The sequence below is a fragment of the Stenotrophomonas sp. YJH_SMC_79 genome, assembly GCF_059367995.1.
Genome location: NZ_JCAFRK010000001.1, coordinates 840,936 through 891,609, shown reverse-complemented (window position 1 = coordinate 891,609; position 50,674 = coordinate 840,936). Strand labels below are relative to the sequence as shown.

Sequence of the window (50,674 nt, the reverse complement as noted above, 5' to 3'; positions counted from 1 at the left end):
ACCGGCGCCGAAGCCGTCTCCGGCAGCAAGGTGACCGTGCACTACACCGGCTGGATCTACGACAACCGCACCGAAACCAAGCACGGCAAGACCTTTGACAGCTCGGTCAGCCGTGGCGAACCGTTCACCTTCGCGCTGGGCGCCGGCCAGGTCATCCGCGGCTGGGATGAGGGCGTGGCCGGCATGAAGGTCGGCGGCAAGCGCACCCTGATGATCCCGCCGGACTACGGCTACGGCGACCGCCGCGTCGGCCCGATCCCGGCCGGCTCGTCGCTGGTGTTCGACGTCGAGCTGCTCGATGTCAAACCGTAATACCGCACTGCCCCAGCGGGTCGCCGTCATCGGCGGCGGCCCGGCCGGCCTGTTCGCCGCCGAGCGCCTGCGCGCCGCTGGGCTGGAGGTCGACCTGTACGAGGCCAAGGGTTCACCCGGCCGCAAGTTCCTGATCGCCGGCAAGGGCGGGCTCAACCTCACCCATTCCGATCCGCGGCCGTTGTTCGACAGCCGCTATCGCGAGCAGGCCGCTGTGGTCGGCAGCTGGCTGGATGGCTTCGACGCGCAGGCACTGCGTGACTGGGCCGCAGGCTTCGGCGTTGAGACCTACGTGGGCAGCTCTGGCCGGGTGTTCCCGGTCGACCGCAAGGCAGCGCCGCTGCTGCGCGGCTGGGTACGCCGATTGAAGGAACAGGGTGTGCGCCTGCATGCCAACCACCGCTGGATCGGCTGGAGCGATGACGGCGCCCTGCGCTTTGCCACCGAAGCGGGGGAAATCGATGTCCACCCCGATGCCACGGTACTGGCGGTAGGCGGCGGCAGTTGGCCGCAGCTGGGCAGCGACGGCGCCTGGGTTGCGCCACTGCGGGCGCGTGGTGTGGACATCGCACCACTGCAGTCAGCCAACTGCGGTTTCGACGTGGACTGGACCCCGTTCTTCGCCCAGCGCAATGCCGGTGCACCGTTGAAGCCGGTGGTTGCGCACTGGATCGACCTGGCTGGACAACCGCAGGCTCTGCAGGGCGAGTGCGTGGCCAGTGAGTACGGCATTGAAGGCAGCCTGATCTACGCGTTGGCCGCCGACCTGCGCGAAACCATCAACCACGATGGCCACGCGATGCTGTGGCTGGACCTGGTGCCGGGCCGCGACGAGGCGCGCCTGCTGGCCGACCTGTCGCGCCCGCGCAAGGGCCGCAGCTTCGGCGAGCACCTGCGTCGCCAGGCCGGCCTTGATGCAGTGAAAGCCGCACTGGTGTTCGAGATTCTGGGTAAAGAAGCCGGCAACGACCTGCCTGCCGTGGCGGCTACGCTCAAGCGCCTGCCGCTGCGCCTGCAGCGTCCCCGGCCGATGGCCGAGGTGATCAGCACCGCCGGTGGCGTGCGCCTGGATGCGCTGGATGATGGCCTGATGCTGCGGGCACTGCCCGGCGTGTTCTGCGCCGGCGAAATGCTGGACTGGGAGGCACCGACGGGTGGCTATCTGTTGACCGCGTGCTACGCCAGCGGCCTGCGTGCTGCGGAAGGTGCTATCGCGTGGTTGGCCGGGCGGTGAACTGCACTATGTAAAGCCGAGCCCATGCTCGGCTTGAATCAAAGGCAGCCGAGCGTGGGCTCGGCTCTACGCGCTGGTCACCACGGCCGGCGCATGCTCACCGACGCCAGCGCCACGCCACTGGGATGCGGGTAGGCCTTTTCGCTCACGCTGATGAACCCCTGTCGTTGATAGAACGGCACGGCGTTGAGCGACGCCGACAGCACCACCTCACGGTCACGATCGGCCATCGCCAGCAGGCGTTGCATCAACGCCTGGCCGATGCCCTGGCCGCCACGATCAGGATCAACGAACAACGCATCGACTTCATTGGCATCGGCATCGAACACACCGAAGCCAAGCAGGCCACCCTGCCCGTCCTCGGCCACTACACAGCCGCCCTGCCCCAGCAGCCGTGCGTACTGCGACGGCGGCGGCGAGGCAGACCACGGCGCAATGACCTCGGGAGGGTAGTGACTGCTGCAGGTTTCACGCACACAACGCGTGCGCAGCGCCCACAGCGTGGCGACGTCATCGATGGTGCCGCTCCTGAACCGCATGACAGCTCCTCCTTGTAGAGCCGAGCCCATGCTCGGCTGATCTTCGTTCCAACATCGCGATGAGAGAAGCAGCCGAGCATGGGCTCGGCTCTACAGCAACACGTTATCGCGACTTGCTGGCGCGCAGCGCCTGGATCTTCGGCGGGGGCTGGAAGGAATCGCTGCGCGCATCGGCCCAGAACGCATGGAACACCGCATGGTCGGGCACTTTGTGCAGCAGCTCGCCCGGTTCCAGGTAGCGGTAGAGGGAGGCCAGCGAGCGGATCTCGACAGGCGAAACACGACGCAGGATGTGCTCCGGCCCCAGTTCGGCCGGATCGTTCAGGCCCGCGGCGCACAACAGTTCCTTCAAGGCATGCAGCGTGTGCTCATGATAGCTGTACACCCGGGTGGCCTTGTCCGGCGCATCCAGGTGCTTCCAGCGCGCCGGGTCCTGGGTGGCGATGCCGGTCGGGCACTTGTCGGTGTGGCAGCTCAGCGACTGGATGCAGCCCAGCGCGAACATGAAGCCTCGGCCGGCGTTGCACCAGTCGGCGCCGAGCGCGATGGTGCGCGCGATGTCGAACGCACTGGTGATCTTGCCCGCCGCACCGATGCGGATGCGCTCGCGCAGGTCCAGGCCGACCATGGTGTTGTGCACCAGCAGCAGTGCTTCGTGCATCGGTACGCCGACATGGTCGACGAATTCGGCCGGTGCCGCACCGGTGCCTCCCTCGGCGCCGTCGACCACGATGAAATCCGGCAGCAACCCGGTTTCCTGCATCGCCTTGGCAATGCCGAACCACTCCCACGGGTGGCCGATCGCCAGCTTGAAACCGACCGGCTTGCCACCGGAAAGCTCGCGCAGGCGGGCCAGGAACTGCAACAGCTCGACCGGCGTCGAGAATGCCGAGTGACGCGACGGCGATACGCAGTCCACGCCCATCGGCACGCCACGGGTCACCGAGATCTCGGCGGTCACCTTCGGCGCCGGCAGCACACCACCGTGGCCCGGCTTGGCGCCCTGCGACAGCTTGATCTCGATCATCTTGACCTGATCATGGGTGGCATTGGCAACAAAGCGCTCTTCGCTGAAACCGCCCTTTTCGTCACGGCAACCGAAGTAGCCCGAGCCGATCTCCCAGACCAGATCGCCGCCCATCTCGCGGTGGTAGGGCGAGATCGAACCTTCGCCGGTGTCGTGGTAGAAGCCACCGCGCCGCGCGCCCTCGTTCAGTGCGCGGATCGCGTTGGCCGACAGCGAGCCAAAACTCATCGCCGAGATATTGAACACGCTGGCCGAATAGGGCTTTGCACAGTTCGCACCGATCAACACGCGGAAATCGTGCTTGGCAATGGCGGTCGGCGCCAGCGAGTGGTTGATCCACTCGTAGTCCACCGCATAGGTGCTGCGCAGTGTGCCGAACGGCACCGTGTCCATCTCGTTCTTGGCGCGCTGGTAGATCAGCGCACGCTGCTGGCGCGAGAACGGCACGTCCTCCAGGTCGCTCTGCACGAAGTACTGGCGGATCTCCGGGCCGATTGATTCCAGGCCATAGCGGAAATGCGCCATCACCGGATAGTTGCGGCGCAACGTGCTGCGCTTCTGCAGCAGGTCCCAGGTCCCCAGCGCCACCATCGCGGCAGTCAGGCCGACGCCCCAATACCAGGCCGGCCAGATCGTGGCCAGCCACAGGCATATCGGGAACATCAGGATGGCGAGCAGGTAGACGATATACCGGTGCATGGCTTTCCTCGGTTGCAACTGCCCCCGAGTCTACCGCGCCGCTCGCTGCCCGGGCTTACAAGCGATCGTCAACCACGTTGCGCGGCCAGACCGACTTCACGTCGTAGACGATGCCACCGGGCGCCAGCAGCTCCCGGATCGCGGCGTCATCCATGGCCTTGAATCGGGCATGGGCCACTGCCAGAACTACGGCGTCGTAACTCCCCGCCAGCGGCTCGGCCAGCCAGTGCACGCCCGCATCGGCCAATGCCGCCGGGCCGACCCACGGGTCGCTGACCTCCACCTGTGCACCGGCATCGCGCAGGCGCTGCGCCAGCTCCAGCGCGCGGCTGTTGCGCAGGTCCGGGCAATCCTCCTTGAAGGTCACGCCCAGCACCAGGATGCGCGACTGCGCAGCTACGCAGCCGCGTTCGGCCAGCATTGCCAGCACCCGCGACGCCACATGCTCGCCGACGCGGTTGTTGACCTGCCGCGCGGTGTGGATCAGGTCCGGGTGGTAGCCCACGCTCTCGGACTTGTGCAGCAGGTAGTACGGGTCCACGCCAATGCAGTGGCCGCCGACCAGGCCCGGCCGGAATGGCAGGAAGTTCCACTTGCTGCCGGCGGCGTCGAGCACATCCTGGGTGTCGATGCCGAGCCGGTCGAAGATCAGTGCCAGCTCATTGACCAGCGCGATGTTGACGTCACGCTGGATGTTCTCCACCACCTTGGCCGCTTCAGCCACACGCATCGACGGCGCTGGGAAGGTACCGGCGGCGATGATGCGCTGGTACAGGCCATCAATCACCGCCGCGACCTCGCGCGTCGAGCCCGAGGTGATCTTGCGGATGTCGGCCAGGCGCCGCTGGCGGTCGCCGGGACTGACCCGCTCCGGGCTGTAGCCACAGTAGAAGTCTTCGTTGAAGCGCAGTCCGGAGACCTGCTCCAGCAGCGGCACGCAGACCTCTTCGGTGGTGCCGGGATACACCGTGGATTCGTAGATCACCAGGTCACCCGCGCGAAGATGGCTGGCAATCAGCCGTGTTGCCGAACGCAGGGGCTCCAGGTCGGGCTGCTCGTATGCATCGATCGGGGTCGGCACAGTGACGATGTAGACATTGCAGGCATCGAGCAGTGCCGGATCGCTGCCGTACTGCAGCAGCTGCGCACTGGCCAGCTCGTCGGCTTCCATCTCCAGCGTGTGGTCCTGGCCGCTGCGCAGCTCGGCGATGCGACCGGCATCGATATCGAAGCCCAAGGTCGGCCACTGCCGGCCAAACGCCACCGCCAACGGCAGGCCGACGTAGCCCAGGCCGATCACCGCAAACCGGGGTGCGCTGGCCGCCGCAACCGGCGCACTCATCGGCACATCCCGTGCAACGGATGCGATCGCAGATACGCTGCCATGGCTTCGGCCGACCCACTCATTCGCTGTACCACTCCGGAAAACCCGCACCAGGAAGGCTACAGCCTAACGGCCCCGGCACCCCGCCGCCAAGGCGGGCTCAGGAGCCCAGCGCGACCGCGGCGGGTTCCAGCTCGCCGTCGGCGCCGGTCCAGGCCTGCAGCAGCCGCTCGAAACCCCCACTGCCCAGCAGGAAACCCGGCCACGCCGCGTCAACGATCTGGGTCAGCAGGTCCGCATCGATCCGCCGCGTGCCCATCGACCAGCGCGGAAATGCGCGCTGCAACACCGGCGCACGGCACAACACCTTCATCTGCGCATGGCTGCGTGCATTGACGATGCGCTGGAACACCGAATCGATGCCATCTTCGGGGCCTTCCAGATACTGCAGGAAACGGCTGCCATCAAACATCAGCACACCGGTGACACCGGCTACACGATTGAAGGCCGTGGCATCGGCCAGCAGGCGATCAAGATCGGTTGTCCGCAGATCGGCGCGGGCCTCACTGGCGTAGGCAATCGCGTGCAGCGACATCGGGTGGCTCCCCCCCTGGGAACGATGGCTGGGACTATGACATGAACAGGGATAACAGTTAAGCACGCCGCTCCGTGCACAACCCGGCTGTCGTGCCTCGGGTGGGCTACAATCGGCGCCGCGCTGCAGGCCCGGATGGCGAAACTGGTAGACGCATCGGACTTAAAATCCGCCGGGGGCAACCCCATGCCGGTTCGATTCCGGCTCCGGGCACCAAGGCTTTCAGGGCTATTACGCCATCCAGCGCAAAACACCGCTGTGCAGTTTTTGTGCAGCGGTCACTCTGCGGGCTTGATCTTCCCCGCCTCCTTCGCCGCCAGGATAGCTGCGACTTCTCGCCGCAGCCTGTCCTGATGCCGGATCACCCACTGCTCCATCCCAGCCCTGCCCGTCCACTGGTTCTCACATGGACGGGTCTTGTGCTGCTTGTCGTCCAGGTGCCGGTCAAGCACCACATACCACTTGAGGTTATCCACACGCTGGCTGATCCGGGCAACGCACTGCCCGTCCAGACAGATCGTGTCTGGGATTTGGGCATAGCTGGCGGCCTGGCGCCACTTGAAGTCGGACGGTAGTTCCATCCCGGGGAGGATACGCCTCCCCGTCTCAGGGGCTGCGATCAGGGCGTGACGGGGATCTCCGCGCCGCTGGCGGCTCCGTCGTTCAGGGCTGGAGGCACTGGCCATGTGATGTTCGGGAACCCTGGAAGACTCGGGATATCGCGCAGCGCCTGGCGGTACACCTGATGTGCCAGCTTCTCGGCCGCAGTCAGCGGGGCATCGGCCATCTGCGTCCAGTCCGTATCTCTGAGCCTCTGGCTGCGTTCAACCAGTACCTCATTGGCTTTGATCTTGGCCAGGATGGAGGATGGGATCTGCTGGACTAGCGATTCTCCCGGGTTCAGCGGCGCGCCTGCACCCACAGCCCGGTAGCTGGAATCCGTCACTGCATAGAATTCAGCGCTCATAAGCGAACCCATAGGCGTCAATGTAGGCGCCAGACTGAGCGGCGCTCATCAGGTAGCGAAGCTGCTGGGACGAATCGGTAGGAAGGAAGGCCACCACCGCCTGGCCGCCGAAACTCACCGCAACGAAATAATCGGTCGTCGTGATCGCGGTATCACCCGGTCCGACAATGAGATTTGCCGATGTCGATAGGTTCAGCACTCGGGCATAGACGGAACGGGAAGTTACGGGGATTGCGGTTGAACAGGCAACCGTCGTTGCCGATGTCGCCGAGCCGTTGGAAAGCACCCGGAAGATGTTGCCGGGCAGCCGATACATCACCTCCCCCTTCTGCCAGTTGTGGTCAAAGTCGTAGATCTGGCTACTGGCATTGGTGCGGAAACTCCCGATGTAACGTCGGCTTGTGTCCCCTGTCTTCGCGCGAGCAGTCCCGATGTAGGGCGTCGGATCTGGCGCGGTCGTCACCGCCTCCACGTCTGGCGTTCCACTGTTGAGGAACGAGAAAACGTGATACCAGGTGTTCGCGGCAAGGCTGAGACCGGACTTGGTGACAGCTGACGGGAACTCCACGACCCGATCAAGGCTAGGGATGTAGCACGTCCCCGAGGTGACCCGGTAAGAGTCGGCCGCAACCCGCTCCATCCTGAGCCCGTTGATATGCCCCTTTGGCAGGTTTAGGTATGACGCAGGGATACGGTCCGCCGTTTCATACTCCGCAAGCGCCGATGCTGCGCCTGAACTCACTACTGCTTTGACGGGGATACGATCAGTCATGGAGTCACCGGGATGTTAGAGGCCGAGCCATTGGCCAGGAAGAAGGGCAGCGCGTTGCCACCGGTCAATGGGATGTAGCTGGCCCCGGTCTGCAGAATGAATGGGAACTTAGGCGCGCCAGCGGCACCGGTGGCCGTGATCACCGGGCGACGTGGATCAGTGTTGTTGATCGATATCCCGGCGCCTGCTGTCACCGCCTGAAGCGATGTGTTTACCTCGCCAACCTGAGCATTCGTCAGGTGGTAGCGTTCGCCGGTTGTACCACCCTGCAGGCCTGATAGGTTGTTGTGGTCAGGGATCGCGGCGCTGCTTGCCTGGATCGCACCGAACTTACTCACGGGGGCGAAGGTGGCGCTACCCAGTAGCCCAAGCAGGCCACGATTGATGATCAGGTAGCACCGCAGGATGCCGTTCTCGGCGATGTTCTGCTCAGTGGTGAACGCATCCGTGGTGATGCCATTGATTGCCGCCTGAGCGTTCGCATAGAGCTGCTGGCCATACTGGATACGGGTCAGACCCGACTGGAATATGCTGATTCGCTGGACGTGCCACTGGTTCCCCAGGATGGGGATGTTGGTCAGGACGCCGGGAGCGCTCTCGTACTGGTTCGGGTTGATGCTGGTGGTGTCGGCTCCCTCGGTGCCATTGCTCAGCCGGTAGCGGAACGTCAGCGCTGTCTGCGAGCTCTGGCTAACAACATGTGGGTCCAGGTTGTTGGCCTGGAAGTTGGAGCCCATCTTGAAGACTGAGCCGCCCGTCTTGTTGATGTTGAGGTTGTTGCCGTTGGCGCTGTAGATGTTGCCCGTCAGGTTCAACGGCCCAATCGCCGCCATCAGGTCGCCGATCTGGTTGACCCCGGCCCGGATCGTGGCTGCCTGATCGTTGATCGCGTTGATGGTCGTGTTGTTGCTGTGCACCAGAACGCCGATCTGGGCGATGGTGCGCCGCTGGGCGTTGGAGAACGGGCTTGTCTGCTGGACGATGGTCCCGGCTGGCATCTGGATGCCGACATACGTTGCGTTGGCCGAGGCGATGCCGGTCACCACCTGGGCCGAGAACGGGCCGACAGTCAGCAGTACCCGGGTTGGCTGCGTCGGGGTCACGCTCCAGTCGGTGTAGCCGATCACCGCCTGCGCCATATCGAACCGGGCATTGTTGCCCGCGTTGATCGACAGCGCGCCGCCGTTGATGACGCCCGTGGACTCAAACAGGGCCGGTCGCCACCAGCCTCGCGCTCCGGCCGAGTCGGTGCTGTAGGCAGTCAGCGCCGCCGGGGTGGCCGAGTCGTTGTCCAGCTGCAGGATGATCCCGCCCGAGCCGTTCGGGGTCACCTTGACGCTGTTCGGACCGGTTACATCGTCGGGCTGCAGGGCAGTCACGGCCTCTGCCAGCGCAGACAGCACCTCAGGAGCCAGCGACAATGTAGGCAACCCAGCCGCTGCATTGCCGTTGACCACGTTGATCTGCTGGGCGGTGCCGGTGATTGTGGCGGCCTTGCTGCCGGTCTTCCTGCCCTTGGCGTCGAACGTGGTTGCCAGCAGCGTCCCAGTGCCCGAATCGGCCACATCCGCCAGCCCGAGCGTAATCACACCCTGCGGGCTGACCGTCTTCACCAGGTCGCCAGCCACCACCGTGATGGTTTCTGCCACCGGATGCCAGCCTTTGATGCCATCCGGGCCGGTGCCGTAGTAGGTGGTACTACCTGGAGTCGGGTTGTCGCCCAGCAGGGACAGGATCACCACGCCATTGCTGGGGACGCCCTGCACGATTACGGACTGGGGACCGAGGATCTGGAACGAGGCTAGTTGGCCGTCTTCCAGCTCGGCTACCCGGGCGGCCAAGGCCTCATAGAGCTGGCGCAGATCGTCGCTGCTCTGCGCACTCGCCATGCGCAGAAAGTAGTCGGCCCACGCCCTGGTGACGTAGCCACGCTGGTCAACTACCGGCTCCGAAAAGCGCGGTTGTTCCGCAGGAGTCGGCATCCTTAGGTCACCTTGCCGAACGCGAACCAGCAGAAGTCGATGGGCGCTACCACGATGGTTTCGCTGTTGATCGTGCCAGCGTTGCCGTGCATCTGGACCTCAATGGCACTGAGGCTGGATGGACGGGCCATGATGACGCCAGCGCCACCCCACGATGGGGTGTAGAACGGGAAGGTTCCGACCGTGGCTACAACGAACGGGGTCTGCGTATAGGCCACAGGGATCGTCACCGTGGTGGACGTGGCAGGCGTGCCAGTGGCCGGGCATTGACCCTTGCCACACTGCAACATGTAGTCGCCAATCCGAAAGAATCCAGGTCCGGAGCTGGAGTTCAAAGGCGGAATCGTCGGGAAAGGTTGCAGGATGTACGTCCCGCCTGAGGCTACAGGCACCTTTCCATCCGAACCGGTAGGATCCGGCATCTGACGTACGTCATCCCATAGATACGACGAACCATCATTGGTCAGAAACTTCCCAGCCTCCATGGGTGGGAAAAGAGCTTGCCCAGTGGATCCGTCGCTGACATTCCGTGTCCAGATCATGGCACCTAGGTTGTCTGTCAACCTGACCGAATAGCTACCCTTGATCCAGATGTTGTTGTTGGCTCGGCCCGCGCTGTCGAGGGGGACAGGATTCGGGTTGGGGATCGTCAGAGCTTCATCTGACCACGTCAGCTTCGGCGTCGTGGTCCCGGACTCATAGAAGTACAGGAACCCTCCGGCCACTGGCTTCCCAGTGTTGTCCAGGAAGATGGGAGCGGGGTTGTAGAACGGGCTGGTCATGGGCTCTCCCAAAGAAAAAGCCCGCACTGGGCGGGCTTCATGTGTGTAGTTGGCTGTGGTGGTAGGATTCGGGCCAGATATCCACAGGCCCGGGCCATGAGTAAGGAAAAGTTCGACCTCTCCAACGTCGGCGGACAGCCGAAGGATTGGGCTCAGAAGAGCCATGAGGCCGAAGTTGATTCATACCGAACGCCAAGAAGACGCTACTTCGCAACAGTTTCGTCTTCCTATGGGACTGCGGAAGTTCTGCTCGGTACTTTCACTTGCCTAGATGATGCTCAGAACGCCGCCGATAAGAAATTCCTCTGGAGCGGCCAGTCAATCGTGTCAGTTCGGGCTGAAACGAACTACCAGGCTGCCCTGTATGGGCTATCCAGAATCGCAATCCGTACTCTTAGGATCTCATTTGGAGCGGCCATTGCTGTGGCGGCCTACATCTTCCTAAACGATGGAGCTTTAGACTTTGCAAAGGTCCCGTTTGCTGCCATGACACTTTCCCTGCTAGTAGGATCATTGTCCAAGATTGCCTTCATGTGCGGCCTCTACTGGCTAGCATGGGTTATTGCGTTTGGTGAGGGCCCGAGGACGAACGCAAGCTGATGGATAAGACACTGATCGCTGTCTCTATGGCGCCCATCCTTGGTCCTATTATTTGGCGGCTATTGAACCTTCCAGGTGCACTAGCTTCCAGGATCGTGTGGAAATACTTCCCCTATGGAAAGATTCGTTCGTTTCTATTGAGAGACAGCGACCCTTTCAAGGCCACCGAACCTCCTACCGCTCCCTCTTATCGCGGCTACCAGAAGGCACGTCGCCCGACGCCGCCGCTGGGAATGCCAAAGCGTTGAGTCCAACCGGAGCCGCATAGGGCGCTGACTGAGCGATGCGTGCAAGCCCATTTACCGCCCCGCTAGCTGCAGGACGTGAGAGCATTAAGGCGTTCGCTGCTGTCGGACTGTTTGCAATTCGCCCTGCCAGCAATCCTGCACCCGCAAGACGCGCCCATGCAGGCAACTCCTCGTTGCTCGCCAAATAGGCGCCACCACCAAGGCCGAGTAGGTTATTGATAGCTACTCGCTCAGCTGTGCCGGAGTTAGGGATAGGATCCTTAAGGACGTTCTGTCCAACGCGCGCAAGCTCGCGCATCTCTTTGGTCGATCCCTTCCTAACCATCGGCCATAACGCGGAAGGGCGAATATCGCCGGATGCTCCCGCAACCTGCTTTAGCGCATCTTCAGCAGTTCGAAGATTCGCCCATTGGGAGTTGGCCTGCTTCAGAAGCGCTGCGTCACCGCTGCCAACACTTCGGAAGGCGGCGGCGTCAACGACTTTCCGGAGGGCTTTGACCATGCCTTCAATGGCGGGATCACCCTTCACCTTAGCCAGCTCGCTACGCAGCGACTGGTACTTCGCACCACTGACTGATCCATCCGCAAAGTTTTCCAGGATGCTATCGAGCTGATTCCGGACTACCTGCGCCCTATCCCCAGTCATGTTCTTCATTGCCGTCTGCTCGATCCCCGCCAGACGAGTGAGGTCGGAACGGTCGAGGGAAACGGTGTTACGGCTGAAAATGTTGTTGTAGACGTTACTGATGCCATCGCGGGAGGCCCGCATCACATCATCGGTCAGAACAGGGGCATCGGCTCCGAATGTGTTGGATACAGCTCGATTGAATGCCTGCTGTTGATTACGACCCGCGCTCGCTGCACCACTGAACGGAAGAGTGTTAAGGACAGACGACAGCCCCTTGAGGAATCGGGAGTCGCTCACCTGAGCAACATGAAGCGGAATACCAGCCTGCTTGGCAGTTTCAATTGAACTTTCGATGGCCGGCTGCACCGCTTGCCCAGCCCTGCGAGCTGCGGCACTTGCTACCCCTGAAACAGCCTGACCCGCTGCCCCTCCTGCAGCCCCTAGAGCGGCGCGTTGAGCGCGGCTTTCGTCACCGACAGTCGGCTGAAGCCCGGAGAATGCAGCACCTCGCACTGCCGCTTCAGCATACGGGGCTGCCTTTGCCAACCTGCCAGCTACGGATGCACCACGGCCAGCCGGGATTGCAGTTTGAGCCACCTGCCCGGTGATGTAACCGGCCAAACCGGCCCCCGTATCAGTCAGGGGCTTATCCCTGGTGCGCGCCTCAGCAGCCTCTCGATCAGCACGGTCACCCACGCCAAACCTTCGGTCTAGAGCGTTAGTTGCAAGCCCAGTAACACCGAATAGATAAGGCGCAGCCTCAGAAGAAAGCAGCTGCGCGACACCAGTGGCCGAGTCCATGATGGACTTGCCAGCGCCAGCAAAGAACTTCTCTACACCGCTCATTCCTTCAGTTGGGTCAGGCCGTTCCGCCTGGACTGGCGGGAGGTCCGTTACCTTGCCACCCTGGCCGTCCGATGAGTACTTAGCCCACGGGCCACTGGAAGCAGGGCCCTGTACGGGCACGCTCTGGTACTTCTCCCATGGACCGGCCATCAGATGCGCTCCCAGTTGTTGGGGTTGCTAGGATCGCCGCCCTTGAATCGGTATCCATCTTCAACCGAGCCTGCGGACGGCCCAGAGGCTCTGCCTGGGGCATTCCTTGCGCCGTATTCAGCTTCGATCTCATCCATGTTCTCCGTGTGAAGTTGGATGGCGCGATCATTGATTCTTTCAATTCGCTGCAACTGCTGGATCACGTTCTTGTTGTCATTCAAATTGCCAAGCAGCTCATTCCATGCGCGCTCAGCATCGCCTTCGGTCTGAACACCCTTGTTCAGCCGCAGAGAGTCATTCCGGAGCTTCTCAAACGAACTCCTCATGTTCTGATAGGCACGAGACTCATCTGTACTCTGCCCGGCAGCATTGCGCGCCTGGTAGATGTAGTTGTTCATAGGGCCGAGCTCGAGATCCTTGTTCTCAAGCTGCTGACGAATGCTAGAGAGCTCGGAACCCATGCCCTGCGCAACAGAAAGCGCTTCGCGGCTCTCCTGACGCATCCTGAGGACGCTGGCGGGGATCGGCTTAGGCGGGGCTTCCGGCTTGTCAGCAGGGCCGCCAGGAATGACCTGTAGATTCCCATCGGGAGTCGTACGGTAACCAGCTGGAGCAGCAGCAGGAGCGCGATACGGCTGCGCGATCCCAGAACCATTGCTCGCCGAGCTACCAGCGAATCTGTCAGCGACTGCAGGGCCTGCGTTGTAGGCGGCCAAGGCCAGATCCGGACGGCCCGGATAGCGACGCAGCATTGCAGTCAGGTAGTCGCGCCCGAATCGGACGTTCTCTTCCGGCGAACCATTCTGCAGCGGCGATACTCCGAAGCCGGGATTCGTACCGGTAGCTGGCATTACTTGTGTAAGGCCGACTGCGCCTTTGTTGGATACAGCAGCCGGATTGCCGCCGCTCTCTTGCTGGATGAGTGCTGGCAACAGCTGCGCCGCCTGCTGCTCTGGAGACGCATTGGGGTCGACTTGAACCTTGCCCAGAATGTTCCGGACGTAGTTGTCAGTCTCCGCGATCCCGAAGCCGCCCGGCTGCTGAGATCCGGCAATACCGGCCATAGGTGCCAACGAGATCCCCGCACCCGGTGTACCCCAGCCGTAGCCTTCTTGAGTCTGCACAAGCTTGGGGACCATACCGCTTGCCTGGCGCCGCTCTCTGTCAAGCTGGGCAAGCGCTGGGTTCTCCTGCAGCAGACGGAGACTTTGAATATCGGCGGGAAGGTTCGAGTAGGGGTTAGCAGCTGCCGTACGCGGGTCATTCTGAGAGGCGGCGAGAACCTGCTCGACAATCGGCATCACTGTCGTCTCGTCAAACTGGTCAGGAATCTCGGCGCCAAAGTTGCGCTTCAAGTAGGGGACGGCTGAACGATACAGACCGGCCTGCATCTGAGGGTTCCCAGAGTACTGCTTAAGACTCTTGGCGAGCCCTACAAGCTGTTGCTGCTGACGGTTGCCTTCGGACTGGTACGCCTCAGCTCGCTTGGGATCCAGCGAATATGCCCGGTTGGTTGCATCCAGATCACCAGCTATCACCTGGGGGCCGATGGCCTGCAGTTCGGCCAGGCGGTTACGCTCAGTAACTGCCTTCTGCCGCTCCAGCCCATTCGCCATGCCTCCTGCGAAGGCGTCATAGAAAGTTGCCATCAGGTCCTCCGAGTAGCCCAATAATCACCGATTGCACCACCGACACCGGCCAGCGCGTTGTTCCATGCCTGCCCCTGATTGAGGAAGGACGACGCGCGGGCGTTGCCTGCGTTGGCAAGCTGGTTGCCGATCTGGCCTGCGGTGTTCTGCCCCAGGTTGTTCAGCTCGCTGTTTGCGTTGCTGCCCAGTCCGGAGAGGCGGAAAAGGTTGTTCTGGAAGTTGCCGAAGGCCTTCGACCCCAGATTGGACGCGAAGGTCATGCGGTCGGCATCGGCACCACCGGAGTACAAGCCGCCACGCGCCGATGCGCCACGGTCGAGAGCGTTGATGCCTTCATCCCGGGCAACCAAGTAGTCGGGCGTCTGGTAGAACATGCTGAAATCAGGCGTGCCGGTGCCCTGATTGAGCGTTCCGCCCCCTGCCAGCGCGTTGCCAGTCCCACCACCAGTGGAGAACTGCAGGCTCCCACCACCGCCCGTGCTGCCGCTGCTAAAGAACCCCATGGGGTCGTAGCTGGTGCCGCCGAACTGACCGGCAAGGTTGGCCGGGTCGGTGATCTTGTCGAACAGGCTCCGCTTCTTCTTCTTGGCCGGTTCGGGCTGGGTGATCTGGATTCCGCCCGAGATCGGGGCCGAATAGGTCGGCAGGCCGTACATCTGTGCCAGAAGGTTCAGGGCGCCAGTACCCGTCACCTGATAAGGCAACGTGTCGGCCCGGCTCTGGTTGTACATCGCCACCTGGGCGTTGATAGCGTCACGGGAGGCGTTCGTCGCCGCGTCACCAGCCCGGCCAGCCGCGTCTGACTGCATCTTGCCGCCAGCGACGCTCCCGACCGCTCCTACAATTGCGCCTGCAGCAGGCATATCAGCTCTCCAATACCGAGTAGTCGTCGTTCGTCACGGCCCAGCGATACGCCAGCCGCAGCCCTTTGTTCTTGTTGTCCAGATCGCAGCAGCGCCTGAGAGCCCACAGAGGGCCCTCTGTGCCGCGAACCCAGAGGTCTATGTCCCAGCTGTAGTGCTTCACGTCGTGGGCCACGCCACCGCGCTGGAATGCCTTCTCGGCGATGTAGTCCAGGCGGAACCCGACGCGCTCGGTCAGACGCATGGCTGGGATGTTGTCCACTGGCACCTTAGTGACGATCTTGGTCACCTCAGTGGCGCAGAACAGGTACTCCGCCGCCTGCGCACAGAAGCCAGCCACTCCCTTGGTGCCCGGCAGGAACATCGTGTGCACCTCAACCACCCCGTCGCCCAGGCGGTGGAAGAAGAACCCGCCGCCATCGAACTCAATGCCGATGCCCTGATCGAAGATCGCGGACAACGGCAATGGCCCATCCACGCCATCCGGAGCAATCCACGGGCGCACGGCGGGGTGATCCATGACTCCCTGCAGGAAGCATGGATCGTTAGAGATCTTCATCAGTCGTCGGTCGGCTCAGTGGTCAGTACAGCACCGAGGAGGTCATGCTTTCGGGGCGACGAAACACGAATGCGGAACACCCACTGACGCCCACGACCAAGACGCTGTAGGCGGATGCGCTCCTCGTAGCGGCCAATGGCCCCCAGGTCTCGGCGCTTCCAGTTGCTCCAGTTCCTGCCGCCGTCCTTGCTGTAGCAGACCTCTACAAAGTGATCTGTGTCGGCCATGGCTATGCCTTGAAGGTGACGGATTTGGCAGCGGTGGTGCCAAGCTTGGATGGGGACGATAGGACTCCGTTCGTCTTGTCCCATTCGCATACGCCCATGCCATCCGTGGCTGACGAAGAGAACGCCACCACGGAGCCGTCTGAAGCAATGGCGACAGACCGAGCCACATTGATGAACCCAGTTGGTTCAGTGATCTTCGCGCCTACACCACCAGAAGCACTCCAACGGTAGATGAGAGCGTTAGCGCCGCCACCCTCAGAACCAGCAACCACCAGACCCGCCTTATCGGACAACGCGACGGATCGTGAACCGAAGATTGGATCGGCCAGCGTCCCCGTAACAGCACCGAACCCCGAAGCCCACGAGTAGATGCGAACCACCGGATCGGAAATGCTCGAGACGGCAACGTGCGAGCCGCTTTCGTTGAACGCGATTCCGGTCGTCGTTCCTGTCGGAACAACTGTAGGAGCTGCCAGCCTTGCGCCGAACCCGGTCACTGCATCCCAGTTGTATGCCGTCACCTTTGGTGCCGCTTCACTGACGAGGGCGACATAAGCCCCGCTTGGGTGCATGGCTATGCCGCGAACCAGTGCAGTAGGCGCCGGGGATGGCGCAGGGAACTTGGATGCAAACCCGGTCGTCTGGTTGATTCGATAGGCCGAGATGAATGGCGCGGTTTGATGCCCGATGAAAACCACGTCCCCGAACACTGCCAGCGTCTGTCCGGCGCCAGGCGGTGGCGATGCCGGAGCCGCCATCGGGGTCATGGTGCCCCCGCTTCTCTTCCAGGCGAAGATGTAGGGGGATGCGGTGCCAGCGGCAAGGTACACATCACCAATTGCCATTGCGCTAGAGGCGCTGCCACCAAACGAAATGCTCGCAGATGCCTGTGTCGTGAGTGCCTTGGTGGTCGCGCTGTACTGGACCGCCCGCACGCTGTCGGGGTTGAAGGCGACAACCATATCCAGAACTGGCAAACGGTCCGCGATCTGGATCGTGTCGTAGACCTCGCCCCAGATGCCCAGAGAGTCGGTGGCGCGCACATAGAACCGAGCCGTACCGACAGCTGCCGCGCTGAACGTGGCGACGCCCGTGGTCGGGTTGATGGTGACACCAGGGACCGTGCCGCCCGTGTCCGAGTGGATCGAGAACGTGCGCGCACCAGTGCCCCCCGTGGCGGTATAGGTGTAGGTGTACGGGAAGTTGACGAAGCCATCCGGGGCCGAGCCAGTGACTGTCGGCGCGGTCGGCTGCGGCGGGAATACGATTGGCGTGGTGCCTGGGCCTTGGCCGGTGTCGAAGATCAGCTCGGCATTCGGGATGACCAGCGAACTCTGGTTGTCCGCGATGACGCCAGAGACACGCTCGCTGACGATGGGCTGATCGCCCTCCAGGAAGTAGTCCCAATCCAGCTGCCAGATGCGGCCACTCTGGTAGTCGCCGCCGTACCAATCGCGTCCCCACTTGATCGTGTGGTTCAGGCGCCAGCGGTCCAGCCCAAAGGACTGGCGACGGTGCCACAGGCCGCTGATCACGTCGTAACCGTAGGACTGGCCGTCCGGGAAGGTTAGGTAGTAGACCTTGTGGCCGCGATCCTCCCAAACGTGGGCGATGGCCTCAGACCAGTTGGACTCAGCGAACGACTTTTCTAGCGCCCGGGTCGAGACCGGCTGAGGCTGGTAACCATTCAGGCGATAGACGACACCGTCATCGCCCAGCCAGAACAGCGTGTTGTCCAGCTTTTGGATGGTGTGACGCGAGGCGCAGCCCCGAGTGATCGACTGACGGCGGTTCTGGAAGGTGCCAGTCTGCGCGCCGGAATTGAAGAAGAACTCAATAGTGCGCTGGCCGAACACCACTACTTCGAACTGGCTGACCGCCAGGCCGATGATCCGGTCGGGCGATGCCTCAGCCTCGTACCGGTCCAGCGTGTTGTAGTCGGTAGCATCCGCCAGGTTAGAGTGGAACCAGAAGCGGCCCTGCGGCTCCACGCCAAGCAGGAACGAGTCGAGGTAATCAGACGATATAGACCCAGGATAGCCCTCATCCGTGATCTTGATGAACGTCGCGTCGACCGTGTTGTAGACGTAACCGCCACCGCCCTGCCCGTTCTCGACCAGCACCTGATAGCCGGTGCTGAACTGGTTGTGCGTCATCTGGACGCGGCCGACGCCAGGGATCGTGCCCAGCGGTACGCCGATGCCATCCGAGCCGATGCGGTACAGGATTCGGCCCGAAACGATCAGGCGCAGTCCCTCGCAGTCATGCATTCCGCGAATCGGGCCACCGCCGATGCGCTGATACGGCTTCAGCCCGGGCGGCGTGGAGAACTTCGACACCGTTCGGGTGCCGCCAACCTCGGCCATCACCGGCAGCCAGTTCACCGTGTCCTGGCACGACCACGGCAGGCTGTCGTCCTTGTAGACACCGCCGATCAGGTCAACGGGATTGGCGCGCATCAGAAGTAATCCGAAGGCACGACAGCGCCTTGATAGGTGGTCGCGTTCAGGCGATTGATAGCCTTCCGAGCGGTTTCCGCATGCCGTGCAATCGTCGCCTCACGCGCAATAGCACCGTAGTCAGCTACAAGGGGCTCGGCGATGATGTAGCTCAGGTGGGTCAGGTAGCGCGCAGGGATGTTCCCTTCGATGTCGAATGGCAGCTTGCCCTCGGTATAGAGGTCTTCCATCACCGTCTGAGCCATGCGGCCAACGTCAGCAGCGTCCCGAGCCTCGGGCGCCTCATCGGCGTCAAGAACACCAAGGCGCAGCAGGACCTGCCGCACCAGTTCTTCGCGGCTATACGTGGCCATGCTCTCTCCGAAAAAGAGGGGCGACGGACAACCCGCCGCCCCATACTCCCAACCGTTACGCCGCTGCCGGGGCCGACACGTAGCCAGTGACCAGGCTCCAGTCCTTCGCACCGGTGGTGCCCTGACCCCACAGCACCTTCTCGACACCGCGCAGCTCCATGAAGCCGACGCCGTACTGGAAGCCGTAGTCGTCTTCCTTTCGCAGCGTGGTCTTGGTGGTCATGGCCCATGCCACGGCCAGCGCTTGGGCGCCGCACAGATAGACCGGGGTGACCGGGATCGGAGTGGTTGCGGTGTTGTTGAAGTTGCCGATCTCCGGGATTTCGCGGATCACGACGCCATCCCAGTAAAGCGAGGTGGTGCCGGTGAACAGCGGATTGCTCAGAGCGCGTTCGCGGGCATCCTTGTGGACGGTCTCAAGGTCCTTCTTGAGGTCACGGAACGCGCGCGAGTTGACGAACAGGACATAGGTTTCCTCGTCCTCGCCGTAGGTGAACGGACGGATGCCGTCGCCATTGACGGTCTCGGCCTCCTGCGCGATCTGGCGCAGCAGCGAGACGGTGTCGCGGGTCAGGGTCATGGCCGCCGTCACGTTGTTCAGTGCGGTGGCGTGGGTGGCGCTGTAGTTGGCGACGGCATCGCCGAACAGCACGCGGTCCACGTTGGCGACAGTCCAGGCGTTCTTCTGGGCTGCGGACGCAGTGGCGTATGGAACGCCCTGCACCGAACCCAGCGCCTTGATAATGTCGTTGCGCAGATAGCGCATGGACAGATCCTTGAGCGCTTGGCGGCCGGCGTCGCGAACATCGAAGGCCGAGGCCTGCTCTTCCTCGACATTGACCACGGTAGCGTCACGGACAACGCCAATGGTCACCTTGTGGCCGTCGTTCGGCAGAGCCTTCTCGTTGCCCACCAGGGTGGTGGTGCCGGTGTTCGGGCCAGCATCGGCGTCCAGCGCGCCAACCAGGTTGATGGTGATCGCATCGCCCTTCTTCTTGGTCAGGTTGTTCTTGACCTGGATGATGCTGTTCTCGCTGGTGCCCATGTAGCGCTTGAAGCGATTGGCACGGACATACTCCATGAAGAAGTTGTCGTCCCACTGCTTGGCGCGAACGGCGGCGGAGATGGTGGTATTGGTCATTTCCTGTTACCCCTTGAATAGCTCGTTGAATACGTCGGACTTCGGGGCGAACTCGCCCCGCGTGTTCCGGGCTTGGGATAGGTCAGGAGGGATTTCGCTGGCGGCCTTCTGGCGCTGATCGGCCTTGGCCTTGTTCTCGGCCTCGATCTGGGCACGAACCTCAGCCGCGATCTTTGCGCGATAGGCTTCGGGGTCCTGCATCTGCTGGAACTCCATCAGGCGCTGACCCATCTTGTAGGCCGCAACTGCTGGGTTTGGCGCGGTCATGATCTCCTGCACGATGGCCGGATTCCCTTGCGCGTGTTCCATTACAACGCCCATCTTCTCTTCGTAATCCGAGTACTGCTCCCGTGCCTGGGCTTCCAGCGCGGCATTGAGCCGAGCGGTCGCCCGCTGCTCGATGGCGTTCTGCGCCCGGGCGAAGTAGCCCTCGGGGTCCTCGTAGTAGCTGGGTGCTGGTGCCTGATGCTGTTGGCGGATCTCCTGGAGCTGCTGTTCAAGCTCCTTTCGCTCGGCCTCGGCCCTCTGCCGCTTCTCCCTCTCTGCCTTCATGGCAGCAAGCGGAACCGTCTGCGGCTCCTTGACTTCCGTGGCCGTCGTCGCCTCGGGGGCCGATACTTCCGGCTGATGTACTTGCTCGACCGTCTGCTGCTGCTCCTGCTGCTCGCCCTGGTCAGCCTCTTCGGCTTCAGTGGTGGGCGCGGCCTGCTCGGCAGTCACCAGTTCATCAAGGAAATCGCGGTTCTCGTTGCTCATGGATCACTCCTATCGACCGTCCGCCGTCGTCACGATTCGCGCCAATGCGTGCGCGTCCGCCGCCCGTAGGGGCAAACCTCAGCCAACAAAAACCCCGCTCGGAGGCGGGGTCTGTTGGGGTTCTGGATCCGGCCTCATGGCCGTGATTCGCTCTGTCTCGGCTCGGTATCTCTCGATACCAAGCTCCTCCTGCCGGATGGCGAGCTCCTGCTGTTTCAGCTGCAGCTCGGCCACCTTGATGGCGTTGTCAGCCTGTGCCTCTTGAGCCTTCTGCTCAGACTCCTGCACGGCCTGCTGCGCCTGCTGTAGCGCCTGCTGCATTTCCTGCATCTGCTGCTGGACCTGAGGCGGGATGCCGCCGCTGTCCAGATGCTCAAGGATCTGATCCTTGTTCCGAAGGCTGGATGCCTCGATGATCATCCACGTCGGGATAGATGCAGGGTCTGCCTTCTTGAGGTCAATCAGAGACTGGTACTGCTCGCTCTGCAGGTTGACCGAGTCAGGCCCGTCCTCAAGGATCAGATCCACGTCGAGCTCGCCCAGCGGGTTCTGGACCGACACCTGCTGCATCATCGGATCGGCGCGCAGCTGTGCGATCTGCTGAGGGGCCAGAGGCTGGCCAGACTGCTCAGCCTGCTCGATCATCAGATCGGCCTGAGTCATCGGACGGTTGATAGCCACCCACCGCATGTTCCGTTCGTCATCCGTGACCCGAATCCACTTCTCGTCGGTCCAGTACTGCCGGATGCGGAACCACACCTGGCGATAGACCTCCCAGCTCCAGTCCCGTAGCGCCTCAAACACGCCCGCCATTTCGGCAAGACCAGAGGCCATCATCATTTCCTGGGCGCGGCCACTTGGTGCGCTGGCGTCTCCCTCGATTGCAGGGTTCACCCCGCTGGCGTCGATCTCAGCCTTCGCCTCCTGCAATAGATTGAACTGACCGGCCGCCAAGGCGATGCCGTCAGCTACTTCAAACCGCATGCTGCCATTGACCTCGACGTAGCCGTCAGGCCGAGCCATCTCACGGCGGGCCTGTTCCCGGTCTTCAACAGCGCCCTTCTCCGCGATAACCTGTCGGCTGTTCAGAAGATGCAACGCCTTGGACCGCCGCTTGTTGATCTCGTCCTGCGGAGAGATCATCCGACGAACCACGCCGTATCGATTGTTCTCGCGGTCGATGTAGGCCGAGGTTGCAATCAGGTCACACTGCGGAATGCCCTTCTCGTCCACATAGGGCGAGACCTGGGGGTCACGGAGGAACCCACCGCCGCAGATGATGGCGGTATGCCATTCCCCGTTGCGCTTGAATCGGTGCTGCAGGACACGGACACGACGACGCTTGAGGTCGCCCCACACGAACTGCGGGCGGTCGTCGTAGGTGTCACCACTGCTCGCGGTACTGCTGTAGCAACCTTGGATGATCAGCTCTACGTCGGATCGGTCAGCGTCTGGGCCAGCAAGGGCGATAGCCTCCTGCTCGTCCATCCACAGGACGACGCCCAGGTAGGATGCATCGGAGAAGTCGCGCTTTCGGCTGTGCGGATCCCAATAGAACCGATCCCATGGGACGTTGCTGATAACCACATCCAGCACGTCACCGTTCGCCTTGACCGTCACCGTCGCGCCGCCAGCGCCCTCGATGAACAGGTTCTCGGCCACACTGGACCGGATCTGGCTGAACCGGTTCGCATCGCACACGTAGCGGATCGAGTCAGTGGCTGACTCGGACTCAGCCTCATGCTTCGGGGTGCGGGGATAGGCGCGGGGATCGGTCCGAATGCGTTTCTCATGCCCGATCAGGGCGTCGATCTTGGGCGCGATGCGGTTGCTGACGACGAGCGGCTGACGACGCTTGTTCAGCGCCTCGATCTCTTCTCCAGATAGCTGCTTGCCATCGTAGTAGTCACGATCACGCTCAGACAGCTCCCGCGCCGTGCGTGACGTGTCGTCGGCCTCCCTGAACTGCTGCAGCAGCTCAGCATGGCCGATTTGGTTGTCGCTCTCGGTCATACAGTCTTCCAGCTGTCAGGTTCGTCGTGGTTGATGTCGTAGTCACGCATGCGGCGCTTCTGCCTGCCGGATTCCTCCGGTGCGGCGTTTGCCATGGAGTCCAGTCCGCGTCCGATCAGACTGCAGACATCGACGCCATCGTCCTGACGGCCGTCCTCGCCGTTGAACGCACAGAGCTGATTCAGCAGCCTCACTGCCCAGGGAAGGCGTGGCAGGTAGACAGTCCCCGCCGATGCGCGGGCGGCGAAACCCAGGGCCCGCTCTGCCTTGCTGCCCGCCGATGCCAGGGGGACGCGGCGAACAAATGTCTGCATCTCGCGCATCCGCTTGGTGATTGATGACTCGACCGCCCGCAGGATCACGCCCTTTTCCTCAAAGGCCGCCAGCGGCTTGTGCTGCCCGACGAGCCCGATCCACGCGTCGATCCACTCAGCCGGGTCCGTTTGCCCATACCACCAATCAACCGCATACAGGTCGCCGGTTGACGCCAGCCCCCAGACCCCGTGCTCGGTGAAGTCGCCCCCATCCGGCGTGACCGCGTAATCACTTGCCAGGTACAGGTTGAGGCGGCTCGGCAGCACATCGTAGAACTGGAACCAGTCCCGCTTAAACATCAAACCTGCGGCACTGCGGCACTGCCCCTCCCAGACATGCTGGTACAGATCAGAGTTGATCCGTTGCAGCTTCTGCCGCTCCTTCTCCAGCTCCAACGGGAACCAAGGGTTGTCGCGCCAGTTGATCGTGATGACCAGCGTGTCCGGGTCGTCCATTGCCGCGAGCTGGTGGACGTAGTCCTCTTCCTGCTCAGGGTTGTAGGACCACCATAGCTCCGAGCCAGGCTTACGGATGGTAGGGATCAGCACAGTGGCCGACCGCTCACTTACCGAATGGGCCTCCTCAATCCACGCCCCATCAAAGCCCTCATAGGACTTGATCGAGTCGGCGGTGTGTTCCTTAAGGCCAGCAAAGGCGAACTCGCTATCCGCCGCAGACGTGCCTGGCTGGCCCTTGATGGCCTGCTGCTGCACGTCGTAGTAGTAGCCCAGGTTCAAGGACTGGATCTGGTCCGCCAACAGGCGGAGCGATGACTCCTTGATGGACTTCTGCGTCTCGCGGCAGCACAGCCATCGGGTCGGCTGGATGATCCCGCGCGTGGCGAGCATCCGGGCGATGGACCATGACTTGGCCGAGCCTCGGCCACCTCGAGCGATCTTGTGACGGCGCCTCTCTGTCCAGAACGGGAGCATCGCAGCCGGGACCTCCAGCCGCAGCTCACTCATTCCCGGACAGGCTCCACGCCAGCTACAACGATCTTCTTCACCTCTACCGAAACCTCAACCGGGCCGCCATTGGACCCGGTCAGCTCAATCCCCTTGCGCTCCTGGTAGTCCTCAGGGAAGCGCGCAGCCATCGAGCGGGACCACAGGGATGCATTGAACCGATCCGCTGTCAGGCCGCATTGGGCTTGGGTCTCCCACCAGTCCTGGCTAAGTTGCCGCGCACGCGTAAAGGCGTCGGAAAACTCAGGGTGATCCTTGGACCACTGGTAGAGGGTGTCTCGCACAACGTCAATGGCGCAGGCCATCTGGACAACCGATTTCCCTTCACGGCCAAGCTCCATAACCCTGGCGCAGTACTCCGGCCGGTAATCGCTTGGGCGGCCAACCATTACACAATCTCCAACAGGCCAAGGCTCACCAGCACGCCAGACGGCTCGACTCGGATCCTCAGCTGATACAGGCCCCCATTGAGCTTGTGCCCATTGGGGACCGTGAATTGAACGCGCCCCTGGTTGTCACCAGTCGCGGGCCAGGCTGCTTGGACGTGCTTGCGCCCATAGGACACTGCCTCAACCTCCAGGCTCAGCCCAGACGCGTCCACCCGGCCAGCCTCATCCCTCAGCCAGCATTGGCATGCCACATCAGCACCCCGGATGGCCTGATAGGAGGTCTGGGCAATGATCACGGGGTTACAGCCTCTCGGTCGGAACGGATTAGGGCCTGGAGCCCACGGACTTGAGCGTCACAGGCGGCAGCGGCACGAACAATTCGGCCCGCACTGTCTGCTCGGTCGTCGGCGGCACCATCAGGCTGGCCGGAGGCGGCGGCAAGGTCGGACACTCGGGCCTCACAGCCTGCCCAGCGGTCTTGCAGCCGGAGAGCGCGAGTGCGCAGGCCATCAGCGACAGCCGCGCCTTTCGATTCAGCATCTGCCTTCTCCTGCTCGTACTGGATTGCCACTGCCTCGGCCCGCTTGACCCGCTGGCGCTCGACCGCGATCACGGCGATGGCGTTGTCGCGCTCAGTCTCTGCGACTGCCTTGGCCGTCTGTGCGTAGTCCCGAGCGCGCTCTGCCTGAGCCACTGTCCCGCGCTGCCACACGGCGATGCCTGCCAGGAGCAATACAGCTCCCAGTAGGACACGGGACAGGACGCTCATAGAAGGTCTACCCGCTCCATCTTCCGCTGTGCGCGCCCCAGCATGTAATAGGTCGAAGTTGCATCAGCTGTGCCCCATCCGAACACTTCCATGCCGCCATCCGGGTTGGGCAGCAGAAGGACTGCCTCGCCGTTGTGCACCCACTCCCCAGACTCGATGCCATCCGCCACACGGCGGAGCATCTCAGGGATGTTGTGTAGACCCGGAACTGGCAACGCGTGGAGGCTAGCGCTCATTTATCGCTCAAAACATCGATCGCTGCTTGGCAGCTATCGGCCGCCTTGCGCGCAAATTCCGCATTGTCGGGCTTGTTCTCGTTGTCCCAGAGAACTGCTTCCGTCTTCAGCTCTTCCATGTTTCTTTTGAGAATTTCTATGGCGCTGTCATGCATATCAGGCTCCTGGCTTCTTCTGGCTGATGAACTTGGCGATCAGGCCGACGCCTGCAACCACACGGATGGACCATACGACCACCTGCGGCATTGCCTCGTCGGCGAGCATGCCCAGCGAGCTGGCTGCCTGGTACAGGTCCGGGGACGCCACGAGGACGGCCAGCGCCCACGTGCTGTAGTGCTTGAGGGTGTCGCGGATCGGCATCAGGCCATGCGGCAAGAAGCTGGCCTTGGCGTTACGCTTCGGCGGGGTAATGATCGGGGTGGGGCTGCTCATGGCTTATCGCGCTCCTTCTTGCGCTGGAGTTCCTTTTCGATCTCTTCAGCGGCCTTGGGAGCCACCATGTAGACAGCCGCGCGGTAGGCCTCAGCCTGGCGCACGGCAACCTCAGCGCTGGATGCCGTGTGGGCGATCCATGCCGAACCCATAACCACACCAGCCAGAGCCACGCCGATGGCGATCCCGTTCCACACGGAACCCGCACCCTCAAGGCGCACCACGTTTCCGTTGGCGGATGATCCATTCAGACGGCCAAGCGCCGAATCAAGGCGCTCTAAGCCTGCTCGGAAGTCCCGCGCCAGCTCATCGTTGGCGCTCATTTCCTGTAGGGCTCCGAGAACACAGGGACATCCATCTTGGTGGCGATTCGATAGATCACGTCCCGCAGGCTGTGGATCTCTTCCTTCACTTCCTGCAGCGCGCCCTGCTTCAGCATGTTCTCGGCCACATAGAGCTTGTGCTTGTTGTGGTCCTGCCAGAGCATCCAGATCCAGCCCGTCAGCGCCCCTACGCCCAGCATCAGGCAGGGGACGACAATGGCGAGGATGCGGACCAGGATGTCCATGGTTTCGCTCATACGGCGGCGCCTATACCGAACAGGCGCTTTGCCTGATCCAGCCGCTTTGCTCGATCAGCCAAGCCGTTCGCCCCGCCGTTGATGGCCTTTGTCACCCCAACGAGATTGTCGGCGCGTGCCATTACAGGGATCTTCGGGCGCTCTACGGTCCAGTACCACGCGGCTGCATCGACTGCATCGGGTAGCTCGGCAAGCATCTGCGGCGAACGTGCCGCTCGGTCATCGCCATACTTCCACTTACTGTAGGCGGCGTAGTTCGCTCGGCCAGTAACTTGAATCAGGCCACGGCCCTTGAACCGGGCGCCATCACCGGGCTGCGTATTCCCTAGATCCTTTCGGCCCTCATAGGCTCGCCCTGAGGCGTACTCAGTGGACGTCTTGAACCCATCCGACTCGTGGGCTACCTGAGCCAGGAAGTGGGCCTTCTCAAGCGGCGTGGTGATGCCATGCTCGATGCAGGCCCGCTCCAGTGGCTCGGCGTACTTGCCCGCCCCCATGGCGGCAGCGACAGATTCGGTGCTCACCATGCGGTCTCCAATGGGCGCCCGCCCCGCTGCCAGCTATGCGCGAGGGTTGATCTGGACGGGGGAACGGGCAAAGAAAGGGCTACTTAGGCGTGCGGCAATAGGAACAGACCGGGCCAGCCATGGTGGGGCGTGACTCATAGGAGCCGCATCCTTCACACTTCGTCCGCTCCGGCGCTTTCACTTCTAGCGGGCCGTCGTATCGGGCGGCATTCCGCCATTGCTCATTCGCCATGCCTGCAGAAACATAGGCAGCTGAAATTGAGGCTGCACCCATGGGTATCTCCAGGCAAAGAAAAAGCCCCTCGGAACCGAGAGGCTTCTATGTCACAGTGCCTGAAAAGTTACGCTAGAGGTGCGCACCTCTGCAATATGGCCTGATCAAAAACACTTCAAATCAAGCTGCCTGAGCCATTGCGATCCCGCGCATTGCGCCCTTGACCTCTGCGAATGCCACATCATGCAGGGTCAGGTAGTGCCTCTGGCTGACTGGCTTCTCCCCGACATGCACCAACAACAGGTTGGCCGTCTCCCAGCGTTCAACCTTCCTTCTCCCCATTCCGCAGTAATAGGCGCGCAACACGCAGGCGTAGACCACCTGGTCCCTTCCGATGCTATAGACGATGTCCTCTACCCGCTGCGCCCGAAGGTCAGTCTCCAGCGGCTTGAAGCCCTGGACACGCCCAGGCATCTCGCCGTGATGCTCGATCAGGACCGCCAGCAAATTCTTGGACTGGTGCCCTAGGTACTCGCAATCCCGGTGCAGTGCGAACTCATGGCCCCAATGCTCCAGCTCGGCCCGCACATAAACCCCGAAGGTGTCAGCTTGCATGTTGTTCTCCCTGTCGGATGTACTTGCGGGCTTCACGCCCGAACCGGTATCGCTTGGTGCCCTGCTTGCCAACGACCTCAACCTGCCCGCGCCGCGCCATCTGGTCTACGTCTCGGGTGACTCTGTCGCGGTCAACTCCGGCCAGCCCAGCGCACACGTCGCCCATGAAATGCCACCCGGGGTTCTCTGCCAGCCACTGCCGGATCTGCTGGGCGCGGCTCATGCAGCCTCCAGCGTGATTACTAGGCGCGGATTGGCCTTATCCAACCCTGCCCGCCTGATGGACAGTTCTACGATCTGGCTGTCGTCGTAGTAGATGCCGGCATGGCATAAGGCATCCAATGGAGCCTTGAGAAGGTTGTCCACGTCGCGGCGCCGGTTGTCTGGAAGCCATGCTTCAATGCTCACCTTGACCTTTGCAGGCCCGAATCTAGCGCCAGTGACAGCCGCGGCTACCGCCTGTTGCCGGTAGACTCGCCCCTGCGCAGAGATCAGCATTCGGCCACGGAATGTGCGCCAGTAACGATTCACCGACGGGGGCCATGGGAGGATGACGATGCTCATGCGCGCACCCTAATGAGGCCCTGCTCCCACAGCTGGAGCATCGTCCGGTCGTGCGCCAGCTGCCAGATCTCGGCCTTCTCCTCGCGGGTGAAGCGCTTGCCCTGGTCCAGCTCGCGGTGGCAGCTCCGACACCCACTGGCGAAGAAGCAGTCGTGGGCCTTAATGCTGCCGCCCTTGCCGTGGCGGGACTGGTTGCTGTGGCAGGGCTCGCCCGGGCCGCCCTCGCACACCCCTTCGATCTGCAGGGTGCAGTTGAGCTGGTAGGCGAGATCCAGCAAAGCGCGGTCGCGGTAGTTCATCGGCGGCGCTCCGCGTGCTGCAACCGAGCCATGGCGCGGTCCAGAGAGACGATCACCCCCAACCTGATGCGGGCAACGTCTCGAGAGCGGCCAAGGCAGCGGAGCTGCGCCAATACGTAGTCCAGTGAGCTATCCATCACGGCACCTCCGGGCGAGCGGCGATCACAGCCATTTCCACCATCTCGGCAGCCTTGATATAGGCCGAGCGCGCCATCGGGGTGGCAGCGCTGGCCGACTTTCGAAGGCGAGTCGCAGCCACCAGAACGCTGCGCTCCGGCACGTAGCCATCGGGCGGTGTGAGGGGCGCGGCTTCGCGACCACTTCCAGTTTCGACCCCGAAGCGCAGCAGCTGGCCGATGAGGCGCAGCTCAAACTCGTAGCTCTCCAGGTCCTCACCCTCCCGGACGTTCTCGGCTTCCCGGTGGTGGCCCCACTCATCCAGACAATTGGCCAGCAGCTCCCGCGCCCGCTTCTCGATGGCGTCCATCAGCCCTTCTCCCCGGCGAGGTCGGCGCGGATGTAGCGGGCCACAGTCAGGCCATGCGCTTCGGCGTACGACTTCGCCGACTCTTCATTCAGAGCATGGATGCTCGAGTCCATGACAAGCCACACCTCATCCGGCCCAACCGGCTCGGAGATGATGGCGTAGTCGCCGCGAGTCCAATCCCAAGCCGGCTCATCATTGACCTCCCAGCAGTCAAACTCGTTCTTCGGCCGGAAGGTCACCCTCCGCCCCTCAGCCGCAAGCCGCATGACCTCGGCCTTCCCCGCCGTAGTGCTGGTGTCGATCTGTTCGAGGTTCATGCTGCCTCCGCAAAGTCATTAGGGTTGAAGCCGAGTCCAAGCAGAACCACGTCTGACCAATGCACTCGCTTGGCCGGAAGTCCTTGTTCGTCGGGGTGGTCACCGATCTGCAGGAGGGCAGTGATTGCCTCGGCTGCCTGCGAGCGGGAGAGTTTCAGGCTGGAACCACCCAGCATGATGAAACCCTGTGCACCTTCGCCTCGGTCGATGGCGGGCATCATTCGCCAGCCCAAGATCGTCCCAGCGACCATGTGGCGCCAGTCGTCCTTGCTCAGCCGATTTCCGTGCCATGAAAGCTGCGCAGCCAGATCGCCGCACACCGCGTTGAGCATCTTCCGCTGCTTGTCGGTCATGCCGCCAGGGCCTTCCAGCTTCCAGTCGTTCGGATACGTGGCGTTCACGCCATCACCTCCTGCAGGTTGTCTATCAGTTGCTGGAAGGTGAACTCGCTCGGGGCTGAGCCTTCGGGGAGGATGGGTTCAAGCCATGCAGGCTTTACGCACAAACGCATCCACGGATAGCCGGGAGGCGGGATGTCAACTTGGACCATGCCCTTGTCAATTCCGCCGTCAGAGATTCGAAGGCTCTTTTGATCTAGTGCGGTAATCCTGCATTGGCTCCCAATCACCTGTGGGAACGAACCCGCTCCAACGATCCGAACCCTCTGTCCCACGAAGAACTTGCTCACTTCTCACCCCCAATCCAGGTACGGATGAACCAGCGCACGTCGCACAGCTTCCAGCCCACGACTGCGGCGATCTCGGCCACGCTGCAGCGCTCGGCGTGCAGGAGGCGGACGGTTGATGCTTTGCTCATCGCTGCCCCCGGTGGCTCTGCCAGTCGAAGGCCAGGACCGAGCCGCACTCGCGGTAGCGGTCCATCACGCGGTGGCCTAGGAATTCCTCCAGCTCGTCCACGGACAGGTTGGAGATCAGGATGGTCGGCAGCATCGACTGGTAGCGCTCGTTCAAGACTTCGAACATCAGCAACTTTTCGTGGTCGCTACCGACCTGTACGCCGACCTCATCGAGGATCAGAAGGTCAGGCTTCCCGAAGGCGTCGATAGCCTCCTGCTCAGACCGCTCGCTGCCCTTTCGGTAGGTCTCCTTGATCGACCTCAGCATTGAGGACACTGTGATGAACAGGGCAGACGACAGGTGGTCCTCCATGACCGTGCTGGCGATAGCGCAGGCCAAGTGGGTCTTGCCAGTGCCAGGGGCGCCCGTCAGGACCAGCGACGCACCCACCTTGCGCTTGTCGGCCCACTTCTCGGAATAGGCTCGGCAGACGCCCAAGGCGATCTTCTGCCCCTGCTGAGTTGCCACGTACCCGTCGAAGCTCCGGTCGGAGAATCGGGGCGGGATACCTGCGCGGTGGAACAGCCGAACGACTTGCCCCATCCGTTCCCGGGCGGCCTCTTCTGCCTTCCGTGCGTCAGCTGCAGCCTGCTGCTCAGCCGAACACTGCGGGCACTTCATGATGATTTTCGATCCGCCCAGCTCGGTCATGTCCAGAACCTTGGCCGTGTATGGGCCGTGGCTCCCACAGACCGCGTCAACCGTCTGCAATGGCTGCTCGGGCAGCGTCGCGAAGGTCGGGGGGTAGGTCTTCGATGGCTGTGCCTGCATAGGATTTACCTCGGAAGTCGGCGGATGCGGAGGGGCGAATTGGGACCACGGTTGAGGTCTTTTGAGGGCCTCCACGTGGGGCGTACAGGCCTCGCCAGCCGCTCAGAATTGCGTTCTCGATCACGTGACGGGCGTCGAATCCCTGGGATCGAAGCTTGTCCAGCTCCCGGATCGACAGCTCGGTGGCTTTGTCGGTCAGCGGGTTCTTGCCCTTTCGGCGGTACTCGACCCAGTCAGTCCACACGGCAGGGTCAAGCCAGTCTGGCAACACCAGCGCGCATGCGCCTTTGGTGGTTGCTTTATTGGTGGTTCTTGATGGTTTGTGGTGGTTCGTGTCCGTTTCCCGGACCTCGTCTTCCGGCTGCCGGACCTCGTCTTCCGCCAAACGGACTAGTCCGCCGTTAGATGGACTAGTCCGGCTCCCGGACATGTCCGCCTTACGGACTAGTCCGCCTACCGAATAGGACTCGGGGCGAATGCTGTAAGTGGTGCGGTATCGGTCGGCGCGGTTCGCGATAACTACGCCGATCTTCTCCAGATGCTTGATTGCCTCGATGACCGCAGACTTGCCAAAGCAGGTGTACTCACACAGGCCCGCAATTGAAGGCCAGCACACGCCCTGGTCGTCGGCGTAGTCCGCCATAGCCATCAACACCGCCTTGGCGGTGGGAGGCATCTGGAGCGACCTGCAGGCGGTTGTGAGTACGTGGCTCATCTCAATTCTTGATTGGGCGTGCGTGGAGCGGGATGACTCGTTCGGCGCGTTGTCTGTCTGATTCCCGCTGCAGCCAGCCGGGTGAGAAGTTGCGCCAGGGGTGAATCGGCTTCTTCTTAGGCTTGTTCATCGTCAGGACTCCGGAGCTTTGTTCGGGGCTTAAAAGGGACTACTAAGCCCTGCTTGATGGGCAGCTTGTAACGCCGGGAAATCTCTTCTCTAAACAGTTGCAGTTGGGCCTCTTCCAGCGTCAGCCCGTGGGCCGACGCATATCGCTCTATTCGTTTCAGCTCTTCGGCTGAGTACAGCGTTTCCAGCTCCACGCAGCCTCCTTAGGGACTTATTTGCCACTTCAAGCTGCTTTCTTTCCGTGGGAACCTTTCTCGTGAGCCAAGCAGGCTGCCATTACAACTTCTCGTATGAACACGGCTGGCTGCATGCCGTTGAACTGTGCGACCGCGTGAACAAGGTCACTTTCCTGGTCGTTGTATCGGGACTTGATTGCGTTGGCGCGGAGGTGTGTGGGGTCTGCGTACATAGATGGAGCCTTGTCAGTGATGGGTACTTACTTAGCCCCTGCCCCCGCCGTAGCATTGGAGTTGCGACACAACCTCAACTACGACGGAGACAGGGATGATCGATATGAATTCAATCGCCACTGGGGTCAGTGCAATTGGTACTGCCCTGGGCATGGCGAAGACGGCATTGGAAGTCCGCGATTTCACAGCTTCGGCTGCCGCTATCTCGGAGGTTTCTCAGAAACTGATCGACCTGCAGAGCCAACTCTTCTCGGCCCAAGCCGCCCTGTTCGAGCTGCATCAGGAGAAGGTGGCCCTGACTCAGAGAATTCGAGAACTGGAAGAACATCGCTCGGATCGCGAACGCTACTCTCTGTTCGAGATCACATCCGGTGGATTCGTGTATCGACTCAACGTCGGGCCAGAGACGGCAGGGGCCAGCAACCCAGGAGGAATGCAGCCGTCCCACTATCTCTGTCAGCCGTGTCTCGACGTGCGAGGGCACAAGGTCGTTCTCAATGAGCGCAGCACTATCTGGTACTGCCCCGAATGCAAGGCTGGAGTCGACAACGGGCGAACCGTCAACATCGATTACAAACTTGGGCCTTTCGCGTGATCCAGCCATCTCAGGCCGCCTTCCGCTTCTTGGCGGGTTTCTGCGACCCAAAGATCACGGACTCCTTGGTCACAACTGCATGGCCAAGCCGGCGCGTCTCTGTTTCGATCCGCTCTGCGAGCTCAGGAGATCCACGCCGCCCTTTCCAGCGCTTGGCGACCTGCCACAGGTAGTCAGGAGAGGTGCCGCAAGCTTTAGCAAGCTGAGTGCGGCGGTTCATGTCGCTGATGTAAGTGAGCAGGTCCATAGGTCCATATCTAGCCACACGCTAGATATGCCTGTCAAGCATTTTGCTAGACCCCGTGGAATCCTTGCGCCGCTAGGCTTTTGCCCATGAAGACCATTGCTGAAATTCACGCAGAGAACCTGGATACCCTCGCCTCCGGGTTCGAGTCTCAGCGCCAGTTCGCGCTACACCTAAACAAGGATCCAAAGCAGGTAAACCAGTGGTGGGGAAAGGGATCGGCAAGAGGAATCGGGCCAAAGATCGCCAGAGAGATCGAAGAGCGGTTCGGGAAGCCGGTCGGCTGGCTGGACAACGATCATTCTCAGCTTGCGCGACTCGATGGAGAGATCATCTCGGCGGCGATTGAGACGGCAAAGAAATCCTTTGAGATCATGAATCAAGGGAAATTTGACCCGGAGGCCGACCCCGAGATCTTTGCCCAGGCCATTCGCACAACGCTGGCAAAGGCTCTTTCTATGGAACAGGGAGACCGAGATGAATCTGCACGAGGAGATGGACAAGCTGGCCTACTTGATCGCCCAGCGGGCCCAGAGGAGGCTAGGCACCCCAGTGCGACTGCACCTCGTGCCAGAAAGGCGAAGGCTTGAGGACCAGGCGCTTCAGCTAGCTGGAACCCCGCCATCCAAGTCATCTCTCATCGAGATGAAGCGCTATCGGACCCATAGGGACTGATCGGCCCAACCCTGTCCATATAGAGAAAGGCTCCTTCGGGGGCCTTTTTCATTGGGCGCACATCTAGCTTTTCGATAGATAAAATCAATCAAAGATGTCTAGCTGTTTGCTTGACATGTCTAGCCGTCTGCTAGATCATCCTCTCCAACGCCCACACCACCCATCCGGGACCAGGGGCTTGGAGACGAAGATGGAACTGTCCGACCAGCTGAACCGGCTTCTCGCTGCCGCCAGGGCAGCCATCGAGTACCACGAAGGTGCGCCTGCCATTGATCGCCTGCAGGCTGCCTACGAAGAACTGACCGGCGAGCGCGTTTTTGCCTACCGCGATGAAGACGCGGAGGACGCAGCATGAGCCAGGAAGTCCTCATCGCATTCCACTTCGTCGCCGACACCCTCCGCGACGGTCGGCCGGTCCCGGCTGATGGCGAGCTGCTGGTACACGATGGCGAGGTACGTCTCTGTGCCCAGGGCCTGCACGCGAGCATCGATGCGTTCGACGCGCTGCAGTACGCGCCGGGCAACGTCCTGTGCTTGGTGGAACTGAGCGGCACGATTGTTCGCGGCGACGACAAGGTGGCCGCAAGCGAGCGCCGGATCATCAAGCGAATTGATGCCGAGCCGCTAATGCGCGAGTTCGCACGCTGGTCTGCCCTGCAGGTTATCGAGCTGTGGGATGCGCCGGAGGTGGTTCGTCAGTATTTGACCACAGGTGATGAATCTCTCCGGGCCGCCGCACGGGCCGCCGCACGGGCCGCCGCACGGGCCGCCGCACGGGACGCCGCATGGGACGCCGCACGGGCCGCCGCATGGGACGCCGCACGGGCCGCCGCATGGGACGCCGCACGGGCCACCGCACGGGACGCCGCATGGGACGCCGCACGGGCCGCCGCACGGGACGCCCAGCGCGAGCGCTTCAACAAGATGGTTCGCGGCGCCTTTGACCTTCCTCTGGAAGGTGAGCTGATCGCTGCTGGTAAGGCGGGCTGAGCCATGAACCTCCACACCCCAACCGACATCGCCCGGAACGCTCAGCGGAGCTTTGACGGCCTGCTGCCGGATGACAACGAATCGGCCTACCAGGACGCGGTCAACGAGGTCGCCACGCATCACGAAACGGCCGAGCTGGTCGCGGTGATCGCGGGAGCTGAGTCGGCGCTGGACTACCTGATTTCTCGCGTCGAGGTTCCGAGCTACCTGCTCCACGACCTTCGCGCCCTGCTCAACAAGCAGCGGGACATCAAACGGCAGATCGAGTCCGAGATGAAGTCTCCCTCCTATCACGATCCGAGGAACAGCTAATGGTCATCCAGTTCCCGAGCCCCACGGAGCGCCACGACATCAGCGTGGTGCGTGGTCTGGCGAAGCGTCATGGGTGGGGCGGGTCAGTTGTCCGCGCCTTCATCCAGCACGGCTGCCAGCGTAGCGAGATGAACGACCTTGCTGAGGCAGCCCGCCGCCAGCGCATGAACCAGGGCCACGGGCCGGAGGGAGCTGCGTGATGCGTAAGCGCCGATTCGCACTCTTTCCAACGCCGGTTCACACAACCCGCTATTGGCGGGATGGATTCAGGTGGTTCAAGTGGGTTTGGCTGGATGTGGATGGGAAGTACTACACCACGAAGGAGCCGCTATGACCCGCCTCCTCCGTTCCCCCTACTTTCCGCTGGCAGTGCAAGCAGTCATTGCCGCCGCAACAGTGACCCAGCTTGTGCTGGCTATGAATGGAGTTGTGCCGTGAGCTACGAACAAGCAATGGAAGCCGCAGGCGCCACGGTCCTGCGATTCGAGCAGTTCGGTTCATACCAGGGCGACTGGTTCGCGCTTGTTGAATACAACGGCAAAACCGGCTGGGTCCATGGCTCCTATGGGTCTTGCTCAGGCTGTGACGCTTTCGAATCGGAGTTCGGGTGGAGTGATCACGAACGGTCCGACTATCAAGAGCGGCTGGCCGATTTTGGCAAGTCGTACCTAGAAGGACTTATGACTCAGGAAGAGGCATTGGCGGAAGCTAGTCGCTACATCGAATGGGATTCCGATGCTGCCGAAATGGTTGCCTTTCTAAAGGCTCACGCAGAAGAGGCAAGCTCATGAATCCGCTCAACAAGGTTGATTGGGACTTCAACCGCCTCTTCCCCGCCATCCCGAAGCCCGATCCGCTGGGCGACGAGGTAGACGCCGACGAGACGAACCATGGCCCTTGCGCACAGGGGGATTGCAGCGATGAATAAGGACAACGCGAAGGACTACCTGCCGCTGGTGCAGGCGCTGGCTGATGGGAAGGTGATTCAGGGGCACATGGCTTGCTCGGGCCGGTGGGAAGACTTTTCAGGCGATATCCGCTTTGACGGTCCTGCTAGCGACTACCGCATCAAGCCTGAGCCGCGAGAGATTTGGGTGAATCGTCATGAAGACGCTGGCCTTGCATACAACTTCTACGCGAGTAAAGAGGCCGCTGCCGATGGCATCCGCCCTGGTTGGGAGCCTGTTTGCTTCCGCGAGGTGATCGAATGACCTCGCTGCGCACCCACTACCTGGTACTGGCTTCGTGCATCGGCCTGATCGTCTTCCTCTGCTGGGCTGCGTGGTTCGTTTACCGCTACGAGGCTTACGAGGTCGCGGCAAGTGCGCTACTCCTCGCCATCTTCGCCGCGCTGTTCGCCCACGACGAGCTGCACATCATCCGCAAGAAGCGCAACGACCGATTCAAGCAGCCGCCGCTTACCACCGAGCGGGGCTGAGTTCTACGGAGGGAATGCGGAGTGGTGATCCGCAGCTCAAGAGGCGCTGGATAGTGGTCGGGCATCGACAGATGCGGAGGACGCTTTTCGGAAAGCCAGCAAGCCGGAGAGACACCACCGGCCCCTCCACCCAATCCCCTGCCCTGTCGCTCCCCACGACAGGGACCCGCGCCAGCCGGGTCCAGACGCTGGCACCTACATAGAGGCACACATGAACGCAGTAGTCGCTACGAAGGAAGATCGACCGCTCGCGCCGTATCAGGCTGCGATCCAGAAGAGCCAGGAAAGGTTCTTGGAGGTGGCCGCCTCGTCGGTCAACTACAAGCGCGAGTCGATGTTTGCGCTACAGGCGCTGATGAAGACGGACTTTGCGATGCAGATCGCGAACAAGAACCCTGTTTCCGTGCAGATGGCGATGATCAACGTGGCCTCCACCGGCCTGACGCTGAATCCGGCCAACGGCTACGCGTACCTTGTGCCACGTGACCGGGCTATCCACCTGGATATCAGCTACAAGGGGCTGATCAAGATCGCGACCGACACTGGCTCGATTGAGTGGGCGCGGGCGGATGTGGTGTACGAGAAGGACAGCTTCGCCTACCACGGCCCCGCTGCCCTGCCGGAACACACAGCCAACCCGTTCAACACGGAGCGCGGCGAGATAATCGGCGTGTACTGCATCGCCAAGACCCACGCGGGCGACATCCTGACCGAGGTCATGGATCGTGCCGAGATCGACAAGATTCGGTCCAAGTCCATGGCGAAGTCCGGACCGTGGGTCGATTGGTTCGTCCAGATGTGCAAGAAGGCCGTCATTAAGCGCGCCAGCAAGACGTGGCCGTACACCGAGCAGTCTGGACGCATCGATCAGGCCATCGAGATCGCCAATACGTCCGAGGGCGGCTACGACCTGGAATCTGAGGAAGAGAAGCTCCACAAGCGCCGCCAGCAGCATGACGCCGCGCTGGGCCGTCATTTCCGCAGCGTCGAGGCCATCAAGGAAGCGTTGGCCGCTGAGGAACCCGATATGCACTCAGTCGCCGAGATGTGGGGCGAGATCCCGCAGGAAGACCAGATGGCCCTGTGGCTGGCGCCGAGCAAGGGCGGCTGCTTCATGACTGCCGAGCGCAATGCGATCAAGAGCGGCGTGCCGAAGGCAACCAACGAGACCGAGGAACAGCAATGAGCGACGTGAAATTCATTGGTGGCCTGAACTTCAAGGCCAAGAACCCGAACGCCCCGGACTACGTGATCTGCAAAGGCTCTATCAAGCGTGCCGACCTGATCGCGTGGCTCAACAGCGAGCAAGGCGACTGGATCAACTTCGACGTGAAGGAGTCAAAGGGCGGGAAATTCTATGCAGCAGTGGACGAGTGGAAGCCGAACCAGGGCGGCGGCACCAGCTCCCGCCGAGGCGGTCAGGAGCAGCGCGAGCGGCCGCAGAGGGCTACGGATCAGCCGCCGATGGACGATTTCGCCGACGACGACATTCCGTTCCTGAACATGCAGGGGGGCTGGTGATGTCAATTTACACGCAGAACGGCGGGATGCCGCCGCAGACCACTCCTGCACTTGCCGCCAAGGATGCCGAAATCGCCCGCCTGCGCGCTGAGGTGGAGAAGCTAAGGGATGCGCTGGCTCCGTTCGCGGAGTTTGCACTGATTCGAACGGCAGCCGGCTCAACCTCGCCAAGAACTGGTGCCGTCTATTCAGTGCATACGCGCTTGGGTGAGGCAGAGATCACTGCTGAGGATTTTGAGGCTGCGTTCAACGCCATTGGAGCATCCGCATGACCACCGACAACAAGACCCTGGCGGACGTGCAGCCCGGTGGGAGGGTGAGGCTGGGGGATCAGGCCGAGCGGGCGCGGTTTGACGACTTCCTAAGCAGCAATCCGCTCATGGCTCTTTGCGCGGGTACGGCATGGCAGGTGTGGCAAGCCGCCCTCTCCGCCCAGCCCTCCCCGGGTGGTCAGGGTGAAGTGTGCGTGCCGTTGCCCACTCCCGGCATTGGCGAGTGGTCGGATGGTTGGAATGCGTGTCGTGAAGCAACGCTTCGTGGCGAAGGTGAAGCACTCGCCGCCCGCCAGCCGGCGGGGGAGCCGGTGGCCGATGCTGGGCGTTCGGCAGCATATGACGCTATCGACCGATTCCTCCGCAACAACATGGATGACGAGGCTTACGCGGCATATGTCGAGCATCTTGAAGCGCTGTGGGCGGCAGTGCCCGCGCAGGCCGTGGACCTGGGGCAGTTTCGGGCGTCGGTCAAGGGTGCATTGATTCGTATGGGGCAGGAACAAGACACGGAATCTGCCATGCACAAGCGGGAATTGCAGCGCCTGCTGGCCCTGATCGACAGCCATACGGCAGGAGGCCAGCCGTGATCTGGAAGGAGGTCCCCCTGTTCAATGGCCGATACGAGGCATCCGATTGCGGGCAAATCAGCATGAAAGAGACCGGCCAGATCAAGTCGCTCCGCCCGCGACGTGGCTACCTGAGCATTACCGCGTACCACCGTGGAGTAGAGAAGAATCTGTATGTGCACAGGATGGTGGCACTCGCCTTCATCCCCCAGACGGCCAGCGAGGTAAACCACAAGAACGGTGACAAGACAGACAACTCTGTCGGCAACCTGGAATGGATTTCGACCGCAGACAACCTACGGCATGCGAAGACAGCGCTTGAGAAAAACTGCACGCCTGTGATTGCTACTTCCCTGGCTAGCGGGGCATCGATGCGCTTCTACTCGATGAAGGAGGCATGCCGTCGCCTGGGTGTTCAACTCAGCTCGGTCAGCCTGTGCGTCAGGGGTAAGCAGAGGTCCTGTCATGGCTGGACGTTCAGGGCCGATAGGCGAGACCAGGCGGTGGGCAAATGATCGAGAAATGGCTGCAGTACACCTGCGACGGGTGTGGCGAGACGGAGACTGCGGACGCGCCCAATGAGTCGGCAGCCGAGTGCCGTCGCCGCATACGGGAGTACGGCTGGAAGAATCACGGCCGTCTGGACTACTGCCCCGCCTGTGTGGCCGATGGTGCAGCGGCGAGGCGTCAGGAGGGATTCGGCGATGGCTGACCAGCTGCTCACCGCTGCAATGGAGGACCGCATGACCTGGAAGCCGATCAGCAGCGCGCCGAGGGATGGGACCGTCATTCTCGGCTACTCCGATTACATGACGGACGAGTGCGAAGGCCCGGTCATGTGGACGGCCAGATACGACAGCGTGTCGGAATACTTCCGCGCAGTCTGGGACAGCGAGCCACTACACGATATGACGCACTGGAGGCTCCCCGAGCCGCCGAAGGAGACCGACGATGGATGTTGAACGACTGGACGATCTGCGCGAGCTGATTGGCGAGTACTGGTGTTTGGCATTCGCAGAGGGCCAAGAGGGTCGCAACACGGACACTCCGGATGGCGCTGCGCAGAAGTGCATTTCTGCGATTGAGTCGATCATCCGTGAGGCTCGCGCCGCCCTCACGCCGCCCGAGGGCCATGTAGTAGTCACCCGCAACGAGGCAGGCCAAGCCGTGGCAGTCACCCGCCAGGATGACGAGGGCCGGATTCTGTCGGTGATCGCGGAGTTTGAGACGGCACCAAGTCAGCCCAGCGCGCCGCCCAAGGAGCCAGATCAGGCATTACTGGTGAGCATGGCGACGTGCCTCAACCATGGGTTCGGACTGGACACGCCAGAACGGCAGAAGTCCCAACTACGCGACATGCGCAAGGTGTGGGATGAGGTTATGGGTCGCGGCTATTACTCGCTAGCCAACCGCGAGCGCCATGCCGCCATGCTCGCCGCGCGCCCGGAGGTGAAACTATGACAAATGACGCTTACTTCAAAGCTCTTGAGGACTGGCAGAAGGAGATGGATGAAGCGCAGACAGACCTCAAGCCTTGCCCATTCTGCGGCCGCGAGGCCAACATCTTCCCCACTGGAAACCGCGAATTCTACGCCGGGTGCGGAGATCGGCTTCTGGGCTGCCATGTTGAATCTTCCACTTGGCCAGCTCCAGACATAGCTACGGCAGTCAGCATGTGGAACGAGCGCCCCGAGGATGACCGGATCGCCAACCTGGAAGCTCAGCGAGATGGACTGTTCAACGAGAACAAGGCCCTGTATCGCCAGCTTGTCGCAATGCAGAAGCGGCTGGACGGCAACGCCACAGAGGAGAAGCACTGAAATGAACGACAGAGAGATCCCGTGGCTGCCTGCCGATCAGGCGCCGACGCTTATCCCTCTTCTCTGCTATTGGTGCCCGTCACCAGATGCCGTGGATGAGGAAGACCGGCCAGAGTTCTGGGGCATTGCAGTGCGATCAAAAGAGTTTGGCGTAGATCGTTGGTATCAGCATTGCCCGCTATGGGAGAAGGGATTGGGTAACCCGTATTTCGGCGAGCCAGATTTCTTCGCGCCGCTGGGAAGGCCAAATGGCCGCCCACAGTGGATTCTAGGGATTGGGGATCAGTTGCCTACCTTACGGTATACAACTCAACTCACCCCCCATAAGGGGGGTAACTCAACCGAAATCATGCGAGAGGCTGACACCGACATCGAGCGTATTTCCGCCTCCAAGGCGGCGATGCCGAGGCTTGGGAAGAAGCAGTCAACCGACCCCCTTAAGGTAGACGGTTGCGGAGGAGCGGGCGATGAGCGCCGTTGAGAAGCTGATGACCATCGCTCAGGCCGCAGAACAATGTGCCTGCCACCCTAGGACACTAAGACGCGCCATAGACACTGGCGAGCTAGCAGCCTGTCGGCTAGGCCAAGGCCCGAAGTCCGACCGCATCCACCCCGTAGACCTGGCCGTGTGGCTGGGTAAGTGCAAGGTAAAGACCCAATGCCAGTCACTAAGCGTGCCAACGGCCACTATCAAGTTACAGTCGGACACGGTGGAAGAACGCATCGCAAGACTTCTCGACTCTGGTCGTTCAAAGACGCGAAAGAGTACGAACGGAAGTACCTCGCCGCGCTCAAGGACGCTGCGGCTGGTCGGGAGCCAGAACGATTGATATCGGAGGGCGTGGAGAAGTTCCTAACGGACCACGTCCCTCGCCTGCGGTCCAAGGCCAAGACGATGGCCCATATCCGAGCGCTGATGCCTTACTTGTCAGGCAGGAAGATGAGGGAGGTTGCCCAGGTGTGGGCCGAGATCAAAGCAGCTGAGATTGGGAAAGCTCCGGCCACGGTCAACCACAAGGGGCGCATCCTGCGGCAAATCAGCCGGATGGCGTGGCGTGAGTGGGGTTGGCTCGAACGCCCGACAGCAATCGGGCTGTTGCCTGAGAAGCCGCGAGAGACGTTCCTAACCACCGAGCAGGTGGAGGCACTGGCGAAGGCGTGCCCAAACGCTGCGGCGGGCGACTACGTTCGGCTGGCGGCGTATACGGGCATCCGGCGCGGGCATCTACTGCGCCTGACGGCACATGACGTGCGCGGTGGGTTCATCCATCTGGACCGAACCAGCAAGACGCGCACGCTCCAACTGGTCCCACTGCACCCCAAGGTGGCGGAGATTGCGGCGCGGCTCCCGCTGGGTGCCTCCGACGATCAGGTTCGTGATTCGTGGGCCAAGGCGCGGAAAGCATGCGGTCTGGAGCATGTTCGGTTTCACGATCTCCGACACACGTGTGCCTCATGGTTGGTCCAGGCTGGCGTGCCGCTACATACAGTGTCGGAGGTGCTTGGACACAGCTCTATGGCGATGACCCGACGCTATGCTCACCTGTCTCCAGAACACTTGTCAGAGGCGATCCGAAGGATGGCGTGAACTTATGCGATCTCGATAAGAAAGGATAAGATTTCTAAGCCGCGCCAACTCGCTACTTAAACTTCCAGATTCGCTACTTATCGCTGTGCAGAACCTGTGCAGCAGCAGTGGCAGAATGCGATATTTGAGCCATGCAGAGGCCTATTTCAATCAACAGCTTACGATAGCCACTGTGACTTAAAATCCGCCGGGGGCAACCCCATGCCGGTTCGATTCCGGCTCCGGGCACCATCGTGCGCGTTGCGCAGCAGACCGATCAGATCGCACGCGAGTAGCGTGGTTGCTCGTGCGCGGCGCGCAGGTAGGGGTCAAAGCACATCGCCAGCAACCGCAGCAGCGGCCGCCCGGGTTCACTGGCGCGCACGACCCCCTCCCGGTATTCGGCCAGGCCGTCCTGTTGCAGCCGCTGCACCGAACGCAGGTCTTCGGCAAAGTACTGCTCGAAATCGATGCCGTGGCGCCGCCCCAGCACCGTGCCATCCACCTCGCCCTGGCACATCAGCTGCTGGATCAGCTCCGCGCGCAGCTGGTCGTCAGCACTGAGCGCAACACCGCGCCAGACCGGCAACTGCCCCTGGTCCACCGCGTCCTCCCACGACGGCAGGTCACGTGGATTCTGGCTGTAGGTGGCACCGATGTGGCTGATCGCACTCACGCCCAGGCCGAGCAGATCGGTATCGGCGTGGGTGGTGTAGCCCATGAAGTTGCGATGCAGCTGGCCGGCACGCTGCGCGCGTGACAGATCCTCTTCCGGCAGTGCGAAGTGATCCATGCCGATGTACTGGTAGCCTGCGGCAGAGAGCTTCTCCACCGCCAGGCCCAGCAATGCCAGCTTGTCTTCCGGCGAAGGCAAACGGCTTTCGTCGATCTGCTTCTGCGCACGGAACAGATGCGGCAGATGCGCGTAGCCATACACCGCCAGTCGGTCCGGGCGCAGCGCCAGCACCAGTTCGAGGGTGCGGCCGAATCCTTCCAGGCTCTGCCCCGGCAGGCCATAGATCAGGTCGACGTTGACCGAACGCATACCGCTGTCGCGGCAGGCGCGCAGGATGTCCAGCGTCTGCTGCACGCCCTGTATGCGGTTGATCGACTCCTGCACCTGCGGGTCGAAATCCTGCACGCCCAGGCTGGCCCGGTTGAAGCCCAGCCGCGCCAGCATGGCGACGTCGCGGGTGTCGATGAAGCGCGGATCGAGTTCGATCGAGAAATCGCGCTGCGGCGAATCGCTGAAATCGAAGCGCCGGCGCAGCCCTTCCACCAGCGTGGTCATCGCCTCGGCATCGAGGAAGTTCGGCGTACCGCCGCCCAGGTGCAGCTGGATGACCTCGCGGCCGTCATCGAACTGCGGCGCCAGCAGGTCGGCCTCGGCCAGCACGCGCGAGACGTAGCTGTGGCCACGGCCGCGGTCGCGGGTGATCACCCGGTTGCAGCCGCAGTAGAAGCAGGGGCTGGAGCAGAACGGCACATGCACGTACAGCGACAGCGCGCGGGCCAGCTGGTTGCTGTCGGCGATCGCCTGGCGCAGCGCCGGTGCATCGAAGCCATCGTGGAAGTGCGGCGCGGTCGGATACGAGGTGTAGCGAGGCCCCGGCCGGTCATGCCGGCGCAGCAGGTCAGGGTCGAAGGTCCAGGCCAGGCCGCCGGCGGCGGGAGAGAACGTGTCCATGGCGCCAGCATCGCGCAGGTCGACTGGCGCCGCCTTGACCCAGATCAATCCTTGGCGGGCATCCCCAGCACCGGCAGGCCGACCTGGGGCCAGCGCAGCATCTGGTAGCGCTTCCAGAAGGTGTCACCGATGCGCGCGGCCACATCGTTGGCCAGCTCCTGCATGGGCGGGTTGCCGCACTCGGCCGTGGTGATCCGGAACAGCACCAGCCATCGGTCGAACAGATCCTTGTCCAGCTCGATGGCCATGTGCTTGGACATCGGCGAGCCCTTGAACCGGCGGGTGCCGCGCAGCATCGCCGACCAGAAGTCGACCAGCTGCGCCAGGTGCTCGGGCCAATCGTGGACGTGCGCCCCGAACACCGGTCCCAGCCGCTCTTCCTCGCGCACGCGGGCATAGAAATCGTGAACCAGGCGGGTCACTTCCTGCTCGGTGCACAACTCGGGCGAGGCGACGGGGAGGACAGGCGGCGGTATTGCGTTCATCGGGGTACCCAAAGCGTGCCGGCAGTGTGCCGCAGCCGGCCGACACCACCGTTGATCCAGATCAATGTCGGCGCAGTCCGCTGCACCTAGGCTGGCACGCTTGCAGGAAGCATGCCCTGCGGATGCTGCGCCAGCCTTGGCGAAGTATACGCGCCGCCCACTTTTCGATCCGGGACAGCATGAACAGACCTTCTCCCAGCCGCCGCCAGCGGCTGATCCAGCAGTGGGGCGCCATCCTCTGGCCCAGCTTCATCGCCGCCGGCGTGGCCAGCGTGGTGTTCTTCGCCTTCGTCGATCCGTTGCGCCTGCAGGCCATCAGTTTCCCGGGCACGGCCATCAGCCGAGAACTGGGCTATACGGCGGGATTCTTCATGTTCTGGTCGGTGACGGCACTGTCCAGCGCGGTCACCTGGTACCTGCAGCGGCCCATGCCGAGCGATGACGACGACGAGCTGCCGCTGGGATGAGCACGTCCTGCACTCGGCTTCCCCGTCCCTGGCACTGGCGCGGCACGCTCAGCGCCGCCCTGCTGGTGCTGTTCTACGCACTGCCGTGGCTGCGCTGGGAGGGTCGCCAGGCGCTATTGCTGGACATCAACGCGCGGCGATTCGACCTGTTTGGCTGGACCCTGTGGCCCGGCGACGTCGGCGTGCTGATCGGCCTGCTGGTGGTACTGGCCGTCGGCCTGGCGCTGCTTACCCATCTCGCCGGCCGAGTGTGGTGCGGTCACGCCTGCCCGCAGACGCTGTGGCGGCGCGCCTTCGACTGGATCGCCCGCAGCGCGGCCCGCATGCTGCCTGCACCTGCTGTACGCTCGGCCACCCAGCTGGCCTGGGGACTGCTGTCCGTGTGGACCGGCATTACCTTCGTCGGCCTGTTCAGCCCGATCACCGGATTGCTGGCCGCTGCGCCAAACGCTGGCTGGAGCGGCTGGGAAACGTTCTGGGTGCTGTTCTATGCCGCTGCCACCTGGGGCAATGCCGGCTTCCTGCGCGAACAGGTCTGCCGCTCGTTATGCCCGTTCGCACGCATGCAGCCATTGCTGACCGATCCGCATACACCACGCATGCTGTACGACGCGCGCCGCGGCGAGCCACGCGGACCGCGTCCATCCGGCCTGGGCGGCGTGCTCGGCCGCGGTCGTGGCCTGCTCAACCCGACCACTGCGCAGGACTACGTGTTCCGCGCCGCGCATCCGCTGCTGGCCGGACCGATGCCGACCTTCAGCGCCGATCGCCTCGGTGACTGCACCGACTGCGCTGCTTGTGTCAGCGCCTGCCCAATGCAACTGGACATCCGCCAGGGGCCGCAGGCCGATTGCCTGGCCTGCGGCGCCTGCCTGGAGGCCTGCGCACAACAGCAGCACCGGGCCGGTTTCGGTCCGGGGCTGGTGCGTTACTGCAGTCCGCAGGCGATGGCCGGACAACCGAAGCGCCTGTGGCGACCCCGGACCCTGGCCCTGCTGTCCTTGTTGCTGGTGCTGCTTGCCTGCGGCGCCTGGCGCCTGCTCTGAATCAACGCGACCCGCTGGCGTGCGGCGGAACCAGCTGCGCACGTCGGACAATGCCCAGCTGCTCAATGATCAGCGCCACTTCATTGGTGAACTCGGTACGCTCGGTCCCCTGCGGGACGAGCCGGTCCAGCACCTGCTGGTAGGTATCCCAGAACGCCGGACCGCATCCGTGTTTGTGATAGCTGGCTTCCAGTTCGCGGCGTACCCGTTCAGCCAAGCCATGCATGCCGTATTCCATACGACCTCCGTTGGACTTGTTCTGCATCGTTGACGGTCTACCGACTCACTTGCGTGCTACTGAAAGACTCCCGGGCTTCACGTCCGGTTGATCCAAATTAGTCATAAATTTCACGACAGGTCAATTACATGGAGCGACTTTCGCGATTGAAATTATTAATCGTTCACGAAACCACATACGGGACCCCGACCCTTCCGGATGGGGTAAAGCCGACAACACGCCGCAGGCACCTGGCGCGGCAGCCGGTAGGTTTCGACGATTGGTACTGCAAGAACGATCAGTTTTCCCTATTTTGCTAAGTGTACTTAGCAAAATGCACTTAGCATGCTAAATGCGACAAAAGACGGCGTAACTCAGATGAATTCGACTTCGGCGGCGGCAGTTGCGGGGAACAGGTTCGGGTAGCGCTGATGCAGGATGTACTGGCGCAGAGCCGGAATCGGGAAGTCTTTAGGCCATTGCGATACTGCGGAACGGCTGATGCCGAAGAAGCGCGCCAGCTCCGCATCGGTCTGGAATCCCAGCCGCGTGCGCACCTGCCGCTTGTTCCAGAAATCGGTCATGGCCTGCCCTTCTGTTAACCAGACTTATTCTTGCGGCAAGGATTCTTCGCATTCCACGCGTTAAGCTGGCTTGCATAGATGAATACTCTCGGCCAACGACTCGCCGCCGCCATGAAGAAAGCCGGGCACCCCCGTCCGGCCGATCTGGCCCGCGCCGCCAAATCCACCACGGCAACCATCAGCAACTGGCTCAACGACCATGTGAGCGCTTCGCATGTGAAGGCCGAACAGCTGTTCCGTATCGCCGATGCGGCCAAGCTGGACGCGCGCGAGCTGCTGTACGGAGTGAACGGGCGCGGCGTTGGTGAACCAGGTAACGCCTACATTCCCAGCCAGGCCCACCTGGACGTCTGGCAGGACGCCTACGAGCTGGTCAGTCACCTGGTGGCCGAGAATGGCTTGGAAATCGACCACCGCCGCCACGCGGCACTGGACCTGCTGGCATTCGAACTGCTGATGGATGGCTTCAGCCGCAGCAAGGTTGCCCGCGTGCTGACCACCTCGATGACGTGAATGCACCGCCGCTGGTAGCATGGGCCGCGATGGGGATGGGGCTCCCCCGATAACCGCCTGAGAAGGCTGATGGCTCCTGCCAGGACGAACCCGGTGTTCGTCGACGGCAGGCAGTGCCTGCCCTCGGCGTTCGCCATCGAACCCGCACTCGAGGCACGCGATGCAAACGCTGAACAACTATGTCCTTGTCTTCATCGGGGGTGGCATTGGCGCCTGCCTTCGCCACGCCTGCAACCTGATCGGCGCGCGGGTGGCCGTCGGCAGCCCCTGGCCGTGGTCGACCTTCCTGATCAACATCAGCGGCGCGCTGCTGATGGGCGTGGTGGTCGAGGTCTTCGCGATGCGCAATGGTGCCTCGCCGCAGCTGCGCCTGTTGCTCGCCACCGGTATCCTCGGCGGCTATACCACGTTCTCCACCTATGCGCTGGAGATCGGCCTGCTGCTGCAGCGCGGCCAGCATGGACTGGCGGCACTGTATGCCGGTGGCTCGGTGGCACTGGGCCTGGCCGGCCTGTTCGGTGGCATGAAGCTGGCCCGGCTGGTCCTGGGCTGAAACTCAGGTCGCGCCAGCGCGCGCCTGTCCGCGCCATTCGCGTGGCGACTGCCCCGTGTGCGCCTTGAACGCGCGCGAGAGTGCCGCCTCGCTGCCATAACCCACCTCGTCGGCAATCCGCTTCAGTGGCCGGCCCTGGCGCAGCGCCTGCTGCGCCAGCCCTACCCGCCAGCCCTGCAGGTACTGGCCCGGGGTGGTCCCCATCGCCTCGCGGAAGCTGGCGGCGAACACGCTGCGTGACATGCCGGCCACCTCGGCCAGATCTTCCAGCGTCCATCCCTGCGCCGGGGCTTCATGCATCGCCACCAGCGCCAGCCGCAATCGCGGATGGCCAAGCCCGGCGAACAGGCCGCCGCGCATTTCGCCACCTTCCATCAGCTGGCGCAGCACCTGGATCATCACCACCTCGAACAGGCGGTTGACCATCGCTGCTCGCCCGCAACGCTGCTCGAACGCCTCTTCGAACAACAACTCCAGCGCCGCGTTGCCGCCATACAGCTCGGCCAGCGGCAGGCAGATGAAATCAGGCAGCGCGGCACTGATCGGATTGAGCCGGCCACCTTCGAAATGCAGGTTCGCGCAGGCCATGTCGGCGCCCTGCCGTGGGTCGGTACTGAAGCGGTGCGGCATCGGGCGCGGATACAGCAGCAGGCTCGGTACATCGACCTGTACGGTCTGCTGGCCATGACTGACCTGAAGCGGGCCACGTCGCACCAGGTGCAGTTGACCGGCCTCATCCTCGCCGTCCAGTGTGTTGATGCCGCACAGCGCACCGGCATGGAACACCGAGGCGGTGACCGCGAAGCGTTCAAGCAGAATGGCGAGGCGATCGACCATGGCGGGACGTTGGGTCAAGCGAGACAGGCTCAGTGCGACAGATCGTATCGGAATCAACACTGGAAAGGACGGCACTGGCTGCCTCGTCCCTCGGGCGCTATACAGGCCACGGATTCCCGCGCATGGAGGCACCGATGTCGATCCGCATTGCCCTGGCCCTGCTGCCGCTGCTGCTTGCGGTGGCCCACGCACAGGCCTCCCCGCCCTCGAAGATCGAGCACCTGGCCTGGCTGGCCGGTTGCTGGCAGCTTGATGGCCAGCCGGCCGGTGCCGGCGAGCAGTGGTCCACCCTGGCAGGCAATACCCTGTTCGGCAGCAGCCGCAGCCTGCGTGACGGCCGCACCGTAGGTTTCGAGTTCATGCAGCTGCGCCAGCATGACGACGGCCGCCTGGTACTGACCGCCCTGCCCTCTGGCCAGAACGCCACAGACTTCAACGCCACCCGGGTCGATGGCAATGAAGCCGTGTTCGAGAACCCGGCCAACGACTTCCCGCAGCGCATCCGCTACCGACGCCTCGATGAACAGCGCGCGCATGCGCGTATCGAGATCGCCCAGGACAACCCGAAGCAGGCAATGGACTTTCCCATGCATCGCGTCGCCTGCGGTGGACCGACGCCCGCACACTGACACGCAAACGCCCCGGACCGGCCGGGGCGTCTGCATGCGATCAACACCACACGGGCATTCACCCGGCCAGCGTGGTTTCCAGTGCCTTCAGGCCATCGCGATAGATGCCCTCGAACAGCGCGGACGCTTCTTCGTTGCTGACGCCCACCGGAGTGAACTCACCGGACCAGTCGATCCTCGAACCAGTGCCCTGCTCGACCACACGCAGGGTGGAGCGATAGCCGGTGACCGGGAACGGGGCCTGCAGGATCGAGTAGGTGTAGCTGCGACCGGCCTGATCGAAGGTTTCCAGGCGCTCGACGATGGCATCGCCATCGGGATTGGCCAGATGGCGCACGCGACCGCCTTCGCTGAGCGTGCTCCGGGGAATGTACGGAAGCCAGCCGGGCAGTGAATCGAAGCCGCCGATGAGGTTCCAGACCTGGTCGGCCGGGGTCGGCACGGTGATGGATACAGATGCAGTTGCCATGGGAAGGTCTCCTTGGGACTCAGATGTTGTCGATCGGCAACGGGGCGTTGGCCGCAACCAGGCCTTGGGCGCGCAGTTCCTGCCAGAACCCGGCCGGGATGATTTCCTTCAGTGCGGCGTAGTCCTCGGCGATGCGTTCGGGACGGCTCGCGCCTGGGATCACCGCAGCCACCGCCGGGTTGGCCAGCGAGAACTGCAGGGCAGCCGCCTTGATGCTGATGCCGTACGCGGCCGCAATGGCCTTGATGCGCTCGACCTTGGCCAGGATCTCCGGCGACGCCTTCTGGTACTCGAAGTGGCTGCCACCGGCCAGCACGCCGGAGCTGTACGGACCGCCGACCACGATGCCGGTGTTGCACTCGGCCGCCTTCGGCATCACCCGCTGCAGCGCACGCTCATGGTCGAGCAGCGAGTAGCGGCCGGCCAGCAGGAAGCCGTCCGGACGGGCTTCGTCCAGGTCCAGGGTCAGCTCGATCGGCTCGACGCGGTTGACGCCCAGGCCCCAGGCCTTGATCACGCCCTCCTCGCGCAGGCGGGTCAGCACCTTGAAAGCGCCGCGGCGAGCAGTCTCGAAGTACGACAGCCACTCATCGCCGTAGAAGTCCTGGGCGATGTCGTGCACCCAGACGATATCCAGGCGATCGGTCTTCAGGCGCTTGAGGCTGTCGTCGATCGAACGCAGGGTGGCATCGGCCGAGTAGTCGTTGACCAGCTTGTTGGGGCGGCCGGCGACGAACAGGCCGCCCTTCTCGCCCAGGTCGCGGGCGCTGGTGTCTTCCACTTCGTCCAGGATCAGGCGGCCGACCTTGGTGCTGAGCACGAAGTCGTCGCGGTTGCGCTTGGCCAGCGCGTCGCCGAGCCGGATCTC

Annotated in this window: 74 protein-coding genes, 1 tRNA gene and 1 riboswitch (2 of these 76 only partly in view); of the genes, 29 read left to right on the top strand and 46 right to left on the bottom strand. The window is 62.6% G+C overall.

What is annotated here, in order from left to right:
* Positions 1-312, top strand: partial view of an FKBP-type peptidyl-prolyl cis-trans isomerase gene (locus tag AC5P57_RS04535; protein WP_088025589.1) — the 3' portion only. The gene continues 123 nt to the left of window position 1, outside the view; the window shows 312 of its 435 coding nt (coding positions 124-435); the start codon falls outside the window, past its left edge; the stop codon is at positions 310-312.
* A complete protein-coding gene (locus AC5P57_RS04530; protein ID WP_099552643.1) occupies positions 299-1,546 on the top strand; it encodes a TIGR03862 family flavoprotein in 1,248 nt (415 codons plus the stop codon). Before AC5P57_RS04535 ends, AC5P57_RS04530 begins: the two co-directional genes overlap by 14 nt.
* Before the next feature lie 77 nt (positions 1,547-1,623).
* Here the strand turns inward: AC5P57_RS04530 and AC5P57_RS04525 are convergent, their stop codons facing one another.
* From AC5P57_RS04525 to AC5P57_RS04510, 4 genes are all read right to left on the bottom strand, one after another.
* Positions 1,624-2,085 carry a GNAT family N-acetyltransferase gene (locus AC5P57_RS04525; RefSeq protein ID WP_099552644.1) on the bottom strand — a complete coding sequence of 154 codons (462 nt, stop codon included), beginning with the start codon at positions 2,083-2,085 and terminating at the stop codon, positions 1,624-1,626.
* Positions 2,086-2,188: 103 nt separating this feature from the next.
* Positions 2,189-3,811 (bottom strand): FMN-binding glutamate synthase family protein, encoded by a 1,623-nt coding sequence (locus AC5P57_RS04520; RefSeq protein ID WP_099552645.1) that lies wholly within the window; start codon positions 3,809-3,811, stop codon positions 2,189-2,191.
* Positions 3,812-3,866: 55 nt separating this feature from the next.
* A complete protein-coding gene (locus AC5P57_RS04515; RefSeq protein WP_099552646.1) occupies positions 3,867-5,153 on the bottom strand; it encodes a nucleotide sugar dehydrogenase in 1,287 nt (428 codons plus the stop codon).
* A 142-nt stretch (positions 5,154-5,295) separates the two neighbouring features.
* The gene (locus AC5P57_RS04510) at positions 5,296-5,730 is read right to left on the bottom strand and encodes a BLUF domain-containing protein (RefSeq protein ID WP_099552647.1); all 435 of its coding nucleotides are present in this window, start codon (positions 5,728-5,730) and stop codon (positions 5,296-5,298) included.
* A 129-nt stretch (positions 5,731-5,859) separates the two neighbouring features.
* On the opposite strand from AC5P57_RS04510, the gene AC5P57_RS04505 reads away from it, so the two are divergent.
* Positions 5,860-5,946: transfer RNA gene (locus AC5P57_RS04505), tRNA-Leu, on the top strand.
* 62 nt (positions 5,947-6,008) lie between these two features.
* Here AC5P57_RS04505 and AC5P57_RS04500 read toward each other — a convergent pair.
* Genes AC5P57_RS04500 through AC5P57_RS04480 form a run of 5 tightly spaced genes read right to left on the bottom strand, consistent with a single transcriptional unit; the run spans position 6,009 to position 10,233 of the window.
* Positions 6,009-6,311: a hypothetical protein gene (locus tag AC5P57_RS04500; RefSeq protein ID WP_495219489.1), complete on the bottom strand. Its 303-nt coding sequence runs from the start codon at positions 6,309-6,311 to the stop codon at positions 6,009-6,011.
* Between the two features lie 38 nt (positions 6,312-6,349).
* Positions 6,350-6,697, bottom strand: a complete 348-nt coding sequence (locus AC5P57_RS04495) for a tail fiber assembly protein (protein ID WP_495219488.1) — start codon at positions 6,695-6,697, stop codon at positions 6,350-6,352.
* Positions 6,687-7,469: a hypothetical protein gene (locus AC5P57_RS04490; protein WP_495219487.1), complete on the bottom strand. Its 783-nt coding sequence runs from the start codon at positions 7,467-7,469 to the stop codon at positions 6,687-6,689. Before AC5P57_RS04490 ends, AC5P57_RS04495 begins: the two co-directional genes overlap by 11 nt.
* Positions 7,466-9,451: a hypothetical protein gene (locus AC5P57_RS04485; RefSeq protein ID WP_495219486.1), complete on the bottom strand. Its 1,986-nt coding sequence runs from the start codon at positions 9,449-9,451 to the stop codon at positions 7,466-7,468. The genes AC5P57_RS04490 and AC5P57_RS04485 overlap by 4 nt, the downstream gene beginning before the upstream one ends.
* Before the next feature lie 2 nt (positions 9,452-9,453).
* Positions 9,454-10,233, bottom strand: coding sequence for a hypothetical protein (locus tag AC5P57_RS04480; protein WP_495219485.1), 780 nt, complete (start codon positions 10,231-10,233; stop codon positions 9,454-9,456).
* A 96-nt stretch (positions 10,234-10,329) separates the two neighbouring features.
* On the opposite strand from AC5P57_RS04480, the gene AC5P57_RS04475 reads away from it, so the two are divergent.
* Complete coding sequence (locus AC5P57_RS04475) at positions 10,330-10,833, top strand: hypothetical protein (protein WP_495219484.1); 504 nt, start codon at positions 10,330-10,332, stop codon at positions 10,831-10,833.
* 174 nt (positions 10,834-11,007) lie between these two features.
* Here the strand turns inward: AC5P57_RS04475 and AC5P57_RS04470 are convergent, their stop codons facing one another.
* The 29 genes from AC5P57_RS04470 to AC5P57_RS04330 all read right to left on the bottom strand — a co-directional run bounded on the left by AC5P57_RS04470 (position 11,008) and on the right by AC5P57_RS04330 (position 31,777).
* Positions 11,008-12,075, bottom strand: coding sequence for a hypothetical protein (locus AC5P57_RS04470; protein ID WP_495219483.1), 1,068 nt, complete (start codon positions 12,073-12,075; stop codon positions 11,008-11,010).
* Positions 12,076-12,704: 629 nt separating this feature from the next.
* The gene (locus tag AC5P57_RS04465; protein WP_495219482.1) at positions 12,705-14,354 is read right to left on the bottom strand and encodes a lytic transglycosylase domain-containing protein; all 1,650 of its coding nucleotides are present in this window, start codon (positions 14,352-14,354) and stop codon (positions 12,705-12,707) included.
* A complete protein-coding gene (locus AC5P57_RS04460; RefSeq protein WP_495219481.1) occupies positions 14,354-15,217 on the bottom strand; it encodes a hypothetical protein in 864 nt (287 codons plus the stop codon). The genes AC5P57_RS04465 and AC5P57_RS04460 overlap by 1 nt, the downstream gene beginning before the upstream one ends.
* A gap of 1 nt (position 15,218) precedes the next feature.
* Entirely contained in the window at positions 15,219-15,737 is a 519-nt protein-coding gene (locus AC5P57_RS04455; protein WP_495219480.1) for a GNAT family N-acetyltransferase, read from the bottom strand.
* Between the two features lie 38 nt (positions 15,738-15,775).
* Positions 15,776-16,003 carry a hypothetical protein gene (locus tag AC5P57_RS04450; protein ID WP_495219479.1) on the bottom strand — a complete coding sequence of 76 codons (228 nt, stop codon included), beginning with the start codon at positions 16,001-16,003 and terminating at the stop codon, positions 15,776-15,778.
* A gap of 2 nt (positions 16,004-16,005) precedes the next feature.
* Positions 16,006-18,462: a WD40 repeat domain-containing protein gene (locus tag AC5P57_RS04445; protein ID WP_495219478.1), complete on the bottom strand. Its 2,457-nt coding sequence runs from the start codon at positions 18,460-18,462 to the stop codon at positions 16,006-16,008.
* The gene (locus AC5P57_RS04440; RefSeq protein ID WP_495219477.1) at positions 18,462-18,815 is read right to left on the bottom strand and encodes a hypothetical protein; all 354 of its coding nucleotides are present in this window, start codon (positions 18,813-18,815) and stop codon (positions 18,462-18,464) included. The genes AC5P57_RS04445 and AC5P57_RS04440 overlap by 1 nt, the downstream gene beginning before the upstream one ends.
* 55 nt (positions 18,816-18,870) lie before the next feature.
* The gene (locus AC5P57_RS04435; RefSeq protein WP_495219476.1) at positions 18,871-19,956 is read right to left on the bottom strand and encodes a phage capsid family protein; all 1,086 of its coding nucleotides are present in this window, start codon (positions 19,954-19,956) and stop codon (positions 18,871-18,873) included.
* 6 nt (positions 19,957-19,962) lie between these two features.
* Positions 19,963-20,712: a hypothetical protein gene (locus tag AC5P57_RS04430; protein WP_495219475.1), complete on the bottom strand. Its 750-nt coding sequence runs from the start codon at positions 20,710-20,712 to the stop codon at positions 19,963-19,965.
* Positions 20,713-20,790: 78 nt separating this feature from the next.
* Positions 20,791-22,725, bottom strand: a complete 1,935-nt coding sequence (locus AC5P57_RS04425; RefSeq protein ID WP_495219474.1) for a portal protein — start codon at positions 22,723-22,725, stop codon at positions 20,791-20,793.
* The gene (locus AC5P57_RS04420; protein ID WP_495219473.1) at positions 22,722-24,005 is read right to left on the bottom strand and encodes a PBSX family phage terminase large subunit; all 1,284 of its coding nucleotides are present in this window, start codon (positions 24,003-24,005) and stop codon (positions 22,722-22,724) included. Before AC5P57_RS04420 ends, AC5P57_RS04425 begins: the two co-directional genes overlap by 4 nt.
* On the bottom strand, positions 24,002-24,394 hold the full coding sequence (locus tag AC5P57_RS04415) for a terminase small subunit (protein WP_495219472.1): 393 nt from the start codon (positions 24,392-24,394) through the stop codon (positions 24,002-24,004). The genes AC5P57_RS04420 and AC5P57_RS04415 overlap by 4 nt, the downstream gene beginning before the upstream one ends.
* A gap of 324 nt (positions 24,395-24,718) precedes the next feature.
* On the bottom strand, positions 24,719-24,934 hold the full coding sequence (locus AC5P57_RS04410) for a hypothetical protein (RefSeq protein WP_143598952.1): 216 nt from the start codon (positions 24,932-24,934) through the stop codon (positions 24,719-24,721).
* A 461-nt stretch (positions 24,935-25,395) separates the two neighbouring features.
* Positions 25,396-25,554, bottom strand: coding sequence for a hypothetical protein (locus tag AC5P57_RS04405; protein ID WP_495219471.1), 159 nt, complete (start codon positions 25,552-25,554; stop codon positions 25,396-25,398).
* Position 25,555: 1 nt separating this feature from the next.
* Entirely contained in the window at positions 25,556-25,831 is a 276-nt protein-coding gene (locus tag AC5P57_RS04400; protein ID WP_495219470.1) for a hypothetical protein, read from the bottom strand.
* Positions 25,828-26,154 carry a hypothetical protein gene (locus tag AC5P57_RS04395; protein ID WP_495219469.1) on the bottom strand — a complete coding sequence of 109 codons (327 nt, stop codon included), beginning with the start codon at positions 26,152-26,154 and terminating at the stop codon, positions 25,828-25,830. The genes AC5P57_RS04400 and AC5P57_RS04395 overlap by 4 nt, the downstream gene beginning before the upstream one ends.
* The gene (locus tag AC5P57_RS04390) at positions 26,151-26,399 is read right to left on the bottom strand and encodes a hypothetical protein (RefSeq protein ID WP_401733461.1); all 249 of its coding nucleotides are present in this window, start codon (positions 26,397-26,399) and stop codon (positions 26,151-26,153) included. The genes AC5P57_RS04395 and AC5P57_RS04390 overlap by 4 nt, the downstream gene beginning before the upstream one ends.
* Before the next feature lie 8 nt (positions 26,400-26,407).
* Positions 26,408-26,938 carry a glycoside hydrolase family 19 protein gene (locus AC5P57_RS04385; RefSeq protein WP_495219468.1) on the bottom strand — a complete coding sequence of 177 codons (531 nt, stop codon included), beginning with the start codon at positions 26,936-26,938 and terminating at the stop codon, positions 26,408-26,410.
* A 394-nt stretch (positions 26,939-27,332) separates the two neighbouring features.
* The gene (locus AC5P57_RS04380) at positions 27,333-27,767 is read right to left on the bottom strand and encodes a hypothetical protein (protein WP_111189122.1); all 435 of its coding nucleotides are present in this window, start codon (positions 27,765-27,767) and stop codon (positions 27,333-27,335) included.
* On the bottom strand, positions 27,757-27,990 hold the full coding sequence (locus AC5P57_RS04375) for a hypothetical protein (protein WP_495219467.1): 234 nt from the start codon (positions 27,988-27,990) through the stop codon (positions 27,757-27,759). Before AC5P57_RS04375 ends, AC5P57_RS04380 begins: the two co-directional genes overlap by 11 nt.
* Entirely contained in the window at positions 27,987-28,331 is a 345-nt protein-coding gene (locus AC5P57_RS04370) for a RusA family crossover junction endodeoxyribonuclease (protein WP_495219466.1), read from the bottom strand. Before AC5P57_RS04370 ends, AC5P57_RS04375 begins: the two co-directional genes overlap by 4 nt.
* Positions 28,328-28,630, bottom strand: coding sequence for a hypothetical protein (locus AC5P57_RS04365; protein WP_495219465.1), 303 nt, complete (start codon positions 28,628-28,630; stop codon positions 28,328-28,330). The genes AC5P57_RS04370 and AC5P57_RS04365 overlap by 4 nt, the downstream gene beginning before the upstream one ends.
* A gap of 136 nt (positions 28,631-28,766) precedes the next feature.
* Positions 28,767-29,117: a hypothetical protein gene (locus AC5P57_RS04360; protein WP_495219464.1), complete on the bottom strand. Its 351-nt coding sequence runs from the start codon at positions 29,115-29,117 to the stop codon at positions 28,767-28,769.
* A complete protein-coding gene (locus AC5P57_RS04355; RefSeq protein ID WP_495219463.1) occupies positions 29,117-29,434 on the bottom strand; it encodes a hypothetical protein in 318 nt (105 codons plus the stop codon). The genes AC5P57_RS04360 and AC5P57_RS04355 overlap by 1 nt, the downstream gene beginning before the upstream one ends.
* Positions 29,431-29,835: a recombination protein NinB gene (locus tag AC5P57_RS04350; RefSeq protein WP_495219462.1), complete on the bottom strand. Its 405-nt coding sequence runs from the start codon at positions 29,833-29,835 to the stop codon at positions 29,431-29,433. The genes AC5P57_RS04355 and AC5P57_RS04350 overlap by 4 nt, the downstream gene beginning before the upstream one ends.
* Entirely contained in the window at positions 29,832-30,122 is a 291-nt protein-coding gene (locus tag AC5P57_RS04345; protein WP_495219461.1) for a hypothetical protein, read from the bottom strand. The genes AC5P57_RS04350 and AC5P57_RS04345 overlap by 4 nt, the downstream gene beginning before the upstream one ends.
* Positions 30,119-30,250 carry a hypothetical protein gene (locus AC5P57_RS04340; RefSeq protein ID WP_258012092.1) on the bottom strand — a complete coding sequence of 44 codons (132 nt, stop codon included), beginning with the start codon at positions 30,248-30,250 and terminating at the stop codon, positions 30,119-30,121. Before AC5P57_RS04340 ends, AC5P57_RS04345 begins: the two co-directional genes overlap by 4 nt.
* A complete protein-coding gene (locus tag AC5P57_RS04335; protein WP_495219460.1) occupies positions 30,247-30,942 on the bottom strand; it encodes an ATP-binding protein in 696 nt (231 codons plus the stop codon). The genes AC5P57_RS04340 and AC5P57_RS04335 overlap by 4 nt, the downstream gene beginning before the upstream one ends.
* Before the next feature lie 46 nt (positions 30,943-30,988).
* Entirely contained in the window at positions 30,989-31,777 is a 789-nt protein-coding gene (locus AC5P57_RS04330) for a helix-turn-helix domain-containing protein (protein ID WP_495219459.1), read from the bottom strand.
* Positions 31,778-32,410: 633 nt separating this feature from the next.
* Between AC5P57_RS04330 and AC5P57_RS04325 the strand changes: the two genes are divergently transcribed.
* A complete protein-coding gene (locus AC5P57_RS04325) occupies positions 32,411-32,911 on the top strand; it encodes a hypothetical protein (protein ID WP_495219458.1) in 501 nt (166 codons plus the stop codon).
* Positions 32,912-32,921: 10 nt separating this feature from the next.
* Here AC5P57_RS04325 and AC5P57_RS04320 read toward each other — a convergent pair whose 3' ends face one another.
* Complete coding sequence (locus tag AC5P57_RS04320) at positions 32,922-33,158, bottom strand: hypothetical protein (RefSeq protein WP_495219457.1); 237 nt, start codon at positions 33,156-33,158, stop codon at positions 32,922-32,924.
* A gap of 86 nt (positions 33,159-33,244) precedes the next feature.
* On the opposite strand from AC5P57_RS04320, the gene AC5P57_RS04315 reads away from it, so the two are divergent.
* From AC5P57_RS04315 to AC5P57_RS04225, 19 genes are all read left to right on the top strand, one after another.
* Positions 33,245-33,745 (top strand): hypothetical protein, encoded by a 501-nt coding sequence (locus tag AC5P57_RS04315; protein WP_495219456.1) that lies wholly within the window; start codon positions 33,245-33,247, stop codon positions 33,743-33,745.
* A 275-nt stretch (positions 33,746-34,020) separates the two neighbouring features.
* Positions 34,021-34,185, top strand: a complete 165-nt coding sequence (locus AC5P57_RS04310; RefSeq protein WP_495219455.1) for a hypothetical protein — start codon at positions 34,021-34,023, stop codon at positions 34,183-34,185.
* On the top strand, positions 34,182-34,820 hold the full coding sequence (locus AC5P57_RS04305) for a DUF7666 domain-containing protein (RefSeq protein ID WP_495219454.1): 639 nt from the start codon (positions 34,182-34,184) through the stop codon (positions 34,818-34,820). The genes AC5P57_RS04310 and AC5P57_RS04305 overlap by 4 nt, the downstream gene beginning before the upstream one ends.
* Positions 34,821-34,823: 3 nt before the next feature.
* Positions 34,824-35,132, top strand: coding sequence for a hypothetical protein (locus AC5P57_RS04300; RefSeq protein ID WP_495219453.1), 309 nt, complete (start codon positions 34,824-34,826; stop codon positions 35,130-35,132).
* A gap of 434 nt (positions 35,133-35,566) precedes the next feature.
* On the top strand, positions 35,567-35,923 hold the full coding sequence (locus AC5P57_RS04295; RefSeq protein WP_495219452.1) for an SH3 domain-containing protein: 357 nt from the start codon (positions 35,567-35,569) through the stop codon (positions 35,921-35,923).
* A complete protein-coding gene (locus tag AC5P57_RS04290; protein WP_495219451.1) occupies positions 35,920-36,060 on the top strand; it encodes a hypothetical protein in 141 nt (46 codons plus the stop codon). The genes AC5P57_RS04295 and AC5P57_RS04290 overlap by 4 nt, the downstream gene beginning before the upstream one ends.
* Entirely contained in the window at positions 36,053-36,343 is a 291-nt protein-coding gene (locus tag AC5P57_RS04285; protein WP_495219450.1) for a hypothetical protein, read from the top strand. Before AC5P57_RS04290 ends, AC5P57_RS04285 begins: the two co-directional genes overlap by 8 nt.
* Positions 36,340-36,570 carry a hypothetical protein gene (locus AC5P57_RS04280; protein ID WP_495219449.1) on the top strand — a complete coding sequence of 77 codons (231 nt, stop codon included), beginning with the start codon at positions 36,340-36,342 and terminating at the stop codon, positions 36,568-36,570. Before AC5P57_RS04285 ends, AC5P57_RS04280 begins: the two co-directional genes overlap by 4 nt.
* A gap of 211 nt (positions 36,571-36,781) precedes the next feature.
* A complete protein-coding gene (locus tag AC5P57_RS04275) occupies positions 36,782-37,756 on the top strand; it encodes a recombinase RecT (RefSeq protein WP_495219448.1) in 975 nt (324 codons plus the stop codon).
* Positions 37,753-38,091, top strand: a complete 339-nt coding sequence (locus AC5P57_RS04270; RefSeq protein ID WP_495219447.1) for a hypothetical protein — start codon at positions 37,753-37,755, stop codon at positions 38,089-38,091. The genes AC5P57_RS04275 and AC5P57_RS04270 overlap by 4 nt, the downstream gene beginning before the upstream one ends.
* A complete protein-coding gene (locus tag AC5P57_RS04265) occupies positions 38,091-38,363 on the top strand; it encodes a hypothetical protein (RefSeq protein WP_495219446.1) in 273 nt (90 codons plus the stop codon). The genes AC5P57_RS04270 and AC5P57_RS04265 overlap by 1 nt, the downstream gene beginning before the upstream one ends.
* Positions 38,360-38,953, top strand: coding sequence for a hypothetical protein (locus AC5P57_RS04260; RefSeq protein ID WP_495219445.1), 594 nt, complete (start codon positions 38,360-38,362; stop codon positions 38,951-38,953). The genes AC5P57_RS04265 and AC5P57_RS04260 overlap by 4 nt, the downstream gene beginning before the upstream one ends.
* Positions 38,950-39,447, top strand: coding sequence for an HNH endonuclease (locus tag AC5P57_RS04255; protein ID WP_495219444.1), 498 nt, complete (start codon positions 38,950-38,952; stop codon positions 39,445-39,447). The genes AC5P57_RS04260 and AC5P57_RS04255 overlap by 4 nt, the downstream gene beginning before the upstream one ends.
* A gap of 189 nt (positions 39,448-39,636) precedes the next feature.
* Entirely contained in the window at positions 39,637-39,894 is a 258-nt protein-coding gene (locus tag AC5P57_RS04250; protein ID WP_495219443.1) for a hypothetical protein, read from the top strand.
* Positions 39,884-40,393, top strand: a complete 510-nt coding sequence (locus AC5P57_RS04245) for a hypothetical protein (protein WP_495219442.1) — start codon at positions 39,884-39,886, stop codon at positions 40,391-40,393. The genes AC5P57_RS04250 and AC5P57_RS04245 overlap by 11 nt, the downstream gene beginning before the upstream one ends.
* Entirely contained in the window at positions 40,390-40,752 is a 363-nt protein-coding gene (locus AC5P57_RS04240; RefSeq protein WP_495219441.1) for a hypothetical protein, read from the top strand. Before AC5P57_RS04245 ends, AC5P57_RS04240 begins: the two co-directional genes overlap by 4 nt.
* A 1-nt stretch (position 40,753) precedes the next feature.
* The gene (locus AC5P57_RS04235) at positions 40,754-41,233 is read left to right on the top strand and encodes a hypothetical protein (protein WP_495219440.1); all 480 of its coding nucleotides are present in this window, start codon (positions 40,754-40,756) and stop codon (positions 41,231-41,233) included.
* Positions 41,220-41,582 (top strand): helix-turn-helix domain-containing protein, encoded by a 363-nt coding sequence (locus tag AC5P57_RS04230; protein ID WP_495219439.1) that lies wholly within the window; start codon positions 41,220-41,222, stop codon positions 41,580-41,582. Before AC5P57_RS04235 ends, AC5P57_RS04230 begins: the two co-directional genes overlap by 14 nt.
* 65 nt (positions 41,583-41,647) lie before the next feature.
* Complete coding sequence (locus AC5P57_RS04225) at positions 41,648-42,340, top strand: tyrosine-type recombinase/integrase (protein WP_495219438.1); 693 nt, start codon at positions 41,648-41,650, stop codon at positions 42,338-42,340.
* Between the two features lie 256 nt (positions 42,341-42,596).
* Here the strand turns inward: AC5P57_RS04225 and hemN are convergent, their stop codons facing one another.
* Together hemN and AC5P57_RS04215 are read right to left on the bottom strand one after the other, a co-directional pair.
* Positions 42,597-44,006 (bottom strand): oxygen-independent coproporphyrinogen III oxidase, encoded by a 1,410-nt coding sequence (gene hemN, locus AC5P57_RS04220; RefSeq protein ID WP_099552716.1) that lies wholly within the window; start codon positions 44,004-44,006, stop codon positions 42,597-42,599.
* Positions 44,007-44,050: 44 nt separating this feature from the next.
* Positions 44,051-44,491: a group III truncated hemoglobin gene (locus AC5P57_RS04215; RefSeq protein ID WP_262236358.1), complete on the bottom strand. Its 441-nt coding sequence runs from the start codon at positions 44,489-44,491 to the stop codon at positions 44,051-44,053.
* Positions 44,492-44,670: 179 nt separating this feature from the next.
* On the opposite strand from AC5P57_RS04215, the gene AC5P57_RS04210 reads away from it, so the two are divergent.
* Both AC5P57_RS04210 and AC5P57_RS04205 read left to right on the top strand, forming a co-directional pair.
* Entirely contained in the window at positions 44,671-44,958 is a 288-nt protein-coding gene (locus tag AC5P57_RS04210; protein WP_099552649.1) for a hypothetical protein, read from the top strand.
* Entirely contained in the window at positions 44,955-46,004 is a 1,050-nt protein-coding gene (locus AC5P57_RS04205; protein WP_495219437.1) for a 4Fe-4S dicluster domain-containing protein, read from the top strand. The genes AC5P57_RS04210 and AC5P57_RS04205 overlap by 4 nt, the downstream gene beginning before the upstream one ends.
* A 1-nt stretch (position 46,005) precedes the next feature.
* Here AC5P57_RS04205 and AC5P57_RS04200 read toward each other — a convergent pair whose 3' ends face one another.
* Positions 46,006-46,242 (bottom strand): hypothetical protein, encoded by a 237-nt coding sequence (locus AC5P57_RS04200; RefSeq protein ID WP_262236391.1) that lies wholly within the window; start codon positions 46,240-46,242, stop codon positions 46,006-46,008.
* Positions 46,243-46,595: 353 nt separating this feature from the next.
* Positions 46,596-46,805 (bottom strand): helix-turn-helix domain-containing protein, encoded by a 210-nt coding sequence (locus tag AC5P57_RS04195; protein WP_142807681.1) that lies wholly within the window; start codon positions 46,803-46,805, stop codon positions 46,596-46,598.
* Between the two features lie 111 nt (positions 46,806-46,916).
* Here AC5P57_RS04195 and AC5P57_RS04190 point away from each other — a divergent pair, with 111 nt between their 5' ends.
* Both AC5P57_RS04190 and crcB read left to right on the top strand, forming a co-directional pair.
* Positions 46,917-47,318 (top strand): transcriptional regulator, encoded by a 402-nt coding sequence (locus tag AC5P57_RS04190; protein WP_005408921.1) that lies wholly within the window; start codon positions 46,917-46,919, stop codon positions 47,316-47,318.
* A 22-nt stretch (positions 47,319-47,340) separates the two neighbouring features.
* Positions 47,341-47,404: riboswitch (Fluoride riboswitch) on the top strand.
* A 74-nt stretch (positions 47,405-47,478) separates the two neighbouring features.
* Positions 47,479-47,871, top strand: coding sequence for a fluoride efflux transporter CrcB (gene crcB, locus AC5P57_RS04185; protein WP_049430634.1), 393 nt, complete (start codon positions 47,479-47,481; stop codon positions 47,869-47,871).
* Between the two features lie 3 nt (positions 47,872-47,874).
* Here the strand turns inward: crcB and AC5P57_RS04180 are convergent, their stop codons facing one another.
* Positions 47,875-48,708, bottom strand: coding sequence for an AraC family transcriptional regulator (locus AC5P57_RS04180; RefSeq protein WP_099552651.1), 834 nt, complete (start codon positions 48,706-48,708; stop codon positions 47,875-47,877).
* A gap of 134 nt (positions 48,709-48,842) precedes the next feature.
* Between AC5P57_RS04180 and AC5P57_RS04175 the strand changes: the two genes are divergently transcribed.
* Positions 48,843-49,337 (top strand): DUF6265 family protein, encoded by a 495-nt coding sequence (locus tag AC5P57_RS04175; RefSeq protein WP_262236354.1) that lies wholly within the window; start codon positions 48,843-48,845, stop codon positions 49,335-49,337.
* A 58-nt stretch (positions 49,338-49,395) separates the two neighbouring features.
* On the opposite strand, the gene AC5P57_RS04170 is transcribed toward AC5P57_RS04175, so the two are convergent.
* The gene (locus AC5P57_RS04170) at positions 49,396-49,806 is read right to left on the bottom strand and encodes an SRPBCC family protein (RefSeq protein ID WP_495219436.1); all 411 of its coding nucleotides are present in this window, start codon (positions 49,804-49,806) and stop codon (positions 49,396-49,398) included.
* A 19-nt stretch (positions 49,807-49,825) separates the two neighbouring features.
* Positions 49,826-50,674 carry the 3' portion of an aldo/keto reductase gene (locus AC5P57_RS04165; RefSeq protein WP_262236353.1) on the bottom strand. The gene runs 171 nt beyond the window's last position, so only the last 849 of its 1,020 coding nucleotides appear in the window; its start codon lies beyond the right edge, outside the window — the gene reads right to left on this strand; its stop codon occupies positions 49,826-49,828.

What these genes read in the sequence shown, in the direction of transcription:
- AC5P57_RS04190 (WP_005408921.1), top strand. Translation starts at nt 46,917, where the DNA reads ATGAAGAAAGCCGGGCACCCCCGTCCGGCCGATCTGGCCCGCGCCGCC.
- AC5P57_RS04355 (WP_495219463.1), bottom strand. Translation starts at nt 29,434, where the DNA reads ATGAACCTCGAACAGATCGACACCAGCACTACGGCGGGGAAGGCCGAG.
- AC5P57_RS04260 (WP_495219445.1), top strand. Translation starts at nt 38,360, where the DNA reads ATGACCACCGACAACAAGACCCTGGCGGACGTGCAGCCCGGTGGGAGG.
- AC5P57_RS04265 (WP_495219446.1), top strand. Translation starts at nt 38,091, where the DNA reads ATGTCAATTTACACGCAGAACGGCGGGATGCCGCCGCAGACCACTCCT.
- AC5P57_RS04445 (WP_495219478.1), bottom strand. Translation starts at nt 18,462, where the DNA reads ATGCGCGCCAATCCCGTTGACCTGATCGGCGGTGTCTACAAGGACGAC.
- AC5P57_RS04170 (WP_495219436.1), bottom strand. Translation starts at nt 49,806, where the DNA reads ATGGCAACTGCATCTGTATCCATCACCGTGCCGACCCCGGCCGACCAG.
- AC5P57_RS04225 (WP_495219438.1), top strand. Translation starts at nt 41,648, where the DNA reads ATGGCCCATATCCGAGCGCTGATGCCTTACTTGTCAGGCAGGAAGATG.
- crcB (WP_049430634.1), top strand. Translation starts at nt 47,479, where the DNA reads ATGCAAACGCTGAACAACTATGTCCTTGTCTTCATCGGGGGTGGCATT.
- AC5P57_RS04530 (WP_099552643.1), top strand. Translation starts at nt 299, where the DNA reads ATGTCAAACCGTAATACCGCACTGCCCCAGCGGGTCGCCGTCATCGGC.
- AC5P57_RS04495 (WP_495219488.1), bottom strand. Translation starts at nt 6,697, where the DNA reads ATGAGCGCTGAATTCTATGCAGTGACGGATTCCAGCTACCGGGCTGTG.
- AC5P57_RS04500 (WP_495219489.1), bottom strand. Translation starts at nt 6,311, where the DNA reads ATGGAACTACCGTCCGACTTCAAGTGGCGCCAGGCCGCCAGCTATGCC.
- AC5P57_RS04465 (WP_495219482.1), bottom strand. Translation starts at nt 14,354, where the DNA reads ATGGCAACTTTCTATGACGCCTTCGCAGGAGGCATGGCGAATGGGCTG.
- AC5P57_RS04480 (WP_495219485.1), bottom strand. Translation starts at nt 10,233, where the DNA reads ATGACCAGCCCGTTCTACAACCCCGCTCCCATCTTCCTGGACAACACT.
- AC5P57_RS04525 (WP_099552644.1), bottom strand. Translation starts at nt 2,085, where the DNA reads ATGCGGTTCAGGAGCGGCACCATCGATGACGTCGCCACGCTGTGGGCG.
- AC5P57_RS04300 (WP_495219453.1), top strand. Translation starts at nt 34,824, where the DNA reads ATGAACCTCCACACCCCAACCGACATCGCCCGGAACGCTCAGCGGAGC.
- AC5P57_RS04385 (WP_495219468.1), bottom strand. Translation starts at nt 26,938, where the DNA reads ATGGTGAGCACCGAATCTGTCGCTGCCGCCATGGGGGCGGGCAAGTAC.
- AC5P57_RS04520 (WP_099552645.1), bottom strand. Translation starts at nt 3,811, where the DNA reads ATGCACCGGTATATCGTCTACCTGCTCGCCATCCTGATGTTCCCGATA.
- AC5P57_RS04320 (WP_495219457.1), bottom strand. Translation starts at nt 33,158, where the DNA reads ATGGACCTGCTCACTTACATCAGCGACATGAACCGCCGCACTCAGCTT.
- AC5P57_RS04335 (WP_495219460.1), bottom strand. Translation starts at nt 30,942, where the DNA reads ATGACCGAGCTGGGCGGATCGAAAATCATCATGAAGTGCCCGCAGTGT.
- AC5P57_RS04290 (WP_495219451.1), top strand. Translation starts at nt 35,920, where the DNA reads ATGAATCCGCTCAACAAGGTTGATTGGGACTTCAACCGCCTCTTCCCC.
- AC5P57_RS04245 (WP_495219442.1), top strand. Translation starts at nt 39,884, where the DNA reads ATGGATGTTGAACGACTGGACGATCTGCGCGAGCTGATTGGCGAGTAC.
- AC5P57_RS04205 (WP_495219437.1), top strand. Translation starts at nt 44,955, where the DNA reads ATGAGCACGTCCTGCACTCGGCTTCCCCGTCCCTGGCACTGGCGCGGC.
- AC5P57_RS04230 (WP_495219439.1), top strand. Translation starts at nt 41,220, where the DNA reads ATGAGCGCCGTTGAGAAGCTGATGACCATCGCTCAGGCCGCAGAACAA.
- AC5P57_RS04195 (WP_142807681.1), bottom strand. Translation starts at nt 46,805, where the DNA reads ATGACCGATTTCTGGAACAAGCGGCAGGTGCGCACGCGGCTGGGATTC.
- AC5P57_RS04440 (WP_495219477.1), bottom strand. Translation starts at nt 18,815, where the DNA reads ATGGCCACGTATAGCCGCGAAGAACTGGTGCGGCAGGTCCTGCTGCGC.
- AC5P57_RS04315 (WP_495219456.1), top strand. Translation starts at nt 33,245, where the DNA reads ATGAAGACCATTGCTGAAATTCACGCAGAGAACCTGGATACCCTCGCC.
- AC5P57_RS04325 (WP_495219458.1), top strand. Translation starts at nt 32,411, where the DNA reads ATGATCGATATGAATTCAATCGCCACTGGGGTCAGTGCAATTGGTACT.
- AC5P57_RS04410 (WP_143598952.1), bottom strand. Translation starts at nt 24,934, where the DNA reads ATGCTGAATCGAAAGGCGCGGCTGTCGCTGATGGCCTGCGCACTCGCG.
- AC5P57_RS04435 (WP_495219476.1), bottom strand. Translation starts at nt 19,956, where the DNA reads ATGACCAATACCACCATCTCCGCCGCCGTTCGCGCCAAGCAGTGGGAC.
- AC5P57_RS04425 (WP_495219474.1), bottom strand. Translation starts at nt 22,725, where the DNA reads ATGACCGAGAGCGACAACCAAATCGGCCATGCTGAGCTGCTGCAGCAG.
- hemN (WP_099552716.1), bottom strand. Translation starts at nt 44,006, where the DNA reads ATGGACACGTTCTCTCCCGCCGCCGGCGGCCTGGCCTGGACCTTCGAC.
- AC5P57_RS04210 (WP_099552649.1), top strand. Translation starts at nt 44,671, where the DNA reads ATGAACAGACCTTCTCCCAGCCGCCGCCAGCGGCTGATCCAGCAGTGG.
- AC5P57_RS04215 (WP_262236358.1), bottom strand. Translation starts at nt 44,491, where the DNA reads ATGAACGCAATACCGCCGCCTGTCCTCCCCGTCGCCTCGCCCGAGTTG.
- AC5P57_RS04180 (WP_099552651.1), bottom strand. Translation starts at nt 48,708, where the DNA reads ATGGTCGATCGCCTCGCCATTCTGCTTGAACGCTTCGCGGTCACCGCC.
- AC5P57_RS04490 (WP_495219487.1), bottom strand. Translation starts at nt 7,469, where the DNA reads ATGACTGATCGTATCCCCGTCAAAGCAGTAGTGAGTTCAGGCGCAGCA.
- AC5P57_RS04450 (WP_495219479.1), bottom strand. Translation starts at nt 16,003, where the DNA reads ATGGCCGACACAGATCACTTTGTAGAGGTCTGCTACAGCAAGGACGGC.
- AC5P57_RS04340 (WP_258012092.1), bottom strand. Translation starts at nt 30,250, where the DNA reads ATGAGCAAAGCATCAACCGTCCGCCTCCTGCACGCCGAGCGCTGCAGC.
- AC5P57_RS04370 (WP_495219466.1), bottom strand. Translation starts at nt 28,331, where the DNA reads ATGAGCATCGTCATCCTCCCATGGCCCCCGTCGGTGAATCGTTACTGG.
- AC5P57_RS04360 (WP_495219464.1), bottom strand. Translation starts at nt 29,117, where the DNA reads ATGGACGCCATCGAGAAGCGGGCGCGGGAGCTGCTGGCCAATTGTCTG.
- AC5P57_RS04455 (WP_495219480.1), bottom strand. Translation starts at nt 15,737, where the DNA reads ATGGATCACCCCGCCGTGCGCCCGTGGATTGCTCCGGATGGCGTGGAT.
- AC5P57_RS04475 (WP_495219484.1), top strand. Translation starts at nt 10,330, where the DNA reads ATGAGTAAGGAAAAGTTCGACCTCTCCAACGTCGGCGGACAGCCGAAG.
- AC5P57_RS04330 (WP_495219459.1), bottom strand. Translation starts at nt 31,777, where the DNA reads ATGAGCCACGTACTCACAACCGCCTGCAGGTCGCTCCAGATGCCTCCC.
- AC5P57_RS04405 (WP_495219471.1), bottom strand. Translation starts at nt 25,554, where the DNA reads ATGCATGACAGCGCCATAGAAATTCTCAAAAGAAACATGGAAGAGCTG.
- AC5P57_RS04395 (WP_495219469.1), bottom strand. Translation starts at nt 26,154, where the DNA reads ATGAGCGCCAACGATGAGCTGGCGCGGGACTTCCGAGCAGGCTTAGAG.
- AC5P57_RS04175 (WP_262236354.1), top strand. Translation starts at nt 48,843, where the DNA reads ATGTCGATCCGCATTGCCCTGGCCCTGCTGCCGCTGCTGCTTGCGGTG.
- AC5P57_RS04200 (WP_262236391.1), bottom strand. Translation starts at nt 46,242, where the DNA reads ATGGAATACGGCATGCATGGCTTGGCTGAACGGGTACGCCGCGAACTG.
- AC5P57_RS04280 (WP_495219449.1), top strand. Translation starts at nt 36,340, where the DNA reads ATGACCTCGCTGCGCACCCACTACCTGGTACTGGCTTCGTGCATCGGC.
- AC5P57_RS04415 (WP_495219472.1), bottom strand. Translation starts at nt 24,394, where the DNA reads ATGGTTGGCCGCCCAAGCGATTACCGGCCGGAGTACTGCGCCAGGGTT.
- AC5P57_RS04485 (WP_495219486.1), bottom strand. Translation starts at nt 9,451, where the DNA reads ATGCCGACTCCTGCGGAACAACCGCGCTTTTCGGAGCCGGTAGTTGAC.
- AC5P57_RS04420 (WP_495219473.1), bottom strand. Translation starts at nt 24,005, where the DNA reads ATGAGTGAGCTGCGGCTGGAGGTCCCGGCTGCGATGCTCCCGTTCTGG.
- AC5P57_RS04515 (WP_099552646.1), bottom strand. Translation starts at nt 5,153, where the DNA reads ATGAGTGCGCCGGTTGCGGCGGCCAGCGCACCCCGGTTTGCGGTGATC.
- AC5P57_RS04240 (WP_495219441.1), top strand. Translation starts at nt 40,390, where the DNA reads ATGACAAATGACGCTTACTTCAAAGCTCTTGAGGACTGGCAGAAGGAG.
- AC5P57_RS04305 (WP_495219454.1), top strand. Translation starts at nt 34,182, where the DNA reads ATGAGCCAGGAAGTCCTCATCGCATTCCACTTCGTCGCCGACACCCTC.
- AC5P57_RS04400 (WP_495219470.1), bottom strand. Translation starts at nt 25,831, where the DNA reads ATGAGCAGCCCCACCCCGATCATTACCCCGCCGAAGCGTAACGCCAAG.
- AC5P57_RS04365 (WP_495219465.1), bottom strand. Translation starts at nt 28,630, where the DNA reads ATGAACTACCGCGACCGCGCTTTGCTGGATCTCGCCTACCAGCTCAAC.
- AC5P57_RS04430 (WP_495219475.1), bottom strand. Translation starts at nt 20,712, where the DNA reads ATGAGCAACGAGAACCGCGATTTCCTTGATGAACTGGTGACTGCCGAG.
- AC5P57_RS04275 (WP_495219448.1), top strand. Translation starts at nt 36,782, where the DNA reads ATGAACGCAGTAGTCGCTACGAAGGAAGATCGACCGCTCGCGCCGTAT.
- AC5P57_RS04285 (WP_495219450.1), top strand. Translation starts at nt 36,053, where the DNA reads ATGAATAAGGACAACGCGAAGGACTACCTGCCGCTGGTGCAGGCGCTG.
- AC5P57_RS04375 (WP_495219467.1), bottom strand. Translation starts at nt 27,990, where the DNA reads ATGAGCCGCGCCCAGCAGATCCGGCAGTGGCTGGCAGAGAACCCCGGG.
- AC5P57_RS04310 (WP_495219455.1), top strand. Translation starts at nt 34,021, where the DNA reads ATGGAACTGTCCGACCAGCTGAACCGGCTTCTCGCTGCCGCCAGGGCA.
- AC5P57_RS04270 (WP_495219447.1), top strand. Translation starts at nt 37,753, where the DNA reads ATGAGCGACGTGAAATTCATTGGTGGCCTGAACTTCAAGGCCAAGAAC.
- AC5P57_RS04235 (WP_495219440.1), top strand. Translation starts at nt 40,754, where the DNA reads ATGAACGACAGAGAGATCCCGTGGCTGCCTGCCGATCAGGCGCCGACG.
- AC5P57_RS04380 (WP_111189122.1), bottom strand. Translation starts at nt 27,767, where the DNA reads ATGCAAGCTGACACCTTCGGGGTTTATGTGCGGGCCGAGCTGGAGCAT.
- AC5P57_RS04460 (WP_495219481.1), bottom strand. Translation starts at nt 15,217, where the DNA reads ATGCCTGCTGCAGGCGCAATTGTAGGAGCGGTCGGGAGCGTCGCTGGC.
- AC5P57_RS04390 (WP_401733461.1), bottom strand. Translation starts at nt 26,399, where the DNA reads ATGGACATCCTGGTCCGCATCCTCGCCATTGTCGTCCCCTGCCTGATG.
- AC5P57_RS04510 (WP_099552647.1), bottom strand. Translation starts at nt 5,730, where the DNA reads ATGTCGCTGCACGCGATTGCCTACGCCAGTGAGGCCCGCGCCGATCTG.
- AC5P57_RS04250 (WP_495219443.1), top strand. Translation starts at nt 39,637, where the DNA reads ATGGCTGACCAGCTGCTCACCGCTGCAATGGAGGACCGCATGACCTGG.